Raw genomic sequence first — 54,903 nt, forward strand, 5'->3', positions numbered from 1 at the left:
ATTGCCGTCCATGTGTGGATGCCGTCGTCCTCGCGCGAGCCGCCCTGGTCGTGGTACGAGATCCAATACGCTCGCTCGTCGATCGGCTTGGCCAGGAAGCTGTTATCCGAAATCATGAGCTTGTGGCCGTCGGCCCTGTGTTCGTACCAGTAGTGCAGGCCGAGCGCTTCCCAGCGCCGGTGCAGGTGGTTGTAGTCGGTCTCGTCGTACTGGTTGGCGAGCGTTAGCTTCGACTCGTCGATCCTGTCCATGTGCCAGTCGGCCTGGCGGTAATGCTTCAGGGTTTCCTCGGTGATTTCGAGCACGTTCTTATTGTGGAACGACCTGTTGTCCTTGCGCAGGCGCGCAAACGCGAGCCAGGGTTCGAGCAGCATCTGGTAAAAGGCGAAGCCGCCATCGCAGCGCACGAAACGACATTCCGTGATGTAGCCGTTGAAGTAACGCAGCGATCCGTCTTCCCGCACCAGGGAGATGGTCACCATCCGGCCCATCAATGTTTTCAGCGGGATGCGCGGATCGTCCGACAGCACCTCGAGCTCGAAGCGGAAACCGCGCGAGACTTCCTCGTGCGAGACCAGCTTGTTCGGCAGCAGGATCGCGGGTGGCCCATCCTTGAACGGAAAATCGAGCCGCATGAGGCGCTTGTGCTGGGATGCGCCGCTGAACGCCGATCGCGCGGCGCCGGCCGCGATTTCCTGGCTTTCGCCCATGGATTGTCTCCGATGACTGCGCGGCATAGCCGTAGCGCAAGTGAAAAGGTTAGCGGAGACCTTACTCTGACGCTGCCAAGCGGAATTTGACCAGCATCAACACATTTCCCTGCGCCATGTCCAAATTTTCTGACAGATTCCTGGAGAAAGATGGCGATGCCGAATACCTGAAACAACATCAAGCTAAGCGCGCTCACCGTCTTTGTTGGCGCGGCCGAAAAAGAAAAGGGCTCATTGGCATTCAGCCACGAGCCCTTCCTTCATGTGTCGATACCTGTACCCGTTGCCTTTACAGCAGCTTGCCGCACGGAGAGCGCGCCTGATCTTCCACTTGAAGTACAGACGAGCGTCACTCGCTCACGTCATGTCCAGACTGTTATGTCGGGCTGAACAGGAAGTTCAACACATCGCCATCCTTGACTACATATTCCTTGCCTTCGGCGCGCATCTTGCCCGCTTCCTTGGCGCCGGATTCGCCCTTGTAGGCGATGTAGTCGTCGTAGGAAATGGTCTGGGCGCGAATGAAGCCGCGCTCGAAGTCGGTGTGGATCACGCCGGCCGCCTGGGGGGCGGTGGCGCCGACCTTGACGGTCCAGGCGCGTACTTCCTTGACGCCGGCGGTGAAATAGGTCTGCAGGCCGAGCAGTTTGTACGCGGCGCGGATCAGGCGGTCCAGGCCCGGCTCTTCCATGCCCATGTCGCCCAGGAAGGCGGCCTTGTCGGCGTCGTCGAGGTCGGCGATTTCGGACTCGATGGCGGCCGAAATGGCCACGATCGGGGCATTCTGCTTCTTGGCGAACTCGGTGAGCTGGTCCAGCAGCGGGTTGTCGGTGAAACCGGTGTCGGAGACATTGGCCACATACATCGCCGGCTTGGCCGTGATCAGGTGCAGTTCGCGGATCAGGGCCATCTCGTCGGCGTCCAGCCCCAGCGTGCGCACCGGCTGGCCTTCGTTCAGGTGCGGCAGCATGCGCTCGCAGATGGCAACCAGCTTGGCCGCATCCTTGTCGCCCGAGCGCGCCTTCTTGTTTTCGCGGTGGATCGCCTTCTCGACAGCGCTCAGGTCGGCCAGCGCCAGTTCGGTCTGGATCACTTCGATGTCGTCGATCGGGCTGACCTTGCCGGCCACGTGGATGACGTTGTCGTCTTCGAAGCAGCGCACGACGTTGACGATGGCATCGGTCTCGCGGATGTGCGACAGGAACTGGTTGCCCAGGCCCTCGCCCTTCGAGGCGCCCGCCACCAGGCCGGCGATGTCGACGAACTCGACGATGGCCGGCACCACGCGCTCCGGCTTGACGATGTCGGCCAGCGCCTGCATGCGCGGGTCCGGCACCTCGACCACGCCGACGTTCGGCTCGATGGTGCAAAACGGATAATTTTCAGCCGGGATGCCGGCCTTGGTCAGCGCGTTGAACAGGGTGGACTTGCCGACGTTGGGCAGGCCGACGATGCCGCATTGGAGACTCATGGGAATTCTTTCTTTCGATGGTGGTGAGCCCTACCCGCGGCCCGTAACCCCATATTGTAACCGGGGATGGCCACGCATGCCGCAAAAACAGGCGCGCCGGCGCGCCCGCTCAGATCGGCCGCAGCCGCGCCGGATCGGGCCGTTCGATGAAGGCGGCCAGCTCGTCGCGCAGGCGCCCTCCCTCCCCCATCGCCCGGGTCCACGCCTTGATGCGCGCGTCGTGGTTCAGGCCGAAGTGCTTGAAGTCGGTCCGGCAGCTTAGCGCGTGGCAGCGTCCGCATGAAGGCCGGGGTCGGCGCGACGATCAGGACGTTGTCGAGCCAGCCGCGGTTCGGCCCGCGCGCGGCGCGCCGCCAGGGCATCGCCTTGTCCAGCCAGCCGGGCACGATGTGCTCGTTGAAATGCGGGTACAGCACGATCGCGTCGGGCTCCTCGCGCTCCAGGCGCGCATACGGCAGCGCCAGGTGGTAATCGACGAGGCCGCCATCCCAGTAATGGCCCGGCGGCAAGCCCTCGATGCCGGTCACCGGCGGCATGATCAAGGGCAGCGTGCCCGAGGCCAGCAGGCTGGCGGCCAGGTTGGCGCGCGTGAGCGTGGAAAAATGGGTCGTGAACTCGTCGAACGGTTCGCGCAGCCAGGCCGCCGGTGCCCTGGCATCGGCGATCACGACGCGCTCGAGCAGACGGCCGAGGCGGGCACGCGAGGCGACATTGGTCAGCGCCGCCTGCGCGAAACCGCGCATCTCGGCGCGCCGGTGCGCGGGCTGGGCCAGGGCCCCCTTGCCGCGCACGGCCAGCAGGTGCAGGTGGTGCAGCGGGTGATTCAGGATGTCGTCCTCGTGGCCGCCGACGAATTCGTGCAGCAGGCCGCGCACGACCTCGTTGATCTGGGCGGTGCTCGGCCGGGTGCTGGCGTAGCGCTGGCCCGCATACAGCTGCCCCAGGCGGGCGAACGCGCGCGCCGGGTCGCGCTGGCAGGCCGCGGCCATGCGCCAGGCGCCGATCGAGGAGCCGATCAGGGTGCGCTGGCGCGGGTGGGTCGGCAGCCACTCGCCGAACACGTACTGGTCGAGCGCCTGGAAGATCAAGCCCTTCGGGCCGCCGGCGGCGGCCGGAATGACGGCGACGTCGGCCGCGCACAGGCCCTGCGCGCGGATCCGGGCCAGCGCGCGCGGGCCGGCGTGGAAGGAAAGTGCACTCATCGGTGAATTATGGCAGGGCCGGGGCGATCGCGCCGGATGGGCGCCGCCGGCCAGGCGTGCTCACGCGGTATGCAACTGCATCGTCGCCGTGTCGAGCTTGCCTTGCACCGCCATCGGGATGATGCGCAGCGCCTTGTCGATCGATTCCTCGATCAGGCCCTGCTCGTCCTTGCGCGGACGGTGCAGCACGAAGTCGGCCACGCCCTGCTGCAGGTTCAGGGTGCGCGGGTGGCCGATGCCGATGCGCAGGCGCCAGTATTCCTGGGTGCCGAGCGCGGCGGTGATGTCTTTCAGGCCGTTGTGGCCGCCCGAGGAGCCGCCTTTCTTCAGTTTCGCCGTGCCCGGCATCAGGTCGAGCTCGTCGTGCACGACCAGCACTTCGTCCGGGTCGATCTTGTAAAAACGCGCCAGGGCGCCGACCGACTGGCCGGAACGGTTCATGAAGGTCAGCGGTTCGAGCAGCCAGACCTCGTTGCCGGCGATCGCGGTCTTCGCCATCAGCGCCTGGAAACGGCTTTCGCGCTGGAGGCGGCAACCGGGCAGGCTGTTGGCGAGGCTGTCGACCAGCCAGAAGCCGGCGTTGTGGCGGGTTTGTTCGTAGTCGGGGCCAGGGTTGCCGAGGCCGACGATGAGGCGGATGGACATAGCGGTCGCGTCAGGAAAAGGGGGATTCTCGCATAAAAAAACCCGCCGGCTTGCGCGCGGCGGGCTTTGCTTCACACACCGCATGCGCGGTGGATGAACAATTACTTCTTCTCTTCGGTCGTCGCTTCGGCTTCGGCTTCGGCGGCGATGGCGCCACGTGGAATCGACGAGGTCGCCAGGGTCAGGTTCTGGCCGTGGGTCAGCGCGGTCACGCCTTCCGGCAGGGTGATGTCGTTGACGTGGATCGAGGCGCCGGCTTCCAGGTTGGCCAGATCGACTTCGATGAACTCAGGCAGCTGGCCTGGCAGGCAGGACACGTCGAGCTCGTTGAGCACGTGCGAGATGACGGCGCCGTTCAGCTTCACGCCTGGCGAGGTCTCGGCGTTGATGAAGTGCAGCGCGACCTTGGTGTGGATCGGCTGCGAGTTGTCGACGCGCTGGAAGTCGGCGTGCAGGACCAGTTGCTTGTAGGCGTGCATCTGGAAGTCGCGCAGCAGGACTTGCTGGGTGGCGCCGTCGATTTCGAGGTCGAGCACGGAACCGTGGAAAGCTTCTTTCTTGAGCGCGTGGTACAGGGCGTTGCCGTCCAGTGCGATCAGGACCGGGGCTGCGGTGCCGCCGTAGATGATGCCTGGGGTCTGGCCAGCCTTGCGCAGGCGGCGGCTCGCTCCGGTGCCCTGCAGGGTGCGGTTGAATGCAACTACTTTCATGTGAAACTCCATAAGTTTGGGATCGCATGCGGGAAGTTCCCGCCCGATTTCCCGGTTGTGCCGGCCCCCGCGACCAGGGGCTGGCTTGGCTGAGCGCCAGGTGCGCGCTCAAGAAAAAACGCATTCTTTTGACAGTACGACGGCGCGCCGGGCCGGGAGCCGGGCGCGCCGTGTCTTGCAGCCTGCCTTGTCAGTCGACGAACAGCGACATGACCGAGTCGCCCTTGACGATACGCTTGAAGGTTTCGGCCAGCAGCGGAGCACAGGTCAATTGGCGGATCTTCGGGCAGGCGGCGCCGGCGGCCGACAGCGGAATCGTGTCGGTGACGACCAGTTCGTCCAGCGGCGAGTTCGAGATACGCTCGATGGCCGGGCCCGACAGGACCGGGTGCGTGCAGTAGGCAACCACTTTCTTGGCGCCGCGCTCCTTGAGCACTTCGGCGGCCTTGCACAGCGTGCCGGCGGTATCGACCATGTCATCCATGATGACGCAGTTGCGGCCTTCGACTTCGCCGATGATGTTCATCACTTCCGACACGTTCGCCTTCGGGCGGCGCTTGTCGATGATCGCCAGGTCGCAGCCGAGGCGCTTGGCCAGGGCACGGGCGCGCACCACGCCGCCGACGTCGGGCGAGACGACCAGCAGGTCGTCGTAGTTGCGCTTTTGCAGGTCACCCAGCAGCAGCGGCGATGCATAGATATTATCGACCGGAATGTCGAAGAAACCCTGGATCTGGTCGGCGTGCAAGTCCATGATCAGGACGCGCTCGACGCCGGCTTCTTCGAGCATGTTGGCGACGACCTTGGCCGAGATCGCGACACGCGCCGAGCGTGGGCGGCGGTCCTGGCGGGCGTAACCGAAATAAGGGATGGCGGCGGTGATGCGGCCGGCCGATGCGCGTTTCAGGGCGTCGACCATCAGCATGATTTCCATCAGGCTGTCGTTGGTCGGCGCGCAGGTCGATTGCAGGACGAAGACATCCTTGCCGCGGACGTTCTCGTTAATCTCGACCATGACTTCGCCGTCGGAGAATTTCGAGACCACGGCCTTACCGAGAGGAATACCGAGGCTTTTTGCGACCCCTTCTGCTAGCGCCGGATTAGCGTTGCCGGTAAAAACCATCAGGTTTTCGTAAGCCATGGGAGTCCCGAGAGAAGAGCGTTGATACTTTTGAAAAACAATCAGCCGGCTATACCGGCTGACTATGCGTTAGGGTGGACTGGCAGAGCAGCTCGCCCGATTCATCCGCTGGATACATGCGTATCGACAGCCCGGATAAAACGAATGGCAGGGGAACAAGGATTCGAACCTTGGTATGCCGGAATCAAAATCCGGTGCCTTAACCAGCTTGGCGATTCCCCTACGCAACTTACAGCTTGCCGCGACGTTCAACAGCTACTCGTCAACGCTGCGACAGGCAAAATTTTATGCTACAACTCATTGTTTTGCAAGAGCGATTTCAGCGGATGTCGTGCCAGGGACCGGGCTTTCCATGCGCGCCAGGCAAGGGGAACTTGCCCCAGCACCCGATCCGCCTGCGCCTCGCCGGGAACCGCGCAAAACACGCATGCGCCCGAACCAGTCATCCTTGCCGCGCCATATTGCCCCAGCCATTCGATCGCCTCTGCTACCGGCGGAAATAATCGGGACGCCACTGCTTGCAAATCATTTTTTCCGAACTCACTGAGTAAGTGTGCCTCAGGAAAGTCCGCTATTCTAACGGGCTTCGTATCGCGCGTCAAATCCTCTGCAGTAAAAATTGCGGGGGTCGGTACCGAGACCCCCGGCTCGATCACGACATACCAGCAATCGGGCCCTGCCACCGGCTGCATCGCCTCGCCCACGCCTTCGACGAAGGCCGTACGGCCGAAGATAAAAAAGGGAATGTCGGCGCCCAGCGGCAAACCGATGTCCATCAGTTCCTCGTCGCTGAAGCCTGCCCGCCACAAGTAATTCGCCGCCATCAGCGCCGTGGCCGCATCGGACGAGCCGCCGCCCAGCCCTCCCCCCAGCGGCAGGATCTTGTCGACGGCCACGTCGAGGCCGGGTGCGGCGCGGCCGTGGCGCTGCCGGAATGCCCCGGCCAGGCGCTCCAGGGCGCGCACGACCAGGTCGGATGCCGCCGGCACGCCGGGCACGTCGTTGGTGCGTACGATGCGGCCGTCGTCCCTCAGGTCGAAATCGAGGGTGTCGCCGCGCCCGATGAGTTGAAACACGCTTTGCAGCAAGTGGTAACCGTCGGCGCGGCGGCCGACGACATGCAGGAAGAGGTTCAGCTTGGCTGGCGCCGGGCAGGCGTGCAGCGAACGCATCAGGTCACCGGATCGAGGATGATCTGCAGCGCCAGCTCTTCGCTGGCCGCCGTCGCGGCGCGCTCGGCGACGATATTTTTCGGCATGGGGACGCCGTCCTTGCCGTTCTGCCATGACACGAAACGCAGGCGCCAGCCGTCCTGCGTGAAGACGCTGTTGTTGGCCGGCGTGGCCGCGAAGCGCTTGCCGGCGGCATCGGTGGCATAGCCCTGCAGCCAGTCGCGCAAGCCCGACACCGGCAGCGACCAGCCGAGCGCCTGGCGGGTCAATGCATCGATGTCGCCGGCCGTGCGCGGGGCGCGCCCCGCTTCGGTCAGGGTGGCCTGGCGCGGCGTCACCTGGATGACGGCCATCGTCTGCTTCAGCGGCGAGATCAGGCTGACATCGATCTGGCCCGGCTGCTGCGACCATTCGAAGCCGCCGGTCACGTTGCCGGGCTGGCCATCCTTCTGGTAATTCACCTGGATACGGCCGCTCAGCTCGATGGTATCGCGGTAAGGGGCCGCGGCCGCCTGGGCGCCCGGGACGCTGGTCGAGTCGGTGGCGGTGCTGGCGCAGCCGGCGAGCGCGGCGGCAAGAACGAGGAGGGATAAACGGTGAATGATCGGCATCGGTCTGGAAAGGGAAAATGAAAAAAGCGGGCATCGCGCCCGCCATGCTGATCCCGCATTATTTCACAGCGACAGGCGCAGGCGCGCCAGCGTGCTGCGCAGCGTGTCGTTGTGCGGGTCTTTCGCGCGCGCTTCGCGCCACAGCGCCTGGGCGTCGGCCTGCTTGCCCCTCTGCCAGAGCACTTCGCCGAGGTGGACGGCGATCTCGGGATCGCGGCGCAGCCCGTAGGCGCGGCGCAGGTGGGCTTCGGCGGCGTCGAGGTTGCCAAGGCGGTATTGCACCCAGCCCATGCTGTCCATGATGAACGGGTCGTCCGGCGCCATCGACAATGCCTTTTCGATCAGCGTGCGCGCTTCTTCCAGGCGAATGTTGCGCTCGGCCAGCGAATAGCCGAGGGCGTTGTAGGCGTGGTGGTTGTCCGGCGCAAGGCGCATCACGTCGCGCAGGCTCTTTTCCATCACCGCGTGGTTGCCGGTTTTTTCGGCCAGCAGCGCGAAGTCGTACAGCAGGTCCGGATTGTCCGGAAAGCGTTTGGCCGCGTCCTGCATCAGGGTGAAAGCCTGCCCGGCCTGCCCGGCTTCGCGCAGCAGCTGCGCTTCGGCGGCCAGCACCTGGGCCTGGGCGCCCGGATCGGCCGGCTTCAGCGAAGCGAGCAGGCGCCGCGCGGCGGGCAGGTCGCCGCCCTTGCCGAGCAGCTGGGCACGGCGCAACCGGGCGCCGAAGGCCGCTTTTTCGTCGCCTTCAGGCAATTTGTCAAGCCAGCCGACGGCGGCCTTGATGTCGCCGCGTTCCTCGGCCAGCTGCGACAGGATCAGCAAGGCCTTGGAGGGATCGCGCTCGTCTTCCGGATTGCGTCCGAGCACGTCGACGAAGCGCGTGAAATAGCGCTCGGCGCCGCCCGGGTCGTTCAGCTGGGTCGACAGCACGCCCAGCGCATACAGGGTCGTGGCGTTGTCGGGCTGCTGCTGGTCGAGCAGCAGGAATTGCTTGCGCGCGGCCTCGAACTGCTTGTCATTGACCAGCAGGCGGGCGTGCGCCGCGCGCACTTCGCGCGCATTCGGATGGGCGGCAATGAACCGGGCCAGCAGGTCGCGCACCTGCCCTTCGTTCTCGCCGGCCTGGGCCAGGGTGAGGATGGCGAGTTCCGAATCGGGTTTCAGGGCCAGCGCAGCGCGCGCCTCGCGCCCCGCCGCGGCCTTGTCGCCGCGGGCGAGCGCGCCCTGGGCCAGCACCACATGGCCCTCGAGCGTGGCGCGGTAAGGCGCGACCAGGCGTTCGAGCATGGCGCCCGCCGCCTCCTTGTCCTTGGCGCGCGAGAGCAATTGCTGCACCTGGTACAGCACGACGCCGCGCACCGGCGCCGGCGCGCCTTCGAGGCGCTTGCGGAAAATTTCTTCCGCATCCGAGATATTGTCGGACAGGATGACCATCCCCAGATAGTACTGCGTTGCCTCGTCCGATTGCGGGTCGAGCTGGCGCCACTGGCGCACGGCGGCCAGCGTGTCGTCCGGCTGGCGCGCGGCCAGCGCCATTTCGGCGGCGCGCCGGGCCAGGCGCGGGTCGCGCGTCTGCTGTGCCAGGCTCAGCATCGTGAGATAGGGAGCTTGCCAGTCGCCGTTGCGGAAGGCGAATTCGGCGCGCAGCAACTGGTGCAGCAAGGTGCTTGTCAGTTCGACTTTCGGCAGGCGTGCTTTTTCGGCCTCCGCCTCGGCTTGCGCGTCGCGTTCGGCCTTGGCATGCGCCTCTTCCCGCGCTTCGGCCTGCGCCGCCGCCGTCGCCTGCGCCGATTGCGCAACAGGCTGCTGCTGCGGCGCCACGGCACAGGCCGACAGCAGACCGGAGAGAGTTACAATGACGAAAGCGTTTTTCAAGGCAAGTCCATGTGGGAAGTAATGTCCGATTCTACGCCCAAGCCCCGTCGCGCGTGCGAAGCGCCTCCCGAATTTACAAGAATTTTGTCAGATTTTCATGCCTGAACTCCCCGAAGTAGAAGTGACCCGGCGCGGTGTCGCGCCGCACCTCGAGGGCCGCGTCGTCGAGCAGGTCGTGTTCCGGCGCGAAGGCCTGCGCTGGCCCTTCCCCGCCCACCTGGCCGGGTCCCTGGTCGGCCAGCGCATCGCGCAGGTCGGGCGGCGCGGCAAATACCTGTTGATCGATTTCGCCTCCGGCACGCTCATCATCCACCTCGGCATGTCGGGCCACCTGCGCGTGCTGCCGCCCGGCGTCGAGCCGAAGAAACATGACCATTTCGACCTCGTCGTCAACGACGGCGCGCACTCCCAGGTACTGCGGCTGCACGACCCGCGCCGTTTCGGCGCCGTGCTCTGGCATGCGCACGACGATGGCGACATCGCCCAGCACGCGCTGCTGCGCGGCCTCGGCGTCGAGCCGCTGGAAGCGGCGTTTTCCAGCGCCCTGCTGCACCAGGCGACCCGCAAGCGCAACGCGCCGATCAAGCAGGTGCTGCTGGCCGGCGACATCGTCGTCGGGGTGGGCAATATCTACGCCTGCGAAAGCCTGTTCAAGGCGGGCATCAACCCGAAGACGCCGGCCGCCCGCATCAGCCGTGCCCGCTACGACAGGCTGGCGCTGGCGATCCGCGCGATCCTGGCCGAAGCGATCGTGCAAGGCGGCAGCACGCTGCGTGACTTTATTGCAGTGAATGGTCAATCAGGCTATTTCCAGCAGACATATTTCGTCTATGATCGTGCGGGAGTGCCTTGCAGAAACTGTGGCGCGCCGGTGCGCCAGATCAAGCAGGGGCAGCGGTCGACGTTTTACTGCGCCACCTGCCAACGCTGACCACGGCCCCATGGCGGCATTGCCCTCGTCTTGCCCTGCGTCCTAGGTTGGACGCTTATATTGAAAGCAGGCGGAACCATGCAAGATCTTCAAGAATACGGCGCCTGGCGCGCAGCGATCGCAGCGGCGCTGGACGACTACCGCGCCGCGCTCGCCCGCTTCGAGGTGGCGGACGCGGCCACCACGCAGCGCGCGGCGCAGGCCGCGGCGCGGGTGCGCGACGACCGCCTGTCGGTGGCCTTCGTCGCCGAATTCTCGCGCGGCAAATCCGAGCTGATCAACGCGATCTTCTTTGCCGACTATGGCCAGCGCATCCTGCCCTCGGCCGCCGGGCGCACCACGATGTGCCCGACCGAGCTGCTCTACGACGCCGCCTGGGAGCCGTGCATCCGCCTGCTGCCGATCGAGACGCGCGCGCGCCAGCTCTCGACCAGCGATTTCAGGGACGACCCCGGCGCCTGGACCGTGCTGCCGCTGGCGCTGGACGCGCCCGAGCGCATGGCCGAAAGCTTCCGCCAGGTCAGCATGACGCGCCGCGTGCCGCCCGAGCAAGCGCAGCGCTATGGACTGTACGACCCGGACGATCCCGACCTGGCCGACGCGCTCGGCGCGGACGGCCTGGTCGAGATCTCGCAATGGCGCCACGCCATCATCAACCTGCCGCATCCGCTGCTCAAGCAAGGCCTGGTCATTCTCGACACGCCGGGCCTGAACGCGATCGGCACCGAACCCGAACTGACGCTGAACCTGATTCCGAACGCGCACGCGGTGCTGTTCGTGCTGGCCGCCGAAACCGGGGTCACGCGCAGCGACATCGAGGTCTGGCGCACCCATATCGGCGCGGGGCCGGGGCGCATCGTCGTGCTCAACAAGATCGATGCGATGTGGGACCCGCTCAGGAGCGAGGCCGACAACGAGGCCGAGATCGCGCGCCAGCAGGCGAGCGTGGCGCAGCAGCTGGGGCTCGCGCCCGAGCAGGTGTATCCGGTGTCGGCGCAAAAGGCGCTGGTCGGGCGCATCCAGGGCGACATGGCTTTGTTCGAGCGCAGCCGCCTGGGCGCGCTGGAAGCGGCCCTGCTGCATGGCCTGATCCCGCAAAAGAAAACCATCCTCGGCAGCGCGCTGCGCGCCGACCTGGCCGCCCTCGACGCCGCGCACACGGGCGCGCTGGCCGCGCGCGGACGCGACCTGGTCGAGCAGCTGCAGGAACTCAAGAGCCTGCGCGGCAAAAACCAGAACGTGCTGGCGCACATGATGCGCCGCATCGAGGCCGAGCGGAAGGATTTCGACGCCGGCCTGATGCGCCTGCAGGAGGCGCGCACGCGCTTTGCGGCGCTCTCGACGGAACTGTATTCGACGCTCGACATGGACGCCGTGGCGCGCCAGGCCGACACGGTGCGCCTGGCGCTGCACGCGTCGCGCTTTGCGACCGGCATGCGCGCGCCGGTGCGCGCCTTTTTCGACAACGCCCGCGCCAGCATGGAAGCGGCCGGCGCGCAGGTGCTTGCCATCGGCAAGGTCATGGAGGCGATGGTGCGCGGCTTCGCGGCCGAACACGGCCTCGCGCTGGCGCCGCCGGTGCCGCTTTCGCTGGAGCGCTACCGCGCCGAGATCGAAGCCGTGGAAGCGCTCTACGTCAAGCAGTTCGGCACCGCCACCCTGCTCATGACCAGCCGCGGCACCCTGCTCGAGCGCTTTTTCGATTCGATCGTCTCGAGCGTGCGGCGCAGCTTCCGCGCCGCCAATGCCGACGTCGAGGCCTGGCTGAAGGTGATCATGGTGCCGCTCGAGACCCAGATCCGCCAGCACAAGGAACAGCTGCGCCACCGCCTCTCGTCGATCCAGCGCATCCACGATGCGACCGACAGCCTGGAGCAAAAGATCGGCGCCTTCGAAGCCGGCCAGGAAGAACTGGCCGCGCAGCGGCGCCAGCTGCTGGCGCTCAACGAAGCGGTCGCCGCCGCCTTGGGCGAGGCCCCCATGCGGGCGGCCGCATGAAGCGGTTGACCGAGTTCGACGTGCCGCAGGACCCGAGCTTCTCGCAGGCCGTGATCGACTGGCAGCGCGCGCACGGGCGCCATACCCTGCCCTGGCAAAACACGCGCGACCCCTACCGCGTCTGGCTCTCCGAAATCATGCTGCAGCAGACGCAGGTGGCGGCGGTGCTCGGCTACTACGCGCGCTTCCTGGAACGCTTCCCGAGCGTGCACGACCTGGCCGGCGCGCCGATCGAGGACGTGATGGCGCACTGGAGCGGGCTCGGTTACTACACGCGCGCACGCAACCTGCACGCCTGCGCGGTGCGCGTGGTAAACGAGTACGGCGGCGAATTTCCCGTCGCGCCCAGCCTGCTGGCGGACTTGCCCGGCATCGGCCGCTCCACCGCCGCGGCGATTACCGCCTTCGCGCACGGCACCCGCGCCGCCATCCTCGACGGCAACGTCAAACGGGTGTTCGCGCGCGTGTTCGGGGTCGAGGGCTATCCGGGCGAGAAGCGCATCGAGGATGCCTTGTGGCGCCGCGCCGATGCGCTCTTGCCGGAGGACGGCATGGAGTCGTACACGCAAGGCCTGATGGACCTGGGCGCGACGCTGTGCACCCGGTCCAGGCCGGCTTGCCCGCGCTGCCCGCTGCAGGCGCGCTGCGTGGCTTATGCCACCGGGCGCACCGAGGAGCTGCCGGTACGCAAGCCGAAGAAGACGACGCCCGAGAAACGGGCCGAGATGCTGGTGCTGCTGCACGACGGCTGCGTGCTGCTCGAGCAGCGGCCGGCCAGCGGAATCTGGGGCGGCCTGTTGTCGCTGCCGGAAGTGGGCGGGCATGCCGCCAGCGACACCCGGCGCGACGGCGATCCCGCCCTGGCGGCCAGCGCGCGGCGCTTCGGCGCGGTCGAGGAAGTGCAGGCGCTGCTGCCGCTGGTGCATGTGTTCACGCACTACAAGCTGCATATTCATCCGCACAAGGTGGTGCTGGGCGAGCGCGGGGCGACCCCGCCAGGGCATGTGTGGGTCCGGCTCGCCACGGTCGGCGACGCGGCGCTGCCGGCGCCGGTGAAGAAGCTGCTGGTCGACCTGGCGCAACCGGGTTTGTTCGGCTGAGCGGGCCGTCCGGCGCCGTCGCGCCGGCGATTGCCGAACCCGCCCCCTACAGCTCGTCGAGTGAAAAAATCCGCTTGTGCTCGCGCACGGCGTACCGGTCCGTCATGCCGGCGATGTAGTCGGCGATCTTGCGCGCCTGCCTGTGCCGGTCCCCCGGGGCCGCCTGGTAATCGGGCGGCAGCAGCACCGGGTCCGTCATGAAGGCGTGGAACAGCTCGCGCACGATGCGGCTGGCCTTCACGCGCATGCGGTTGACCTTGAAATGGCGGTACAGGTTCGCGTACAGGAAGCGCTTCAACGCGCTCGTCTCGGCGCGCATCGCGTCCGAAAAGCGGATCAGGGGCGCCGCCGCGCGCACGTCGTCGATGCTGGCCGGCGCGGCATCGGCCAGCAGCGCGGCCGAGGTCTCGACCAGGTCGGCCGTCATCGCGGTGATCATCAGGCGGATCGTCTCGTACAGCGCGCGCCGGCCGGGCAAGCCCGGGTACTGGGCCTCGACGGCGCGGCGGTGGCGCGCGAACAGGTCCACTTCCATCATCTGCTGCGTCGTCAAGAGGCCGGAACGCAGGCCGTCGTCGATGTCGTGGTTGTTGTACGCGATCTCGTCGGCGAGGTTGGTCAGCTGCGCTTCCAGGCTGGGCTGGGCCTTGTCGATGAAGCGCCGGCCCAGCTCGCCCAGGGTGCGCGCGTTCGCCGCCGAGCAGTGTTTCAGGATGCCTTCGCGCGTTTCGAACGTCAGGTTCAGCCCGTCGAAGGCGCCGTAGTGCTCTTCCAGGTGATCCACCACGCGCAGGCTTTGCAGGTTGTGCTCGAAGCCGCCGAAGTCCTTCATGCATTCGTTGAGCACGTCCTGGCCGACATGGCCGAAGGGCGTGTGGCCCAGGTCGTGCGCCAGCGCCGTCGCTTCGACCAGGTCTTCGTTCAGGCGCAGGCTGCGCGCCAGCGTGCGCCCGATCTGCGCCACCTCGATCGAGTGCGTCAGGCGGGTGCGGAACAGGTCTCCCTCGTGGTTCAGGAAGACCTGGGTCTTGTACTCCAGGCGGCGAAAGGCGGTCGAATGGATGATGCGGTCGCGGTCGCGCTGGAACTGGCTGCGCGAGCCGGGCGCCGGTTCGTCGAAGCGGCGCCCGCGCGACGCCTTCGAATGCGCCGCATACGGGGCCAGGTGGGCGTCGAAGTCGATCATCATGCGCAGCCCTTACCGCTGGACGCAGGCGTCCAGCGTGGCCAGCAGCAGCTCGTGCGGCACGCTCATGATGCTCGGGCTGCCCAGCGGCTTGACGAGGATGAACTTGATCGCCCCGCCCTCGTTCTTCTTGTCCACTTCCATCAGCTCGATCCAGCGTTCCACGCCCAGGTCCGGCGCCACGGTCGGCAGGCCGGCGGCCGCCACCAGGGCGCGCACGCGCTCGAAGGCGGCGGCGTCGATGAAGCCGAGGCGGCGCGACAGGTCGGCCGCCATCACCATGCCGCAGCCGACGGCTTCGCCGTGCAGCCAGGCGCCGTAGCCCATGCCGGCCTCGATCGCGTGGCCGAAGGTGTGGCCGAAATTGAGCACGGCGCGCAGGCCGCCTTCGCGTTCGTCCTTGCGCACGACGTCGGCCTTGATCTCGCAGGAGCGCGCGATCGCATGCGAGAGCGCGGCCTGGTCGCGCCCCACCAGGCGTGCGATGTTCGCTTCGATCCAGTCGAAGAATTCGGCGTCGAGGATGGCGCCGTGCTTGATCACTTCGGCCAGGCCGGCCGAGAGCTCGCGCGCCGGCAAGGTGCCCAGCGTGCCGGTATCGGCCAGCACCGCGCGCGGCTGGTAGAAGGCGCCGATCATGTTCTTGCCGAGCGGGTGGTTGATGCCGGTCTTGCCGCCGACCGAGGAATCGACCTGGGCCAGCAAGGTCGTCGGCACCTGCACGAAGGGCACGCCGCGCATGTAGCTGGCGGCGGCAAAGCCGGTCAGGTCGCCGATCACCCCGCCGCCCAGGGCAATCAGGGTCGTCTTGCGATCGCATTTACTGGCCAGCAGCGCGTCGAAGATCGCCATCAGCGAGCCCCAGTGCTTGTACTCCTCGCCGTCGGGCAGGACGATTTCGACCACCTCGCGCCCGGCCGCGCGCAGGGGCGCGGCGATCTTGTCCAGGTACAGCGGCGCGACCGTGGTATTGGTGACGAGCGCCGCTTTCGCGCCGCCGACATGGCGCAGCAGGGCCGCGCCGTCGTCGAGGACGCCCGGTCCGATCGCGATCGGGTAGCTGCGCTCGCCCAGGTCGACGTTGAGATTGATGTGTGCTGTTTGATTCATCGATGCCGCCCTCGCGCGCCGCGAACGCGCCGTATCGAGCGCGTCGAGCTGGTCCAAAATTGTCTGAACCATCGATTGTACGTTAGGTCGGCCGGTATCGATGACAAGGTCCGCGATCTCGCGGTACAACGGCTCGCGCTGGGCCAGCAATTGTTCGAGTTTTTTCCTCGGATCGGCCGTCTGCAAGAGCGGGCGGTTCTTGTCGTGCGAGGTGCGCTGGAGGATGCTGCCGATGCCGGCGCGCAGGTAGATGACGGTGCCGCGTTCGGCCAGGTGGGCGCGGCTGGCCGCGTCGAGCACGGCGCCGCCGCCGGTGGCGAGCACGATGCCGCGCTGGCCCGTCAATTCGCGGATCATGTCGGCTTCGCGCCGGCGGAAGCTCTCTTCCCCCTCGATTTCAAAGATCCACGGGATCGTGGCGCCGGTACGCGCCTCGATCGCATGGTCGGAATCGACGAAGCGCTTATTCAGCCGGCGCGCCAGCAGCCGGCCGATGGTGGTCTTGCCGGACCCCATCAGTCCGACAAGAAACACATTTTCGGATTTCACATCAGTTTACGGTGAACTTGAACTCCGTAATATTACCCTGTGGCGTGTTTCGCTGGAGAGCGAAATCGCGCTGCCGCTCGCGCTCAGCGGCCCGCTTGCGCGCGGTCGGCCACGATTTTCGGCGTGATGAACACCAGCAGTTCGGTCTTCGTATTTTCACGGCCCTGGGTCTTGAACAGGTAGCCGAGCACCGGCACGTCGCCCAGCAGCGGCACCTTCGACACATTGCTGCGCTCGGTCTGCTGGTAGATCCCGCCCAGTACCACCGTGCCGCCGTTCTCGACCATGACCTTGGTTTTCACGTGCTGGGTGTTGATGGCAAAGCCGGCGCGCGTCTCTTCGCCCTTGGAATCCTTGCTCACGTCCACTTCCAGCACCACGTTGCCGTCCGGGGTGATCTGCGGCGTCACTTCCAGGCGCAGGTTCGCCTTCTTGAACTCGATCGAGGTGGCGCCGCTGCTGGAGGCGACCTGGTAGGGCAGTTCGATACCCTGCTCGATCACGGCCACCATCTTGTCTTCGGTGACCACGCGCGGGCTGGAAATGATCTTGCCCTTGCCGTCCGCTTCCAGCGCCGACAGTTCCAGGTTCAGGAAGCGGTTGTCGGCCGAGGAGAACAGCGAGAACGCCAGGCTCGACGGCGAGATGCCGGCGATCGCCGCCGCCGGCAGGTTCACCATCGTGGTGTTGGTATAGGAGTCGCCGTTGTCCGGGGTCTGCAGCGTGTCCTGGCCGACGCCGACCAGGTTGCCGCCGATGGAGACCCGGTTATTGCCGCCGATGCCAAAGCCGGGGACGCCGCCGCGCAGGGCGCGCATGTCGTTGAAGCCGATCTTGGCGCCCAGATTGCGCGAGAAGCCGTCGTTCGCTTCGACCAGGCGCGCCTCGATCAAGACCTGCTTGGAGGCGACGTCGGTCTTCTGGATCAGCATCCGGATGTCTTCGATCTTCGCGGCGATGTCGGTCACGAACAGCTGGTTGGTGCGCGGATCGATGATCGCGCTGCCGCGCCTGGACAGCACGCGGTTGCCGGTGTTGGTGGCGGCCCCGCCATTGGCGTCCAGGCCGAACACGGTGCGGAAGGACTCGGCCTTCTGGTAGTTCAGCTGGAAGATTTCCGACTTCAAGGGCTCGAGGTCGGAAATTTGCGCGCGCTGTTCGAGTTCGAGCTTTTCCTTGGTCAGCAGTTCTTCCTTCGGCGCGATCCAGATGACGGTGCCGTTCTTGCGCATGTCCAGGCCCTTCGCTTGCAGGATCACGTCCAGCGCCTGGTCCCAGGGCACGTCTTTCAGGCGCAGGGTCAGGTTGCCGGCGACCGAATCGCTGGCGATGATGTTCAGGCCCGAGATGTCGGCCACCGCCTGCAGCGCGGCGCGCACCTCGATGTTCTGGAAATCGAAGCTGATCTTCTCGCCGCGGTAGCCCTGCGTGCCTTGCACCAGCTTGTTCGGGTCTTCCTTGACCGGACGCACGGCCACCACCAGTTGGGTGTCGCTCTGGAACACCGACTGCTCCCACTGCCCTTGCGCCTCGATCACCATGCGCACGTTGGCACCGATGCTGCTGGTCGTCACGCGCGAGACGGGCGTGCCGAAATCGGTCACGTCCAGGCGCCGGCGCAGGGTTTCGGGCAAGCCTGTATTCATGAAGTCCACCTGCACCTTGTTGCCGAGCTGGCGCACGTCGACGGCCACCGCATTGTTCGGCAGGTCGACCACGACCCGGCCCTCGCCGTCTTTACCGCGGCGAAAATCGAGGTTGCGCAGGCTCTGGCGGACGGCGGGAGCCTCCGGCGGCGCCTGCACCGGCGCGGCGGCCGCCTGCAGCGGCGCGGCGCCGGTGCAGGCCACCGTCACCACGACCGACTTGCCGTCGATGGCGGTGGAATAACTGGCCGGACGCTTCAGGTTCATCACCAGGCGCGTGCGTTCGCCGGCCTGCACCACGTTGACGCCGCGTACTTCGCCCAGGTTGATCTCTTGCGCGCTCTTGCCGGTGGCGTTGCTGGTGGCGCCGAAGTCGAGCGCGATGCGCGCCGGATTGGTGATCGCAAAGCCGAGCGGCAGCTTGGCCGGGGCGTTCTTCATGGCGATGTTGACCACCACGTTCGCGCCCTGCTGGTTGGCGCTGATCGATTCGATGGCGTTGTCCTGCGCCTGCACCTGCGCGCCGAAGGCGAACAATACCGGCAGCAGCAGCGTGCGTACCCCGTGCTTCAGGCTCTTGCTTGCGAATGGGGTCATTGACCGATCTCCTTACTTTCCTGCAATTCCAGCTTCGATATCCGCTCGACCCAATCGCCGCCGGCGTCCTGTACCATTTCCCGGATCTCCACCGTCACCGGGGTCACGCGCGTGACCTGGCCGAAGTTCTGGCCCAGCCGCTGTCCTGCCCGCACGCGATAGACACTGCGTTCGATCTGCACCAGCGCGAAGCTGACGCCACCCTTTTGCATCATACCCACCATCCGCATCGTGTCGAGAGGAAAGTCTTCCAGGGCTTCGCGCGGACGATTCAGGTCCGGCTGGGCCGCGTTCGGCTGCGCCACCGGCGCGCCGGGACCGGCCAGCTTGGCGGCGTTGAACGGATCGGTCGCGCGGGCCTGGTCGTAGGCATAGGGCACGAATACCTTCGGCGCCGGCAGCGGCTTGACGGCCGGCTTCGTTTGCGCCTTGGTCTCTTCCATCCAGGTGCGTACTTCGCGCACGTCGCTGTCCCCGCAGCCGGCCAGCAGCAGGGCCGCCAGCGCCAGCACGGCGGTGTTCGTCTTCGTCATGGCGTGCCCTCCGCTTTCTTGCTCTTCTTCGCTTTCAGGCGCGCCGCTTTCTGCGTCGACAGTTCGTCGGCGTCGAGGTAGCGGAAGGTTTTCGCGATCGCTTCCAGGGTCAGGCTGCCGTCTTTTTCCGTGCTCAGGCGCATGTTGTTGAGCGTGACGATGCGCGGCAGGTGGGCCATGTCGGCGGCGAATGCGCCCAGGTCATGGTAGTTGCCGCTCAACTTGATCGCGATCGGCAGTTCGGCGTAGTAGTCGCGCACGAGGATCTGGTCGGGACGGAACAGCTCGAAGGCCAGGCCGCGGCCGACGCCGGCCTGGTTGATGTCCGACAGCAGCGCAGCCATCTCGGATTTGCTCGGCAACTGCTTTTCCAGGCGCTCGACCGACTGGTCGACCTGGATCTTTTGCGCCTGCAGCGCTTCCAGGTTCACGGCCTGGGCGATCTTGCTGCGGTATTCGTCGCGCAGCGACGATTCCCGGGCGGCCAGCGACTCCTGGGTTTCGAACTGGCCGCTCCAGTACAGGAAGTAGCCCAGCGCGACGACCAGCGCCATCACGCCGGCCGCGCACAACAGGCGCGGCGCCAGCGGCCACAGGCCCGGCGGGCGGCCCTGCAAATCCTGGAATTGCGCCGCAAGCTCGGCGCCGAGTTGTTTCAGGTCGATGTTCATGGCGTGCTCCCTCCTGCCCTGGCGATCGCGGCCGGCGGAGCCTTGCCTTTGCCGTCGTCGGCTTCTTCGCTCGGCGGACGCTTGATCGACACGGCCAGCGTGAACTCGACCGCCTTGCGGATCACCTTGTTCTGGGTGAGCGCGGCCGCCTTCACTTCGGTCAGCTCGGGACGCTCGAGCCAGGGCGAATTGCCCGACAGGTTGCGCAGCAGTTCGGCCACGCGTTCCTGCGACTGGGCGTAGCCGTTGAGGATGACTTTCTGGCCGTTCTGCTCGAACGATTTCAGGTACACGCCTTCGGGCATCTGGCGCACCAGTTCATCGAACAGGTAGACCGGCTGGTTGCGGTCGCCCTGCAGATCCTCGACCGCCTGCTGGCGCGATTTCAGGGCGTTGATTTCTTCCTTGAGCGTGGCGATGTCCTTGATCGTCTTGTCGAGCGCCGCGTTTTCGGTCGCCAGGACGGCATTGCGCTGTTCCTGGATCGCGATGCGGCTGGCGTTCCAGCCGCCGACGAGCAGCACGACGGCCACCCCCAGCAGGCCGCCGAGCACCAGCATGGCGATGAAGGCGGCCTGCTTCTGTTTGCGTTTCGCTTCCCGGTGCGGCAGCAGATTAATGCGGATCATCAGCCGAACCTCCGCAGGCCGAGGCCGCATGCGACGAGATACGCCGGCCCTTCGGCGCGCAATTGCGCCTCGCGCAGGCCGGACGCCAGCAGCATGCCGTCGAAGGGCGTGACCAGGGCGGTCGGGATGCGCGTGCGGCCGCCGATCAGTTCGACCAGGCCGGGCAGCTGGGCGCTGCCGCCGGCGAGCCAGATCTGGTCGATGCGGGTGTAGGGCGTCGAGGTGAAGAAGAACTGGATCGCGCGCGTCACTTCCAGCGCGGCGCTTTCCAGGAAAGGGGTGAGCACGTCGGCGCGGAAGTTTTCCGGCAGGTCGCCCGATTTCTTGCGCGCTTCCGCTTCCTCGTAGGCCAGCCCGTAGCTGCGCACGATTTCCTGGGTCAGCGCATTGCCGCCGAAGGGCTGCTCGCGTTCGTAGATCGTGTCGCCGTTCTGCAGCACCGAGACATGGGTCATGCCGGCGCCGATCTGGAACAGGGCGACGATTTTCTCGCTGCCGCCCGGGGCCGCGCGCTCCAGGGCGGCGCGGGCGGCATACGATTCGATGTCCATCACGGTGGCGGTGAGACCGGCCGCTTCGGCGACGGCCACGCGGTCCTCGACCTTCTCGCGGCGCGCCGCGGCCAGCATCACTTCCATGTCGTCGGGCGAATTGGCGGCCGGACCGACGACGTCGAAGTCCAGGCTCACTTCGTCGAGCGCGAACGGGATATACTGGCTCGCTTCGGATTCGACCTGCACCTCGAGCTGGTCTTCGGCCATGCCGGCCGGCAGGATGATCTTCTTGGTGATGACGGCCGCCGGCGGCATGCCCAGCGCGACGTTGCGCGCGGCGGTGCCGCTTTTCTTCCAGATGCGGCGCACGGCTTCGGCTACCTGGTCGAAGTTCTCGATATTACCGTCGACCACGGCGCCGCGCGGCAGCGCTTCGAACGCATGGCGCTCCAGGCGCAGCACGCCCTTGCCGGCATCGGCCACCTCGACCAGGCGCAGGCCCGAGGTGCTGATGTCGAGTCCGGCGAGCGGCGGACTCGACTTCCCGAACAAGGAACCTAGATTGATCACGCGCGTACTCCTCAGCTGCGGCCCGTCAGGCCAATGTATGTCAATGCCCGCGTGCGGGAAAAATCTTCTGCAAAAACTCGGCGTGCTGCCCGCGTGCTGCCCATATATGAGGCACTACATTAAATCGTAACGACAATAGTGCGCTCCGACAAGATATTTCTACACTGGAACATTACAATCCGGCAGGGAAGCCACATTCTGATATGCCGTTTGTAATACCCCTTGTCAGGCAAGCCACACACCTCTAACGGCTGAGTCCGCGCCACCTCCGTGGGCCGTGCCTTATAATGAGGCGCATCAATACTGTGAAGCAAAGCATGAAATCCTCCCAAACGACGAATACCCCGGCCGCCAACACGTTCAGCCCGAAACGCCTGCTCCTGTGGACCTTCGGCGCACTGGGCGGACTGGCCCTGGTCGGCGTGCTGCTGGTGGTGTTCGCCCTGGCGATGGCCTATCCCAACCTGCCGGCCCTGGACACGATCACCGACTACCGCCCGAAGATGCCGCTGCGCATCTTCACCGCCGATAACGTCCTTATCGGCGAATTCGGCGAAGAGCGCAGGACCCTGGTGCGCTTCAAGGAAATCCCGGACGTCATGAAAAAGGCGGTGCTCTCGATCGAGGACGACCGTTTCTACCAGCACGGCGGCGTCGATTACTGGGGCGTGCTGCGCGCGGCCCTGCACAATGCGACCAGCGGCTCGCGCCAGGGCGCCTCGACCATCACGCAGCAGGTGGCGCGCAACTTCTTCCTCTCGTCCGAACAGACCCTCAAGCGCAAGGCGTATGAGGCGCTGCTGGCCTGGAAGATCGAAAAGAACCTGACCAAGGACCAGATCCTGGAGGTCTACATGAACCAGATCTACCTGGGCCAGCGCGCCTTCGGCTTCCAGTCGGCGGCCCAGATCTATTTCGGCAAGGACCTGCGCGACATCACCGTGGCCGAAGCGGCCATGCTGGCCGGCCTGCCGAAAGCGCCGTCGGCCTACAACCCGGTCGTCAACCCGACGCGCGCGAAGACCCGCCAGCAGTACATCCTGCAGCGCATGCATTCGCTCGGCTACATCACGCCGGCGCAGTTCGCGCAAGCGAAAGACGAAGAACTCAAGATCAAGTCCGACAGCACCGCCTTCGGCGTGCACGCCGAGTACGTGGCCGAGATGGCGCGCCAGCTGGTCTACGAACAGTTCAAGGAAGATACCTATACGCGCGGCTTGAACGTGTTCACCACGATCACCAAGGCCGACCAGGACGCGGCCTACCTGGCCGTGCGCCGCGGCGTGATGGATTACGAACGGCGCCATCCTTACCGCGGCCCGGAATCGTATATCGAGATCCCGAAGAACAAGGCCGAAGCCGACGAGGCGATCGAAGCGGAGCTGGCGGAAAAGCCCGACAGCGACGACATCGTGGCCGCCGTCGTGCTGCAGGCTTCCCCGTCCGCCGTCACGGCGGTGCTGGCCTCGGGCGAAGAAATCAGGATCACCGGTCCCGGCCTGTCCTTCGCATCGAGCTGGCTGTCGAGCAAGGCCGCGCCGAACCGCCGCATCCGGCGCGGCGCGCTGATCCGCGTCATGCAGGACAGCGGCGCCGACTGGAAGATCACGCAGATGCCGCTGGTCGAATCGGCCTTCGTCTCGGCCAGCACCGAGGACGGCGCGATCCGCGCCCTGGTCGGCGGCTTCGACTACAACCGCAACAAATTCAACCACGTGACGCAAGCCTGGCGCCAGCCCGGTTCCTCGTTCAAGCCGTTCATCTATTCGGCCTCGCTCGAACGCGGCCTCTCGCCGGCCACCCTGATCAACGATGCGCCGATTTCCTTCGACGCCGGCCAGACCGGCGGCCAGGCCTGGGAACCGAAGAACTACGACGCCAAGTACGAAGGCCCGATGACGATGCGGCGCGGCCTGACGAAATCGAAGAACATGGTCTCGATCCGCATCCTGAACCGCATCGGCGCGCGCTACGGCCAGGAATACGCGACCCGTTTCGGCTTCGATCCGGACAAGAACCCGCCGTACCTGACGCTCGCGCTCGGCGCCGGCGCCACCACGCCTCTGCAGATGGCCGGCGCCTACGCCGTCTTCGCCAACGGCGGCTACCGCATCAGCCCCTACCTGATCTCGAAGGTCACCGACAGCGCCGGCAAGGTACTCTCGGAAGCGCGGCCGGAGCGCGCCGGCATGGAAGCGAACCGCGTCATCGACGCCCGCAACGCCTTCCTGATGGACAGCATGCTCAAGGACGTGGCGCGCTACGGCACCGCGGCCAAGGCCTCGCAATTGCTGAAACGCCCTGACATCGCCGGCAAGACCGGCACCACCAACGATTCGATCGACGCCTGGTTCGCGGGCTACCAGCCGAAGGTGGTGGGGATTGCCTGGATGGGCTACGACCAGCCTAAGAACCTGGGCAACAAGGAAACCGGCGGCGGCCTGGCGCTGCCGATCTGGATCAGCTACATGCAGACGGTGCTCAAGTCGATGCCGGTGGAAGAGCGCACGGTGCCGCCGGGGCTGGTCATGGCCAATGGCGAGTACTACTATGCCGAGAATCCGCCGGGCACGGGCGTGCAGTCGCTCGACGTGGGCACGACGCCGGCGCCGGCCCAGCAGAAGGCGCAGGACGCGGTGAGAAATGAGTTGTTCTAAGATGTGAAAGAATATTTCACAGGACGCTCGTCCGTGAAATATTCTTTCATGGCGCGGGCGTGGCGCCCGCCTCGCAGCCCTGCTTTATCCCAACTTCACCGGCGCTCCGCCCTGTTGCGTGGCGATATCCGACAAGGTCGCGAAGAACTCGGAGTCGTCGCGGGTATTGCGCCACTCGTCGCCCACGCGCTTGTAGTGGAAACCGCCCGAGCGCGCCGCCATCCACATTTCCTGCAGCGGCGCCTGGCTGTTGACGATGATCTTCGAGCCGTTGGCGATGAACTCGATCTCGAGCACGTTGCCGTTGCGCTTGCATTCGACGTCGACCACGTCCTGGTCGTTCAGGTTGTCGAAACAGGTCTCGACGCGGCTCAGCGTCGAATCGGCCAGGTCCAAAAATTCGGATTCGGTCATGCTACACTCCAAGGTCTTAATCAAACCGTGATTCTAATCGTGAAGTCACCTGACACGCTTCTCTTTACTGCCGCGCTGGCCGTCGTCCTCGCCGGTTGTGGCCAGACCGGTCCGCTTTACATGCCGGTCAAGCCGCCCAAACCGGCCACGCCACCCGCCACGGTCGCCACCCCGGCGCCGGTCCAGACACCGTCCCCCGCTCCTGCCCAATAAGAATTCATGCCGCATTTCTCGTACCAAGACGGCGTCCTGCACGCCGAGCGCACCCCCTTGTCCACCATCGCCGCCACCTTCGGCACGCCGACCTATGTCTATTCGAAGGCGGCGCTGCTGGAGAATTTCGCGGCCTACAGCGATGCCTGCGCGGGCCGCGACGCCCTCGTCTGCTATGCGATGAAGGCCAACTCGAACCTGGCGATCCTCGACCTGCTGGCGCGCCAGGGCGCGGGTTTCGACATCGTCTCGGGCGGCGAACTGCTGCGCGTGATCGCCGCCGGCGGCGACCCGGGCAAGGTGATCTTCTCGGGCGTCGGCAAGACCGAGGACGAAATGCGCCTGGCCCTCGACAAGGGCATCCTCTGCTTCAACGTCGAGTCGATCCCGGAACTGCACCGCCTCAATGAAGTCGCCGCGTCCATGGGCAAGCGCGCCCCGGTCTCGCTGCGCGTGAATCCGAACGTCGACGCCAAGACCCACCCCTATATCGCGACGGGCCTGAAGGCCAACAAGTTCGGCGTGGCATTCGACGACGCGCTGGCCACCTACCGCGCAGCGAGCGCCCTGCCCAACCTGGACGTGGTCGGCATCGACTGCCACATCGGCTCGCAGCTGCTCGACGACGCGCCGCTGCTCGAAGCGCTGGATAAACTGATCGAACTGATCGACACCCTCGATGCCGAAGACATCCATATCCACCACCTGGACATCGGCGGCGGCATCGGCGTCGACTACGGCGCCGCCGGCGACAAGCCGCCGGTGCCGGTGGGCGACTACCTGGGACGCCTGTTCGCGCGCATCGACGCCTGGCGTGCGGCGCGCCACGACGGCCGCGCCGTCAAGGTCATCTTCGAGCCGGGCCGCTCGATCGTCGCCAGCACCGGCGTGCTGCTCACGAAGGTCGAGTTCCTGAAACCGGGCGTGGAAAAGAGCTTCTGCATCATCGACGCCGCCATGAACGACATGATGCGCCCGACCCTGTACGGCGCCTGGATGGACATGAAGGCCGTCGCCCCGCGCGCCGGCGACCTTCCCGTCCTGTACGACGTCGTCGGCCCGATCTGCGAATCGGGCGACTGGCTGGCGCGCGAGCGCGCCCTGGCGGTGCAGCCGGGCGACCTGCTGGCGATGATGAGCGCCGGCGCTTACGGCATGACGATGGCTTCGAACTACAACACGCGCGGGCGCGCGGCCGAGGTCATGGTCGACGGCGACCAGGTGCACCTGATCCGCCAGCGCGAGCATCCGGCGGACCTGTTTGCGCTGGAATCGATGATCAAGTAAGACAGGCGTTTCAGGCGCGCACCGGCGTGCGCGCCTTGCCCCAGCTCCAGTAGAGCCGCACCCCCAGCAGCACGATCACGAGCGCCGCGAACAGCGCCGGCTGGGCCAGGTTGTTCTTGGCCGCCTTCATCCACCAGAAATGCAGCACCGCCAGCGGCGCGATCAGGTAGATCAGCCGGTGCAGCCATTGCCAGCGCTTGCCGCCCAGGCGCTTGATCATGCCGTTGGTGCTGGTCGCCGCCAGCGGAATGAGGAGCACGAAGGCGGTGAAGCCGACCAGGATGAAGGGCCGCTTGGCGACGTCGCGCAGCATGGCGGCAACGTCGAAGAAATGGTCGAACCAGAGGAAGGCGATGAAGTGCAGCAGCGCGTAGAAAAAGGTGAACAGGCCAGCCATGCGGCGCAGTTTCACCAGCCAGTTCCAGCCGGTGAGGCGCCGCACCGGCGTCACCGCCAGCGTGACGCACAGCAGGTATAAAGCCCAGTCGCCCGTCTCGTGGGTGATGTATTCGAGCGGGTCGACCGGCACCCCCTGCAGCACCAGCCACAGGCCCCAGATGAAGGGCAGCAGCGCGGCGATGAAGACCGCACCCTTGATGAGCGGGAGCTGTGTGGCGGAAGGAGCGAACGCCATCGTTCAAAAGAACTTTTTCAGGTCCATGCCGGCATACAGCGACGCCACTTCAGGATAGCCGTTGAACATGAGCGTCTCGCGCTTCTTCTTGAAGAAGCCGTCTTCGCCGATGCGCCGTTCGGTCGCCTGCGACCAGCGCGGGTGGTCGACCTTCGGGTTCACGTTCGAATAAAAGCCGTATTCGGAAGGGGCCGAGACGTTCCAGGCCGTCTTCGGCAGGTCGCGCGTGAAGCGGATGCGCACGATCGACTTGGCCGACTTGAAGCCGTACTTCCAGGGCACGACCAGGCGCACGGGCGCGCCGTTCTGGTTCGGCAGCACCTGGCCGTACATGCCGACGGTCAGCAGCGCCAGCGGGTGCATGGCTTCGTCCAGGCGCAAGCCTTCGACATACGGCCAGTCGAGCACGGGGCTGCGCAGGCCCGGCATCTGCTTCGGATCGGCCAGCGTCGTGAACTCGACATATTTGGCGTTGCCGTTCGGCTCGACGTGCTTGATGAGGTTAGACAGCGAATAGCCGACCCAGGGGATCACCATCGACCAGCCTTCCACGCAGCGCAGCCGATACACGCGTTCTTCCAGCGGGGCCAGCTTGATCAGGCTGTCGATATCGAGCCGCACCGGCTTCTTGATTTCGCCCTCGACCAGCACCGTCCACGGACGGGTTTTCAGGGTGTGGGCATTCTCGGCCGGGTCGCCCTTGTCGAGGCCGAATTCATAGAAATTGTTGTAGCCGGTGGCATCCTTGAAGGCGGTGCGCGGCTCGGTCGTGGACAGGGCCGGATTCGCCCTGGCGGCCAGCTTCTGCCCCGCCGGCGCCTGCGCGAAGGCTTCGCGGTTGGCCATTTCCCACAAGGCGCTGCCGGCGACGGCACCGGCGGCCATGCGGGCGATGAACTTGCGCCGCTCTTCATAGACCTCGCGCGGCGTGATTTCGGAAGCAAGCGGCGGATTCGAACCGTCGCGGGAGGATAGGATGGGCATTGCTACTCCAGGCAAGTTGAATCGTTACGATACACGAATTCGTCAAATCGCCTTGCCTGGTAGTGAGGATTACAGCTCGCCGTAGGAATGCAGGCCCGACAGGAACATGTTGACGCCGAGGAAGGCAAACGTCGTCACCAGCAAGCCCACCACCGACCACCAGGCCGCCACCCGTCCGCGCAGGCCGCTCATCAGGCGCATGTGCAGCCAGGCCGCGTAATTGAGCCAGACGATCAGGGCCCAGGTTTCCTTCGGATCCCAGGACCAGTAGCCGCCCCAGGCCTCGGCCGCCCACAGCGCGCCGAGGATGGTGGCCACCGTGAAGAAGGCGAAGCCGACCGAAATGGACTTGTACATGACGTCGTCCAGCACCTCGAGTGCCGGCAGGCGGTCGGCCAGGATGCCGTGCGATTTGAGCAGATAGGCGGTGCCGACCATCGCGGCCAGGGCGAAGGTGCCGTAGCCGATGAAGTTGGCCGGTACGTGGATCTTCATCCACCAGCTTTGCAGGGCCGGCACCAGCGGCTGGATCGTGGCGGCGTCGCGCGAGACCGTGTACCAGAGCAGGAAGGCGACCGCCGCGCCGATAATGAGCAGCACGAAGGCGCCCAGCTGGCGCGTGGCGTAGCGCTCTTCGTAATACAGGTAGAACAGGGCCGTGATCATGGCGAACAGGATGAACACCTCGTACAGGTTCGACACCGGGATGTGGCCGACGTCGGCGCCGATCAGGTAGCTTTCGAACCAGCGCACCATCATGCCGGTAAAGCCGAGCACGACGGCGGCCCAGCACAGGCGCGAGCCGATCGCGGTGCCCGTGTCGGACCGGGCCAGCAGGCCGATCCAGTAGAACACGGTCGAGAACGCGAACAGCGCGCTCATCCACAAGATGGCGGACTGGCTCGACAGCATGTACTTGAGGAGGAATTTCTGCTCGGCCGCGGCCAGCGTGCCGCCGTACAGCGAGATTGCCCACAGCGACAGCAGCGCGACGAGCGGAATGAGCCAGCGCACCGGCTTCCAGTGCCAGCCGAGGGCGGCGAAGGTCGGCGCCGTCAGCAGCAGGATGGCGCGCTCGTAGCCGTCCATGTAGCCGGCATAGCGGTTCAAGGCGAACAGCACCGCCGCCAGCAGGCCGGCGCCGAACAGCCAGTCGGCGGCGCCCAGGCGGCGAAAATAGCCGGGCGTTTCCTTGTAGATCACGCCAGGGTTCGGTCGGGATGCTTCCATGCTTGTCTCCAGTGCCATGTGGTCTGACTCGGCTGCCAGCTTACGCCGATTGCGGCAACTTGGCTGCAAGTTCGGCGAATTCGTTATCGAAGTCCAGCGTCTTGCGCTGGGTACTCATTGCCATCAGGGCGTGCGCCCCGCCTTCCTGCCGGCGTACCCAGATCCACAGGCGCCGTTCGCGAATATAAAACATCGCGAAGATGCCGGCTACCAGCAGCACGCAGCCGAGATAGACGATCTTCTTGCCGGGCGACCGGGTCACCTGCAGCACCGAGGCCTTGACCTCGACGAATTCGTCGAGCTGCAAATACACCGGGGCGCCGTAGAAGAAACTGTCGGACAAGGCATTCGTGGCCAGCTGCAGGAAGCGCGCATGGCTGTCGCTGCCTGCCAGCGGGGCCTGGCCGTCGCGCGCGCGCGCCGCCTGCCACAGCTCCCACAGCACGCCGTTGAGCATCTTGATGAAGACCGCCGCCGCTTTCTCCTGCTCGGCCGCCGGGATCTTTTCCAGGAACTGGGCCACCGCCACGAAGCCGCCCGGCGTGCCTTCGCCGGCGAACATGGCGAGCGTGCGCTCGGCCGACTGGCGCAACTGGCCGGCGAAGCTGTCGCCGCCCGGCTGCCCCTGCGCCATGGTGCGCGCGGCATAGCGGCGCGCCGCTTCGGCGCGCAAGCCTGGATCGGCCAGGGCCGCGCGCAGGCGCATCCACTCGCGCACGCTGTAGGCGTCGTCGGCCGGAATGCGCAGGAAGCGGAAGGCTTCCGACGGGCTGGAACGCACGCCGGCCAGGTACACCTGGCTGCCCTCGAGCGTGACCGGCTGCATATAGTTCAGGAATTCCTTGGCCTGGCCGGTCTGGTCGCGCAATTTGTACTGCACGCTCGGGCCGACGTTTTTCAAGTCCTTGTTGTCGGCATTCTTGCCGGCCGAGCCGGACGCCTTGCCCAGCGTGGCCGTCAGCTGCTCGTTGATCGACTGCACCTTGGTCACCGCGCGCACGTCGTTGTCGGCGGCGACGTTCTCGACGTTGAACGGGCGAAAGCCCGACCATTCGACCGAATAGGTCGTGCCCGCCGCCTTGAGCTCGGTCGCGCCATTGACTTCGCCGGCGATCGGGAAGGTTTTCGTGTCGCTGCCGGCCATCGGAAAACCGGTCAGCTTCAGGCGGCTGCCGCCATCCTCGAAACTCGACTGGTAGACGGCCACGCCCTGGTAGATCAGGGGCTCGTTGACCTTGATCGTGGCCGGGAAGCTGGTCCGCTCGGCACGGTCGTGCACGACGACGTCGCTGGCGAACAGCTTGGGCATGCCGGTCGAGTAGAACTCGATATGGAATTTCTTCAGTTCCAGGTCGAAAGGCAATTCCTGCAGCAGCGTGCCGCCCGCCTGCGCGATCGAGGCGACGCGCCCGGTCTGCCCTTCGGCCAGCAGGATGTTGCCGCGGTAGGTCGGGTTCGCCACGGACAGGCGGTGCTGGCTGGGGACGGCGGACACCAGGCCGCCGCCGGTATATGGCGTTTTGCCGAGGAACCATTGCTGCAAACGGATAGGCAATTCGGAGTCGAGCATGCCGCCCAGCAAGATCACGATGATGGCCGTGTGCGCGAAGATATAGCCGAACTTGTTGCCGGCACCCTTCTTCGCGGCCACCAGGGTAGCGTGTTCCTTCTCGACGATCTTGACCTTGTAGCCGGCGTGGCCCAGGCGCAGCGCGCTTTGCCGGACCAGGGCGGCCGGGTCGAGCGGAGCGACCCATTCGCTCTTGTGGTGAAAATTGCGCAGCGATTCTTCACGCACGGAATCGCGCCAGCTGCGCATGTCCTTCATCATCTTGGGGGCGTTGCGGATCACGCACAGGCTGGTCGAGACGATCAGCACCAGCAGGATCAGGAGGAACCACCAGCTGGTATAGACGGTGTACAGGCCGAGTTTGCGGAACACTTCGTACCAGAACGGGCCGAACTGGTTCACGTAGTTCGGCATGATATCGCTCTGGCGCAGCACGGTGCCGATGATGGCGGCGATCGCCAGGATCATCAGCAGGCTGATCGCAAAGCGCATCGACGAGACCAGCTCGACCGCATCGGCCAGGGAACGGCGCCGCGTCGTGATTTCGATTCCAGAGGTGTTCATGGTTCCGCCAACGTCTCGTCCAGCATAGTGTGCAGCAAAAAGGGCGCCAGCTCGCGCTGCCGCCCCTTGTATTATCCAGCCATACTATTACCCGGCCATACCGTGCGTTACCGGAGACCGGCGATGTAGTCGGCCACCGCCTTCATCTCGGCGTCCGACATGCGCTGCGCCAGCGTCGTCATTTGCGCGCTGTTGGTGCGCGCGCCGGCGCGGAAGGCCATCAGCTGGGCGACCGTGTAGTCCTGGTGCTGGCCGGCCAGGCGCGGATACTGGATCGGAATCCCGCCGGCGGCGGCGCCGTGGCAGCTGGCGCAGGCGGCGACGCCCTTCTCGCCGATGCCGCCGCGATAGATCTTGCGGCCCAGCTCGACCGTATCCTTGTTCTTGGCCGCGCCCTGCTTGTCTTTCTGCACGGCGAGATAGGCGGCGACGTTGCGCTTTTCCTCGTCGGTCAGCATCTTGGCATAGGTGGTCATCACCGGATTGACGCGTTGCGGCGTCGTGAAGTCGACCAGCTGCTTGTGGGTGTAGGCTTCGATCTGGTTCGACAGCTTGGGATTGACGGCGATGGTCGAATTGCCGTTCGCGCCGTGGCAGGACAGGCAGGCCGGCAGGCCGCGCGCGCCGTCGCCGCTTTCGTAGAGGGTGGCGCCTTTGGCGGCGTCGGGTTTGGCGGCGGGGCGCTGCGCTTCGGCTGCGCCAGCGATGCCGCCCAGGGCCAGGCTTGCAACCAACAACGATTTCACGAACACCGCTTTAGCGGACGGTACAGACACACGATTCATTCGAGCACCCTGAAAAAGTCGACACAATTTGATGGTACAGCGCTTACCGGCGCCCTCGCGAAGTTCCCCGGAACGGCTGCGCGTAGAACGCGCCCGTCCTTCCCGGCCCTTGGCTATCGACGCAAACAATTGATAACCCCTTATTGTACAATAGCTTTGTTTCCTCATTGCTTCATTTCATTGCCTTTTTCACCTTTCCCCCATGTCCAAACTCTGGCAAGCCCGCTTCTTCACGACCGTCAATCAATTGCGCGATCTCCCCGCCACCGTGGTGCCGGAGATCGCCTTTGCCGGCCGTTCCAACGCGGGCAAGTCGACCGCGATTAACATCCTGACCAACCAGAAGGGCCTGGCGTTCGCGTCCAAGACCCCTGGCCGCACCCAGCACATCAATTACTTCTCGATCGGCGGCGCCCACGTGGGCCAGCATCGCAAGGACCCGACGATCGTCGACGAAATCCGCGCCATGCTGGTCGACTTGCCCGGTTACGGCTATGCCGAGGTGTCGGGCAATGCCAAGCTGCACTGGCAAAAGCTGCTGGGCGACTATGTCCAGCGCCGCGAGCAGCTCGCTGCCCTGGTCCTGATCATGGATTCGCGCCGCCCGTTCACCGATCTCGACACGCAAATGCTGGAATGGTTCGCCCCGACCGGCAAACCCATCCACTGCATCCTGACCAAGGCCGACAAGCTCAACCGCAACGAGCAGGCCAACGTGCTGCGCGAAGCGAAGGGCGTGCTGGAAAGCTATGTGGACGAGGATGGCGAAGGCTTCCCGTTCACGGTGCAGCTGTTCTCGGCCCTGAAACGCATCGGCATCGAGGAAGCGGACGCCAAGATCCAGGAGCTGATCGGCCTGGACATCGAGGAAGCGGACATCGACGACGCCATCGATGGTGGCGGCGACGAACGACAAGCACCTGACGCCAGCGCCCAGGCCCCCGACCACTCCTGAAGAAAGCGACCACGATGCCTTCCATCATTACCGGCCAGTACCCAGCAACGCGCATGCGCCGCATGCGGCGCGACCCGTTCTCGCGCGCCATGATGCGCGAAAACACCTTGAGCGCGGCCGACCTGATCTATCCGGTCTTCATCCTCGATGGCGAGAACCAGCGCCAGCAGGTGGCCTCGATGCCGGGCGTGGAGCGGGTGTCGGTCGATATCCTGTTGAAGCAGGCCGAGGAATGCGTGGCGCTCGGCATTCCCGTGCTGGCGCTGTTCCCGGTCATCGATGCATCGCTGAAAACCTATGACGGGATCGAGGCGACCAACCCGGACGGGCTGGTGCCGCGCGCGGTAAGGAGGCTCAAGCAACAGTTCCCGCAGCTGGGCATCCTGACCGACGTCGCGCTCGACCCGTTCACGACCCATGGCCAGGACGGCTTGCCGGACGAAAACGGCTACATCGTCAACGAAAAGACGATCGAGATGCTGGTGAAGCAGGCGCTGGCCCAGGCCGAAGCCGGTGTCGACATCGTCGCCCCGTCGGACATGATGGACGGGCGCATGGGCGCGATTCGCAATGCGCTCGAAGAACGCGGCTTCATCCACACGCGCCTGATGGCCTATTCGGCCAAGTATGCGTCGGCCTTCTACGGCCCCTTCCGCGACGCCGTCGGTTCGGCCGCCAATCTCGGCAAGGCCGACAAGAACACCTACCAGATGGACCCGGCCAACAGCGACGAAGCCCTGCGCGAAGTGGCGCTCGACCTGGCCGAAGGCGCCGACATGGTGATGGTCAAGCCGGGCATGCCCTACCTGGACGTGGTGCGCCGCGTAAAGGACGAGTTCAGGGTGCCGACCTTCGCCTACCAGGTCAGCGGCGAGTACGCGATGATCAAGGCGGCCGCGCAGAACGGCTGGCTCGACCACGACAAGGTCATGATGGAATCGATGATGGCCTTCAAACGCGCCGGCGCCGATGGCGTGCTGACGTATTTCGCGCTGGAGGTGGCAAGGAAGCTGAAGGCCGGCGGCTGAATTCGCGATGCCGGCCGCGCCGGTCAGCGCGCCGGCGCCCTGTATTCCGGGAACATTTCCTTCATTAAGAACGCTTGCAATTCGGCCGTATCCTTCGGCCGCGCGCTCATCGTGATCACTTTCCCCAGGCGGTGCGACTCCCATTCGAAGTCGCCGGTCTTTTCGCGCCGGATCAGTTCGATCATCTTCTTGACGACGGCGGTCTCGACATCCGGCTCATTGCCCTGCTCCACCGTGACCGAGGTCAGCCAGCGGCGCTTGAAGTTCGGGTTCCAGCCGCGGAACTTCAAGTCCATGCTGTGGAAGGTCTTGTTCGAGATCGAGAACACGCCGCCGCTCTCGTTGGCGTCGTCCTGACCGCGCTTGTTGATTGCCGCAATATTTGCCAGCGCATTGCGGGTGCCGCGCGCCGCTTCGCTTTCCTCGGTCGAGGTGCTGGGGTCGGTGGCGCCGCGTGCCTGGCGCCGCTTGGCGAGATAGGCCGCCATGTCCATCTCGGGCGGGATTTCCTCGCGCTTGGTTTCCGGGACCGGTTCGGCCTTGGCCACCTCCACCGGTTTTTCGTCGGGAATGGTGATGGTATCGGGCAAGCGCTGGACGCGCGGCGCGGCCGGGGGCCGGGCGCTTTTCGACGGCTTGCTCGGCGTGCGCACGGCCGACTTTTGCGGCGGCGGCGGCGCCGGCTTGGCGAGCGGCTGCACATAGACGACTTCGCCGCCGGCCGGCGGGCGGGCTTTCTTTTCGGTCTTTTCCGGCTTGTAAAAATAAAGCGCGACGAGCAACAAGTGCAGCAGGATCGTGACCGCCAGGCCCGTACGGTTGGCGCGGCGCTCGCCATACTTCAGCACGCGCTGCTCGGGCAGGGGCTGCCCGCAATGCGCGCAGACATCGCTGTTGTTCGTGCAGGTATGGGGATCGTCACGCAAGTTCAATAGCACTTCCTGGAGTGAAGGTCGGCACAAGGCGGCCAGTGCCGAAGTCTACCCGGTTTGGGGCCTTCCCGCTGCGCCGCCGCGCCGCGATCGGCCTGGCCCGGCCCACATGCTTGCCGTCCTGACAACTGTGACGACTTGTTTAACTGGCCCGCGACCGCTGCCTGATCGCCTCGTGCGCTTCGTGGGCCGGATGTCCGGCCTCGAAGGCGGCCACGTCGTCGTCGGTCATCGGGCCGGTGCCGCTGTACTTGTCGAGATACAGGTAGATGACCGGCGTGATGTAGAGCGTGATCACTTGCGAGAAGATCAGGCCGCCCACCACCGCCAGGCCCAGCGGCTGGCGCAGTTCGGCGCCAGCGCCGATGCCCAGCGCGATCGGCAGCGCGCCCATCATCGCCGCCAGCGTCGTCATCAGGATCGGACGCAAGCGCAGGATGCAGGCTTCGCGGATCGCTTCCTCCGGCGTCATGCCGGCATTCCTCTGCGCATCGAGGGCGAAGTCGATCATCATGATCGCATTCTTTTTCACGATACCGATCAGCATCAGGATGCCGATCATCGCGATCAGGGTCAGGTCCTTGTCGAAAATCCAGAGCGTCAGCAGCGCGCCCACCGCCGCCGACGGCAAGCCGGCCAGGATGGTAAGCGGGTGGATATAGCTTTCGTACAGCACGCCGAGCAGCACGTAGATCACGCCGATGGCGGTGAGGATCAGGATCAGCTGGCTCGACTGGGTGTCCTGGAACACCGCGGCGTCGCCGCCGTACTGGGTGATGACGGATGCGGGCAGCTTCATGTCGCGGCCCATTTCCTCGATCGCCGCGGTGGCGTCGCCGAGCGGCACGTCCGGCGCCAGGTTGAACGACAGCGTGATCGCCTGCAATTGTCCCTGGTGGTTGATGGCGATCGGGCCGACCGTGCGGCGCACGCTCGCAAAGCTCGACAGTTTGACGAGCGCGCCGGAATTCGAGCGCACCGAGACCTTGCCCAGCGCGTCGTCGAAGTAGCGGTCGGCTTCGGCCGCCTCCAGGATCACGTAGTAACTCGCCGCGCTCGAATAGATGGTCGAGACCTGGCGTTCGCCGAAAGCCGCGTACAGCACGGTGCGCACGTCGGCCATTTCGACGCCGAGCAGGGCCGCCTTGTCGCGGTCGATGTCGAGTGTCGCTTGCAGGCCGCGGTTCTGCGCGTCGCTGGTGACGTCGCGGAATTTCGGGTCGGCGCGCATGCGCTCGAGGAACTGGTCGGCCCAGCCGCCGATTTCCCCTCCCGACACGCTTTGCAGCGAGTACTGGTAGCGGCTCTTGCTCTGGCGCCCGCCCAGCTGCAGGTTCTGTACCGGCGCCATGTAGACCTGCACGCCGGCGATGTTGCGCGTCGCCTTGCGCAGCGCGTCGAGCACTTCCGGCATCGGCGGGCGCTCCGAACGCGGCACCAGCACCAGGAACATGCGGCCGGTATTGCCGCCGCCGGTGAACGAGGTGACGTCCTGCACGTGCGGGTTGGCGCGCATCGCGTCCACGACCTTGCCCTGCAATTCCATCAGCTTGGCCGACGACGTGTCCTCGGCCGCTTCGACGGTGATGCGCAGCTGGCCGAGGTCTTCCTCGGGGAAAAAGCCTTTCGGCATGCTCGAGTACAGCACGACCGTCAGCACCAGGGTGCCGAAGGCGAGCATCAGCACCAGGAAGCGGTGGCGCAGCGCGCGGTCCAGGCTGCTGGCATACCCATTCCGGACGCGCACGAACATGGCTTCGAAGCGGCGCCCGATCCACGACATGTCGTGCGGTTCGACATGGCCGCTGCCCTTGAGCAGGCGCGCGCACAGCATCGGCACCAGGGTCAGCGACACGACCGCCGAGACCAGCACGGCCAGGCCGACGACGACGGCGAATTCGCGGAACAGCAGGCCGATCACGCCCGGCATGAAGAAGATCGGAATGAAGACGGCCACGAGCGAAATCGAGATCGAGATAATCGTGAATCCCATCTCGCGCGAGCCGACCAGCGCCGCATGAAAAGGTTTTTTACCGAGCTCCATGTGGCGCACGATGTTTTCCAGCACCACGATGGCATCGTCGACCACCAGGCCCACGGCCAGCGTGATGCCCAGCAGCGAAATATTGTCGAGGCTATAGCCGAGGGCATACAGCAGCGAGAGCGCACCGAGCAGCGAGATCGGCACGGTGACGGCCGGAATCAGGGTCGCGCTGAGGCGGTGCAGGAACAGGAAGATGACCAGGATGACCAGCACGATGGTGCCGGCCAGCGTCAGGTTGACGTCGTGGATCGCTTCGCGGATCGAGATCGAGCGGTCGTTGACCAGGTGGATCTTGATCGAGGCCGGCAATTGCTGCTCGAATTTCGGCAGCAGCGCGCGCACCGAGTCGACCACCTCGACGGTATTCGCGTTCGGCTGGCGCTGCACCATCAGCACGATCGAGCGTTCGCCGTTGAGGCTGCCGGCCGCCTTGACCGACTGGTAGCTGTCCTCGACCTCGGCCACGTCCTGCAGGCGCACCGGCAAGCCTTCGCGCGTGGCGACGATGAGCTTGGCGAAATCGGCCGCCTTCATGAGCTGGTCGCCGCCCTGGATGGTCAGGGTCTGGGCCGGGCCGTCGAGCACGCCCAGCGGCGCGTTCGAGTTGGCGGCGCGCAGCGCGGTCGCCAGTTCGTCCATCGAGATGTTGCGCGCATTCATCAGGTCGGAGCGGGCGCGCACGCGCACGGCGAAGCGCTTCTGGCCGTTCACGGTGACCTGGGCGATGCCCGGCAAGGTCGAGATTGCCGGCGAAATCATGTTTTCGGCGTAGTCGTTCAGCTCCGACAGGCTCATCGACGGCGAGGTCATGTGCATGAACAGGATCGGCGAGTCGGCCGGGTTGACCTTGCGGTAGGACGGCAAGTCGTTCATTTCCAGCGGCAACTGGCGCTGGGCGGCCAGCAGCGCCGCCTGCACGTCGACCGCCGCCTTGTCGACATCGATCGCGGTGTCGAATTCCAGCGTCAGCGAAGTGTTGCCCTGGGTGCTGGTCGAGGTGATGAGCTTGATGCCGGCGATCGTCGAAAACTGCTTTTCCAGCGGCAGGGCGACCGACGAGGCCATGGTCTCGGGGCTGGCGCCGGGCAGGTTGGCGCCGACGTTGATGACCGGGGTGTTATAGCTGGGGAGCGCCGCGACCGGGATATGCAGGTAGGCCAGCACGCCGACCAGCACCAGGCTGATCGACAGCAGCACGGCCATGACCGGGCGGCGGATACACAGTTCGGACACATTCATGCCGCTTTATCCTTTCCCGCCGCAGGCGCGCGTTGCGGCTTGGCGCCAGCTACGCGCACTTTTCCGCCCGGACGCAGGTTCTGCTTGCCTTCGGTAATGACCTGCTCGTTGCCGGTCAAGCCGGTCACCGCCGCGTTCAAGCCGAACGCATGCTGGCGTGCGATCGGCACCTGGCGCGCGGTGCCGTTGTTCTCGACCACGTAGACGAAGGTGCCCTGGGCGTTGATGATAATCGCATTTTGTGGAATCACCACGGCGTCCGGGATCGTGCGCACGGTCACGCGGGTATTCACATATTGTCCCGGCCACAACAGGCTCTCGCTGTTGCCGAATTGCGCTTTCACGCGGATGGTGCCGCTGGTGGGGTCGACCGCGTTGTCGACGAACGAGAGTGCGCCGGTGACGGGCTCGGCTGCGCCGCCGACCGTCGCTTCCACGGCGACCTTGCCCCGCCTCTGGGCGGCCAGCAGGGAAGCGAGGCTCGATTCGGGCAGGGTGAAGGCGACGTCGATCGGGTCGAGCTGGGTGATCGTGGTGAGCGAGGTGGCGGGCTGCACCAGGCTGCCCGGGTAGACCCCGATGGCGCCCACCCGGCCCGCCATCGGCGCGCGGATGCTGGTGTAGCTGGCGTTGACCTGGCTGGCGCGCACGGCGGCGTTGCTGGCGGCCAGGGCGGCGCGCGCGCCTTCGACCTGGCTGCGCAGCGTGTCGACCGCGCTCTGGGCGAGGAATTTCTGGGCAACCAGTTCCTGGCTGCGCTTGTACTGGCGCTCCAGGTCGGCCAGCGTCGCGCGGCCGCGCGCCACTTCCGCCTCGGCCTGGGCCACGCCGGCGCGGTCGCTGCGGTCGTCGAGCGAGAACATCAATTGGCCGGCTTTCACGAACTGCCCTTCCTTGATGTGGACCTGGCGAATCGTGCTGGTCGTGCGCGGGCGCAGGTCGACGCTACGCTGCGCGGTCACGGTGCCGTTCGCGGCCACGTCGACGCCGACATCCTGGCGCGTCGGGGTGATGACGTTGACGGCCGTGGGCGGCTGGGCGCCGCCCTTCCCGCCCGGGCCGCCATGGGCGCCTTGCGCTTCGGCGCCCCGGTTCATATACCAGGCGCCGGCGGCGCCGGCGGCGACGACGATGACGATGGTGGCGAGCGTGTTCTTTTTCATTCCAGTCCCTTGCCGCGCGTACCGGCGGCTTGATCGGTCAATCGTAATTATTCAGTGTGACAGCGGCCATGGCGGCCTTATTTTCCAGGATAGTACTCGGGCAGCATCAGTGTCACTTCGAGGCCGCCTTCGGGATGGTTGGCCAGGGCGATGCTGCCGCCGTGCTGTTCGGCGATATTGCGGGCGATCGTCAGGCCCAGGCCGGTGCCGCCCGATTCGCGCGAGCGCGAGGTCTCGACGCGGTAGAACGGGTCGAAGACGCGCGCCAGCTCCGAGGGCGGAATGCCGGGGCCGGCGTCGCGCACGCGGATGCGCGCCGCGCCGTTCACGCGCTCGACCGTCACCTGCGCCTGCTGGCCGTATTTCACGGCGTTGTCGATCAGGTTGCCGAGGCAGCGGCGCAGGTCGAGCGGGCGGCCCAGCAGCGCCAGGCCCGAGCGCCCGCTCAGTGTGACGGCCTGGCTGGCGTCGGCGGCATCGTCGCAGCTCGATGCCAGCAGCGAATCGAGATCGAGCAGTTGCATGCTTTCGGTGGCGTCCATGCTGCGCGCCAGCTCGAGCCCTTCGCGCACCATCGCCTGCATCGCCGACAGGTCGCCGATCAGGCGTTCCTGCAATTCATGGTCGGACACTTTTTCCAGGCGCAGGCGCATGCGCGTGAGCGGGGTCTGCAGGTCGTGGGTGATGGCGGCCAGCATTTGCGTACGCTGGAAAATGTACTGGCGGATGCGCGCCTGCATGGCGTTGAAGGCGGCGCTGGCCTGGCGGATTTCGCTCGCGCCAGCCAGGTCGAGCGGCGCGCGGTTGATGTCGTTGCCGAGGTCTTGCGCGGCCTGCGCCAGCTGCTTGAGCGGCCGCGTGGTCATGCGCGCCACCAGGTAAGCGAGGGTGGCGATGCTGACGAAAAACAGCGCCAGCACGGCGCGGTAGTCGGTCTCGGCCGCGACCAGGGTGCGCGGCGGCAGCACCGACAGGTGCAAGGCTTCGCCGTCGCGCAGGCGCACGTTCAGGCTTTCGCAGGCGCCGCGCCACTCGGCGCTGAGCAGGCCGTACAGCAGCGGCATGCGCGGCGGATGGGCACAGGCGGCCGGCGCGGGAACAGCGGCGCTGATCCGGTAATCCTTGCCGAGCCGGTCGGACAGGGTCTTGGCGAACGGCGTCGGTTGCGGCGCCGGCGCACGCGGCGGGCCGGCGTCGAGCTGCAGGCCGGGGCGGTTGGCCACGGCCAGGTAGGCGCGCCGGGCCGAGGCCGGCACAATTTCGGTTGCCATGATCAATTGCTCGGCGCGTTCGATCAGGGTCTGGTCACGCTGGCGCTCGAGCACGCGCTTGCGCTCGATATCGGCCAGCCACTGGGTCAGCGCGGCGGAAATCAATATACCGAGGAGCAAGGTCGCAAAGACACGGCCCGTCATCGAGCCGAGGAAGGCTTTCACGCTGCCGGCTCCACGCTCACCTGGCCGGCCAGCACATAACCGCCGTTGCGCACGGTCTTGATGATTTGCGGCATGCGCGCGTCTTCGCCCAGCTTCTGGCGCAGGCGGCTGATCTGGATGTCGATCGAACGGTCGAAGGGATCGGCGTCGCGCCCCTGGGTGAGGTTGAGCAGCTGGTCGCGGTTCAGGACACGGTTCGGGTGTTCCAGGAACACGCGCAGCAGGCGGAATTCGGCGCCCGAGAGCATGATCACCATGCCGTCGGGATTGAGCAGGTGACGCGCGGTCAGGTCCAGGGTCCAGCCGGAAAAGCGCATTTGCTGGACGTTCTCGGCCGGGGCGTTGGACGGCATCGCGTGCGAGCGGCGCAGCACGCTGCGGATGCGCGCCAGCAGTTCGCGCGGCTCGAACGGCTTGGGCAGGTAGTCGTCGGCGCCCATCTCCAGGCCCAGGATGCGGTCGAGCGGCTCGTTCCTGGCCGTGAGCATGATCACCGGCAGGCTGGACGTGGCGCGCAGCTTGCGGCACAGCGTCAGGCCGTCATCGCCCGGCAGGTTCAGGTCGAGCACGATCAGGTCGGGACGCGCCTCGTCCAGGACCTTCCACATGGCGACGCCGTCGGCGGCGGCGAGCGCGCGGTAGCCGTTCGACTCGAGGTAATCGGCCAGCAGCTGGCGGATGTCGCGGTCGTCGTCGACGATGAGGATGGTAGATGGATTGTCCATGCCTGCAATTATCCTTGCTTACTCAGGGCATGAACAGCGCGTTTGTATCGGTATGTATATGGAATAACGGCGGAAACAAACTGATACAAACTGCGCGGCAGGAGACATGCTGCGCTTACACTTATTGGCGATCATGGGTTCCGTGCAGCGAGCAGTTCAGATGCACGCCAACCGGCTCACACACCGACAAGGACCTGACATGCACCTCATCCACAAGAAGCTTTTCATTGCCCTGACCGCGCTCGGCATCGCCGGCACCGCCATCGCCCAGGCCGCCGCCGTGCAGGCGCCGGACGGCCGCCACCGCCACGCCGTCGGCGCCGAGCAGCATCCAGCCCACCAGGCCGGGCGCCAGGCCGGGCGGGCCGAACGCCAGGCATTGCACGCCGCCCAGCTGCGAGCCGCGCTCAAGCTGACGGCGCAGCAGGAAGCGGCCTTTACCGCCTTCCTGGCCGCCGGCCAGCCGGCCGCGCGCCAGGATGGCCGCGGCGGCGACCGCGCCCAGCTGGCCGCCCTGTCCGCGCCACAGCGCCTGCAGCGGCGGATCGAGCGCCAGAAGCAGCGCACGGCGCGCATGGAAGCGCGCCTGGCCGCCCTGAACACGCTGTACGCGGTGCTGACGCCGGAGCAGAAGCAGGTGCTCGACAGCCATGCGACGCGCTTCGGCGGCAAGCAGCGCGGCCATCATGGTCATGCCAGCGCGACGCTGCAGGGCTAAATCGTTTAGGCGGTACGTTCAAGGAAAAAGGGATGCCCTGGCATCCCTTTTTTTTATAAACCATTCCGGCGTCGCGCCTGGACCCGGCAGTCCACTCGGCAGTGGCTCGCTACTCCAGCTTCTGCAGCGAGCCAAGGAATTTTGCTGCATTCTGGTAGCCGATTACGCGGCTGTCCGGGATCTCCGCACCCGCGCGGTCGAAGAAGATGATGGCCGGCGGGCCGAACAGCGCAAACCGCTTCAGCATGGCCTTGTCGTGCGCGTCGTTGGCGGTAACGTCGACCTGCAGCAGCACGGTATCGGCCAGCTTGGCCTGCACCGCCGGATCGACGAAGGTCAGCTTTTCCATTTCCTTGCACGAGACGCACCAGTCGGCATAGAAGTCGAGCATGGCCGTCTTGCCGGGGTTCGCCGCCAGGGCCGCGTCGAGGTCGGCCACGGTCTTGACGCGCTTGAAGGTGAGGCCGTGGCTGGCCGTGCCGGTCAGGTGCGCCAGGGGCGCCAGCGGGTCGCGCCCGCCGGTGGCGGCGCCGACCAGCTGCAACGCGCCGAGGATGCCGAACGCGGCGCCGAAGGCCATCGCCGCCCAATGGCCGCGCCGGCTCACCAGATACATGCCGTAGCCCAGCAGCAGCGCCGCCCACAGCGCCATCTGCAGCAGCGGCGGCAGCACCGGCGACACCAGCCACAAGGCCATCGCCAGCATCAGCACGCCGAAAAAGCGTTTCACGGCTTCCATCCACGCCCCCGCGCGCGGCAGCAGCGAGCCGGCCGACACGCCGACCAGCAGCAGCGGAATGCTCATTCCGACCGCCATCGAAAACAACGCGGCGCCGCCGATGAGGACGTCGCGCGTCTGGCTGATGTAGACCAGGGCGCCGGCCAGCGGCGCGGCCACGCAGGGCCCGACGATCAGGGCCGAGATCGCGCCCATCGCGAACACGCCGGCCAGCTTGCCCGTGGCCTGGCGGTTCGAGGCGCCGGCCAGCCTGCTTTGCAGGGCAGCGGGCACCTGCAACTCGTAAAAGCCGAACATCGACAGCGCCATCGCGACGATCAGCAGGGCAAACGCACCCAGCACCCAGGGGTTTTGCAGGGCGGCGGCGAGTCCTTCTCCGATCAGGCCGGCGGCGACGCCGAGCGCCGTGTAGACGATCGCCATGCCCAGCGAATACGTCACCGACAGGAGCAAACCGCGCGAGCGCCTGGCCTTGCCGCCTTCGCCCACGATGATCGAGGACAGGATCGGCACCATCGGCAGCACGCACGGAGTGAAGGCCAGGCCCAGGCCAAGCAGGGCGAAAGCGGGCACGATGGCGAGCAGGCGGCCGCCTTGCAGGATGGCGTCGATGCCGGCCATCTCGGAGGGAGCATTCGCCGGCTGCGCCATGCCGGCAACGGGTCCCCCGCGCAGCGCAGCCGGCGCCGACGGGATCGACGAGGATGGCGCGGCATTGGCGCCGATCGGGAGGCCGGGCGCGGCTGCTCCGCCCACCGACAGGCGCGCGCTGTGTTCCTGCGGCGGATAGCACAGGCCGGCGTCGGCGCAGCCCTGGCTGGTCGCGCTCAGGGTGAACGCGCCCGCACTCTCGACCGGAATGCGGATCGTCACCGCGCCCTTGTAGGTCTCGACATCCTTCTCGAACGTCTGGTCGTACTTCACCTTGCCGGGCGGGAGCTGCGGCGCGCCCAGGGTCGCGCCGCTGGCGCTGAACTTGAAGCGCTCGCGGTACATGTAGTAGCCGTCGGCGATGGCATAGGTGACGACGGCCGTGCGCTCGCCTTCCATGCGCGCGGAGAAGGTGAAGGCGACGGCCGGGTCGAGGAATTCCTCGGCGCGGCCGGGCGCGGCCAGCAGCATGCAGGCGGCGAACAACAGCGTCAGCGCGGCCAGCAGGCGCGCCGGCGCGCGACGAAAACGGGTGGTGAACATGACTTCCTTTGGTGAATACGGCGCAGCCGAATGGTACACCGGCTATGCGCTGTTCGTGCAGGCCGCCGCCCTGCCCACGAGGTCCAGGCGAAAAAAAACCAGGCACGAGGCCTGGTTTTTTCGTTCGCATGCAGCGATTACTCAGCGGTCGGTGCTTCGTCGGCCGAGGTGACTTCCGGACGGTCCAGCAGTTCGACATAGGCCATCGGCGCGTTGTCGCCCACGCGGAAACCCATTTTCAGGATGCGCAGGTAGCCGCCGTTACGGTTGGCGTAACGTGGGCCCAGTTCAGCGAACAGCTTCAGGACCATTTCGCGGTCGCGCAGGCGGGCGAAAGCCAGGCGCTTGTTGGCCAGCGTGTCGGTCTTGCCCAGGGTCAGGATCGGCTCGATGACGCGACGCAGTTCCTTGGCTTTTGGCACGGTGGTCTTGATGGCTTCATGACGCAGCAGGGAAACGGTCATGTTGCGCAGCATGGCGAGACGGTGGGACGAAGTACGGTTCAGCTTGCGAAGGCCGTGACGGTGACGCATGGTAATTCCTTTCGAGTGTTTATATTCCAGTTCTTCGATCGTTCATGCAGACGCATGACCGCGGACCGGTTGTATAGGGGTTAATGACTACGGTTTTATCATCCAGAAAGGATCTGGCTTTGCCAGTCCTTTTTGGCTGAGCCCACCCGAAAGTCGGTGTGTCCTTTCGGGCGAATACTTCTTACTTCTCGAGGCCGGCAGGTGGCCAGTTTTCCAGCTTCATACCCAGGGTCAAACCGCGCGAAGCAAGGACTTCCTTGATTTCGTTGAGCGACTTGCGGCCCAGGTTCGGCGTCTTGAGCAGTTCGTTTTCCGAACGCTGGATCAGGTCGCCGATGTAGTAGATGTTTTCCGCCTTCAGGCAGTTGGCCGAACGGACGGTCAGTTCCAGGTCGTCGACCGGACGCAGCAGGATCGGATCGACCAGCGGCGCACGCGACGGCGCTTCGGCGGCGGCTTCCGTGCCTTCCAGGGCGGCGAACACGTTGAGCTGGTCGACCAGCACGCGTGCCGACTGGCGAATCGCCTCTTCCGGGGTGATGACGCCGTTGGTTTCGATGTTGATGATCAGCTTGTCCAGGTCGGTACGCTGTTCGACGCGCGCCGATTCGACTGCGTACGAGACGCGGCGCACTGGCGAGAACGACGCGTCCAGGATGATGCGGCCGATCGTCTTGTTGGTGTCTTCCGACAGGCGACGGACGTTACCTGGGACATAACCACGGCCTTTTTCGACCTTGATCTGCATGTCAAGCTTGCCACCGGCGGTCAGGTGAGCGATCACGTGATCCGGGTTGATCAGTTCCACGTCATGCGGCAGGTCGATGTCCGATGCCAGCACGGCGCCTTCGCCTTCCTTTTTCAGGGTCAGGGTCACGGAGTCACGGTTGTGCACCTTGAACACGACGCCTTTCAAATTCAGCAGCAGGTCGACGACGTCTTCCTGCACGCCGTCGAGCGACGAGTACTCGTGCACGACACCGGCGATGGTGACTTCGGTCGGCGCGTAGCCGATCATCGACGACAGCAGGACGCGGCGCAGTGCGTTGCCCAGCGTGTGGCCGTAGCCACGCTCGAACGGCTCCATCACGACCTTGGCGTGACCGGCGCCGAGCGCTTCGACATCGATGATACGTGGCTTCAACAAACTATTTTGCATGAAATGTCCTCTTCAATACCCTCGGCTCGTTACACCGATAAGGCTGATGGCATGTGTAAGAATTCTTGGAATTGATAACGTAAAAAGCAGAATCACCCCCTCGCAAAGCGAGCGGGTGACCCTGCTGTCCAACGATTAACGCGAGTACAGTTCGACGATCAGTGCTTCGTTGACGTCGGCGGCGATCTCGTTACGCTCCGGGAAGGAACGGAAGGTGCCTTCCATCTTCTTGGCGTCGACCGACACCCAGCTCGGCATGCCGACCTGCTCTGCCAGCGACAGCGCTTCGACGATGCGCACTTGCTTCTTGGCCTTTTCGCGCACGGCGATGACGTCGCCGGTCTTGACCGAGTACGACGCGATGTTGACGACGTTGCCGTTGACGGTGAACGCCTTGTGGCTCACCAGCTGGCGCGCTTCGGCGCGGGTCGAGCCGAAGCCCATGCGGTAGGCCACGTTGTCCAGGCGCGCTTCGAGCAGCTTGAGCAGGGTCTCGCCGGTGTTGCCTTTTTTACGCGACGCTTCCGCGAAGTAGCGGCGGAACTGGCGCTCGAGGATACCGTACATGCGCTTGACCTTCTGCTTTTCGCGCAGCTGGTTGCCGTAGTCCGAGGTGCGGGCACCCGACTTGACGCCGTGCTGGCCTGGCTTGACGTCCAGTTTGCACTTCGAGTCGAGCGAGCGGCGTGCGCTCTTGAGGAACAGGTCGGTGCCTTCACGGCGCGACAGTTTTGCTTTTGGTCCGATATAACGTGCCACGTTGAATTCCTTAATGTAGTAATCACGCCCCAGAGGCATTCTTGCGAACGCGGCAGGCGCTAGTCCGACCCTGATCAGAGCGGACGTGGCTTGAATAAACCCCCGAGCGAAAGCCGGAGGCGACAACAGCCGGGCAGTATACCCGAATTCGGGCAACTGCACCGGCCTTTATTGCTTGCGGCGCGTAGGTCAAGCGGCAGGGCCGCCGATGCGGCCCGCCGAATTTAGATACGGCGACGCTTTGGAGGACGGCAGCCGTTGTGCGGCACTGGCGTCACGTCCTGGATCTCGGTGATCTTGATGCCGAGGTTGTTCAGGGCGCGGACAGCCGACTCGCGGCCTGGGCCTGGGCCCTTGATACGCACTTCCAGGTTTTTCACGCCACTTTCCTGAGCGACCTTGCCGGCTGCTTCAGCAGCGACCTGCGCCGCGAACGGGGTCGACTTGCGCGAGCCTTTGAAGCCTGCGCCGCCCGACGTCGCCCACGACAGGGCGTTGCCCTGGCGATCGGTGATCGTGATGATGGTGTTGTTGAACGAAGCGTGGACGTGGGCGATGCCCTCAGCCACGTTCTTCTTGACTTTCTTGCGGACGCGCGCTGCTGCTGCGCTGCTTTGTTGCTTGGCCATGGTCGGTTCCTAGATTATTTCTTCAGCGATTGAGCGGCCTTGCGCGGACCTTTGCGGGTACGTGCATTGGTGCGGGTACGCTGACCGCGCACTGGCAGACCCTTACGGTGACGCATGCCGCGGTAGCAGCCCAGATCCATCAGACGCTTGATGTTCATGGACAGTTCGCGGCGCAGATCGCCTTCCACGACAAACTTCGCGACTTCGTCACGCAGCTTCTCGAGTTCGTTATCGTCGAGGTCCTTGACCTTCTTGTTGGTCGCGATACCGGTCGCATCGCAGATTTTCTGCGAGCGCGGGCGGCCAACACCGTAGATCGCCGTCAGGCCGATAACAGTGTGCTGATGATTTGGGATGTTAACCCCTGCAATACGTGCCATTCGTTATTCCTCTTAACCTTGACGCTGCTTGTGACGCGGCTCGACGCAGATCACACGGACCACGCCCTTGCGCTTGATGATCTTGCAGTTGCGGCAGATCCGCTTGACTGAAGCATTAACTTTCATTTTGCACTCTCTTCCTGGTGAGTTTACTTGGATTTTTTTACTTGGTGCGGAATACGATGCGCGCCCGGGACAAGTCATACGGCGTCAATTCAACCGTGACCTTGTCGCCCGGGAGGATGCGGATATAGTTCATCCGCATTTTACCCGAGATATGCCCCAGGACCACATGCCCGTTTTCCAGCTTTACGCGAAATGTCGCATTCGGGAGATTCTCGAGAATCTCACCCTGCATTTGGATGACGTCGTCTTTTGCCATTCGTTTTCTGCGCTCCCCGCTTATCGCGTCGGAATTCCGCCCTTGAAATTCGCCTTGCGCAGCAGCGATTCATATTGCTGCGACATGACGTAGTTCTGTACTTGTGCCATGAAATCCATCGTTACCACCACGATGATCAGGAGCGACGTGCCGCCGAAATAGAAAGGAACTTTCCAGAACGACTGCAGGAACTCCGGCACCAGGCACACGAGGGTGATGTACACGGCACCAGCGAGGGTCAGGCGCATCAGGATCTTGTCGATATAGCGGGCGGTCTGGTCGCCAGGACGGATGCCCGGGACAAACGCACCGCTTTTCTTCAAGTTGTCCGCCGTTTCCTTGCTGTTGAACACCAGCGCGGTATAGAAGAAGCAGAAAAACACGATCGCCACCGCATACAGCAACGCGTGGATCGGCTCACCGGTCGTCAGCGAGGCAGCCAGGTCTTTCAGGAACCCGATGAACGGGCCGCTGGAGTCCTTGCCACGCGTGTACCAGTCGACGATCGTCGCCGGGAACAGGATGATCGAGGAGGCGAAGATCGGCGGGATCACGCCGGCCATGTTCAGCTTCAGGGGCAGGTGGCTGGTCTGGCCACCGTACACCTTGTTGCCGACCTGGCGCTTGGCGTAATTCACGAGAATCTTGCGCTGACCGCGTTCAACGAACACGACTGCATAGGTAACCGCAACCACCAGGATGACGATAATGATCGCGGCGATGCTGCTGATCGAACCGTTAGAGACCAGGGTGAACAGGCCACCGAGCGCCGACGGCAGACCGGCTGCGATACCGGCGAAAATAATGATCGAAATGCCGTTGCCGAGGCCACGTTCGGTAATCTGCTCGCCCAGCCACATGAGGAACATGGTGCCGGTCAAGAGGGTCACGACCGTGACGAAGCGGAAGCCCAAGCCTGGATCGATCACGAGGCCCGGCTGGGCTTCGAGCGCGACGGCGATGCCGAACGCCTGGAACAGCGCCAGTGCCACCGTGAAGTAACGGGTGTACTGGGTGATCTTGCGGCGCCCTGCTTCGCCTTCCTTCTTCAGCGCTTCCAGCTGCGGCGAGACGATCGACCCCAGCTGCATGATGATCGAAGCCGAAATATAGGGCATGATCCCGAGAGCGAACACCGTGAAGCGCTCGAGAGCGCCACCCGAGAACATGTTGAACATGCCCAGGATGCCGCTGGCGTTCTGCTTGAACAGTGCCGCCAGCTGGACCGGGTCGATCCCGGGGACCGGGACGTGAGCACCGAGGCGGTACACGACCAATGCGCCAAGCAAAAACCACAGTCGACCCCAGGGGAAGCCGGCAGCGGCGCTTTTACCAAGTTGTGAATTAGTCGCCAATTTTTGCTCCGATCAGGGACAGTCGCTTTAAGCGACCGAACCGCCAGCTGCTTCGATGGCCGCTTTCGCGCCCGCCGTCGCCTTCAGGCCCTTGAGGTTCACCGCTTTGGTGATCTCGCCCGACAGGATGACGCGCACGTCGCGCGCCACCACCGGCAGGATGCCTGCTTGCTTGAGCACCAGGATGTCGACATCGCCGACGGCCAGGTTGTTCAGGTCCGACAGACGCACTTCCGCCTTGAAGGTGGCGTTGAGCGACTTGAAACCGCGCTTCGGCAGACGGCGCTGCAGAGGCATCTGACCGCCTTCGAAGCCGACCTTGTGGAAACCGCCCGAACGCGACTTCTGACCCTTGTGACCGCGACCGGCGGTCTTGCCCAGGCCGGAGCCGATACCGCGGCCGACGCGACGCTTGTAGTGCTTGGCGCCGTCCGCTGGTTGAATGGTATTCAATTCCATTGTTTTCTCCGTTACGCAAGCCCGCAGGCTTACGCGACTACTTTGACGAGGTACGAGACTTTGTTGATCATGCCACGCACCGACGGGGTGTCCTGCAACTCGGAGACCGAGTTGACGCGGCGCAGACCCAGACCACGCACGGTAGCGCGGTGGTCCTGACGGGTGCCGATCAAGCCCTTGACCAGTTGTACTTTGATGGTGTTTGCCATTGTCTTCACCTTAACCGAGGATGTCTTCGACCGACTTGCCACGCTTGGCGGCGATGTCGGACGCGGTGCTCATCTTCGACAGGCCGTCGAGGGTAGCGCGCACCAGGTTGTACGGATTCGACGAACCGGTCGACTTGGCGACCACGTCGGTCACGCCCATCACCTCGAAGATGGCGCGCATTGCGCCACCGGCGATGACGCCGGTACCAGGCTTGGCTGGCGACATCATGACGCGCGAGGCGCCGTGACGACCGGTAACGGTGTGATGCAGGGTACCGTTCTTGAGGGGCACCTTGATCAGGTTGCGACGGGCTTCTTCCATTGCCTTTTGCACGCCGACTGGAACTTCCTTCGACTTGCCCTTACCCATGCCGATGCGGCCATCGCCGTCACCGACAACGGTCAGCGCTGCAAAACCCATGATACGACCACCCTTGACCACTTTGGTCACGCGGTTGATCGCGATCATTTTTTCGCGCATGCCATCATCCGGCTTGTCGCTTGCCATTTTCGCTTGCATTTTTGCCATGACGATTCTTCCTTAGAACTTCAGACCGGCTTCACGCGCGGCTTCAGCCAGCGCCTTCACACGGCCGTGGTAACGGAAACCGGAGCGGTCGAACGCTACTTCGGTGATCCCTGCTTGCAGTGCTTTCTCTGCGACGCGCTTGCCAACCAGGGCAGCGGCGGCGGCGTTGCCGCCCTTGCCGGTCTGGCCCGCCAGTTCGGCGCGCACATCTGCTTCCAGCGTCGAAGCCGAAACCAGGACCTTCGCATCCGGGCTGATCAGGTTCGCATAGATGTGCAGGTTGGTGCGGTGAACCGACAAACGGTTCACGCCCAGCTGCGCGATCTTGATGCGGGTTTGGCGTCCGCGGCGTAGACGCGATTCTTTCTTGTCCATCGTCAGCTCCGATTATTTCTTCTTGGTTTCTTTAAGCTTGACCACTTCGTCCGAATAACGGACGCCCTTGCCCTTGTAAGGCTCAGGGGAGCGGTAAGCGCGCACTTCTGCAGCAACCTGACCAACCTTTTGACGATCGATACCCTTGATCAGGATTTCGGTCGGGGTCGGGGTCACCGCGGTGATGCCTTCAGGCATCGCGTGCAGCACCGGGTGCGAGAAGCCCAGGGACAGGTTCAGGGCGTTGCCCTGCACTGCTGCCTTGTAGCCCACGCCGACCAGGTTCAGCTTCTTCTCGAAGCCCTTGGTCACGCCGGTCACCATGTTGTTGACCAGGGCACGCAGGGTACCCGACATGGCGTTCGATTCACGGGAATCGTCCACCACGTCGAACGTCAGCGTGCCATTGTTGTTTTCTACCTTGACCTGGCCGTTCAACGGCTGGACCAGGGTGCCCAGGGGGCCTTTGACCGTGATCGCCGCTGCAGTGATCGCCACTTCGGCGCCTGCTGGAACAGCGATTGGCATCTTAGCTACTCGAGACATCGTCTACTCCTTAAGCCACGTAGCAGATAACTTCGCCGCCGACGCCGGTGGCGCGGGCTTTGCGGTCAGTCATCACGCCTTGCGGGGTCGACACAATGGCCACGCCCAGACCGTTCATCACGGTTGGGATCTCGTCTTTGCCTTTGTAGACACGCAGGCCAGGACGGGACACGCGCTCGATGCGCTCGATAACCGGACGGCCGGTGTAATACTTCAAACCGATTTTCAGTTCCGACTTGCCACCTTCGGTGGACACGGCGAAATCTTCAATGTAACCCTCGTCCTTGAGGACGTTGGCAATGGCAACCTTGACTTTCGACGACGGCATTGCGACCGTGGTTTTCTGAACAGTTTGTGCGTTGCGAATGCGGGTCAGCATATCGGCGATAGGATCGCTCATACTCATTGCATATTCTCCTATTACCAGCTGGCTTTGGTCATACCCGGGATTTCGCCACGCATGGCGAATTCGCGGAGTTTGGTACGGGCGAGGCCGAACTTACGGAACGTGCCACGTGGGCGGCCGGTGATCGCGCAGCGGTTACGCTGGCGGGTCGGCGCCGAGTTACGCGGCAGTGCCTGCAACTTCAGGCGCGCTTCATAACGTTCTTCTTCGGTCTTCGACTGGTCGTCGATGATCGCTTTCAGAGCTGCACGCTTTGCGGCGAATTTCTCCACCAGGTCTGCACGCTTCTGTTCGCGGTTAATCAGTGCAAGTTTTGCCATGCTCTTAGTTCCTGAACGGGAATTTGAAGGCGGCGAGCAGCGCTTTGGCTTCATCGTCGGTCTTAGCGGTCGTGGTGATCGAGATGTTCATGCCACGCAGCGCGTCGATCTTGTCGTAATCGATTTCAGGGAAGATGATCTGTTCCTTGACACCGATGTTGTAGTTGCCACGACCATCGAACGAGCGGCCATTCACGCCGCGGAAGTCACGCACGCGCGGCAGGGCCACGGTGATGAAACGGTCCAGGAACTCGTACATGCGGGCGCCACGCAGGGTGACCATCGTACCGATCGGGTAGCCTTCGCGGATCTTGAAACCTGCGATTGCCTTGCGCGACTTGGTGGTCACCGGCTTCTGGCCGGCGATCTTGGTCAGGTCGCTGACGGCGTGCTCGAGCACTTTCTTGTCGGCGATCGCTTCACCAACACCCATGTTCAGGGTGATCTTGGTCAGGCGCGGCACTTCCATCACCGACTTGTAGCCGAATTTCTCGGTCAGGTCAGCGACGACTTTTTCTTTGTAAAACGATTGGAGACGGGCCATGATTACACCTTCACTTCTTCGCCGGAAGACTTGTAGACGCGGACTTTCTTGCCGTCCTGGTCTTTGAAGCCTACGCGGTCAGCCTTGCCGGTCGCGGCATTGAACAGCGCGACGTTGGAGACGTGAATCGGCATCGTCTTGTCGACGATACCACCTTGAACGCCAGTCATCGGGTTAGGCTTGACGGCCTTCTTGGCAACGTTCACGCCATCGACGATCACGTGCTCTGCGTCGACGCGACGCGAAACCACGCCACGCTTGCCCTTGTCCTTGCCGGCCAAAACGATGACTTCGTCGTTTTTACGAATCTTATCCATTGCGACTCCTTACAGTACTTCAGGTGCCAGGGACACGATCTTCATGAACTTTTCAGTGCGCAGCTCGCGCGTCACTGGTCCGAAGATACGGGTGCCGATCGGTTCCAGCTTGGCGTTGAGCAGAACTGCGGCATTGCCGTCGAACTTCACCAGGGAGCCGTCTTGGCGGCGCACACCTTTAGCGGTACGCACAACCACAGCGTTATAAATTTCACCTTTTTTGACACGGCCACGTGGCGCGGCGACCTTGATGGTCACCTTGATGATGTCGCCAATGCTCGCATAACGGCGCTTGGAACCGCCCAACACCTTGATGCACAAAACTTCTTTTGCACCAGTGTTGTCGGCCACTTCGAGCCGGCTTTCAGTTTGAATCATAGTATTTTCTTTCCCAACTTAAGCCGAAGAAACCCCACGGAAATCCGTAGGCCTGCGGTCAGTCTTGGTCCCGCCGCACCGCCCCTGCTGGAGCGCTACGATTGGGTGATTGGACTTTCCAATAAACTTCGAACAGGCCGCAGTTACCGAGGGGGACAAACTGCGGCAACACATGAACGAAGCCCGCTAGTATCCCAGATACCAGCGGGCCACGCAAGACAAATTTTTGCTAGTGCTTACAGTACTTGTGCGACCTGCACAACGCGCGTCACCGTCCAAGCCTTCGTCTTCGAGATCGGACGACCTTCCGCGATCTCGACCGTGTCACCGATCTTGGCCTGGTTGGTCTCGTCGTGCGCGTGATACTTGTTCGAACGCACGATGATCTTGCCGTACAGCGGGTGCTTGACGTGACGTTCGATCAGTACGGTTACCGTCTTGTCCATTTTGTCGGACACGACTTTGCCGACCAGCGTACGCTTCAGCGCCGTTTTAGTGGTGTCGTTCATTTGGCTTCCTTCTGGTTCATCACAGTCTTCACACGCGCGATGTCGCGACGTACTTTCTTGAGCTGCGCGGTGTTGCCCAGCTGCTGGGTAGCGATTTGCATGCGCAGGCCAAACTGGGCCTTCAGCAGCTCACTCAGCTCCTTTTGCAGCGCTTCCTGGTCCTTGCCGCGGAGTTCCGTTGCTTTCATGTTCAACTCCTGTTATTGGCCGACCTGGCGCACGACGAACGTGGTAGCCAGTGGCAGTTTGGCAGCGGCCAGGCGGAATGCTTCGCGCGCCAGTGTTTCGTCGACGCCGTCCATCTCATACAGGACTTTGCCTGGCTGGATTTCAGCGACGTAGTATTCCGGATTACCTTTACCGTTACCCATACGAACTTCGGCCGGCTTGTTCGAAATCGGCTTGTCCGGGAAGATGCGGATCCAGATACGGCCGCCACGCTTGATGTGACGGGTCATGGCGCGACGTGCAGCTTCGATCTGGCGTGCGGTGATACGGCCGCGGGCAACTGCCTTCAGACCGAATTCGCCGAACGAGACCGCGGTGCCGCGGGTATGCGAAATGCCGGTGTTACGGCCTTTCTGCTCTTTACGATACTTCCTGCGCGATGGTTGCAGCATGCTTATTCTCCTGCTTTCTCAGCTGGTGCAGCAGCGGCCGGGGTCGCCAGCTTGACGGCTGGACGCGCACGCACGGTTGGCGCTGCAGCTGGACGGGCGCCGCCTGCCGGGCGTGGGCCGCGCGATGGCTTGCCATCGTCACGACGTGGGCCGCGTGGCTTCTTCTCATCCGGCGGGGTGTCGATGACTGGGGCTTCGCCGGTGACCGAACGGTCGCCCTTGTAGACCCAGACCTTGACGCCGATGATGCCGTACGTGGTCGATGCTTCGCTGGTGCCGTAATCGATATCGGCGCGCAGGGTGTGCAGAGGCACACGGCCTTCGCGGTACCATTCGGTACGGGCGATTTCGATGCCGTTCAGACGGCCCGACGACATGATCTTGATGCCGACGGCACCCAGACGCATGGCGTTTTGCATGGCGCGCTTCATCGCG

Annotated in this window: 58 protein-coding genes, 1 tRNA gene and 1 pseudogene (1 of these 60 only partly in view); 9 read left to right on the forward strand and 51 right to left on the reverse strand. The window is 64.7% G+C overall.

Annotated features, from left to right (window positions below; translation table 11 throughout):
• The 10 genes from ACFPOU_RS17575 to ACFPOU_RS17620 form a co-directional block, all read right to left on the reverse strand.
• Positions 1 to 710 (reverse strand): type VI secretion system Vgr family protein (locus ACFPOU_RS17575; protein ID WP_379724106.1); only part of this gene is annotated, 710 nt, incomplete at its 3' end.
• Between the two features lie 376 nt (positions 711 to 1,086).
• A complete protein-coding gene (ychF, locus tag ACFPOU_RS17580; protein ID WP_379724109.1) occupies positions 1,087 to 2,181 on the reverse strand; it encodes a redox-regulated ATPase YchF in 1,095 nt (364 codons plus the stop codon).
• Positions 2,178 to 3,383, reverse strand: coding sequence for a patatin-like phospholipase family protein (locus ACFPOU_RS17585; protein ID WP_379724112.1), 1,206 nt, complete (start codon positions 3,381 to 3,383; stop codon positions 2,178 to 2,180). Before ACFPOU_RS17585 ends, ychF begins: the two co-directional genes overlap by 4 nt.
• Before the next feature lie 60 nt (positions 3,384 to 3,443).
• Entirely contained in the window at positions 3,444 to 4,028 is a 585-nt protein-coding gene (pth, locus tag ACFPOU_RS17590) for an aminoacyl-tRNA hydrolase (RefSeq protein WP_379724115.1), read from the reverse strand.
• Positions 4,029 to 4,129: 101 nt separating this feature from the next.
• Positions 4,130 to 4,738 (reverse strand): 50S ribosomal protein L25/general stress protein Ctc, encoded by a 609-nt coding sequence (locus ACFPOU_RS17595; protein WP_379724118.1) that lies wholly within the window; start codon positions 4,736 to 4,738, stop codon positions 4,130 to 4,132.
• Positions 4,739 to 4,928: 190 nt separating this feature from the next.
• On the reverse strand, positions 4,929 to 5,879 hold the full coding sequence (locus ACFPOU_RS17600; protein WP_379724121.1) for a ribose-phosphate pyrophosphokinase: 951 nt from the start codon (positions 5,877 to 5,879) through the stop codon (positions 4,929 to 4,931).
• Positions 5,880 to 6,024: 145 nt separating this feature from the next.
• Positions 6,025 to 6,101 (reverse strand) — tRNA-Gln (locus ACFPOU_RS17605).
• Positions 6,102 to 6,169: 68 nt separating this feature from the next.
• Positions 6,170 to 7,051, reverse strand: coding sequence for a 4-(cytidine 5'-diphospho)-2-C-methyl-D-erythritol kinase (gene ispE / locus ACFPOU_RS17610; protein ID WP_379724124.1), 882 nt, complete (start codon positions 7,049 to 7,051; stop codon positions 6,170 to 6,172).
• Positions 7,051 to 7,662, reverse strand: a complete 612-nt coding sequence (locus ACFPOU_RS17615) for an outer membrane lipoprotein LolB (RefSeq protein ID WP_379724126.1) — start codon at positions 7,660 to 7,662, stop codon at positions 7,051 to 7,053. Before ACFPOU_RS17615 ends, ispE begins: the two co-directional genes overlap by 1 nt.
• 63 nt (positions 7,663 to 7,725) lie before the next feature.
• Positions 7,726 to 9,534 carry a tetratricopeptide repeat protein gene (locus tag ACFPOU_RS17620; RefSeq protein ID WP_379724129.1) on the reverse strand — a complete coding sequence of 603 codons (1,809 nt, stop codon included), beginning with the start codon at positions 9,532 to 9,534 and terminating at the stop codon, positions 7,726 to 7,728.
• 97 nt (positions 9,535 to 9,631) lie between these two features.
• Between ACFPOU_RS17620 and mutM the strand changes: the two genes are divergently transcribed.
• From mutM to mutY, 3 genes are all read left to right on the forward strand, one after another.
• Positions 9,632 to 10,465, forward strand: a complete 834-nt coding sequence (gene mutM / locus ACFPOU_RS17625) for a bifunctional DNA-formamidopyrimidine glycosylase/DNA-(apurinic or apyrimidinic site) lyase (RefSeq protein ID WP_379724131.1) — start codon at positions 9,632 to 9,634, stop codon at positions 10,463 to 10,465.
• A gap of 78 nt (positions 10,466 to 10,543) precedes the next feature.
• Complete coding sequence (locus ACFPOU_RS17630; RefSeq protein WP_379724134.1) at positions 10,544 to 12,463, forward strand: dynamin family protein; 1,920 nt, start codon at positions 10,544 to 10,546, stop codon at positions 12,461 to 12,463.
• Positions 12,460 to 13,563, forward strand: coding sequence for an A/G-specific adenine glycosylase (gene mutY, locus ACFPOU_RS17635; RefSeq protein WP_379724137.1), 1,104 nt, complete (start codon positions 12,460 to 12,462; stop codon positions 13,561 to 13,563). Before ACFPOU_RS17630 ends, mutY begins: the two co-directional genes overlap by 4 nt.
• Before the next feature lie 46 nt (positions 13,564 to 13,609).
• Here mutY and ACFPOU_RS17640 read toward each other — a convergent pair whose 3' ends face one another.
• From ACFPOU_RS17640 to ACFPOU_RS17670, 7 genes are all read right to left on the reverse strand, one after another.
• Complete coding sequence (locus ACFPOU_RS17640) at positions 13,610 to 14,752, reverse strand: deoxyguanosinetriphosphate triphosphohydrolase (RefSeq protein ID WP_379724140.1); 1,143 nt, start codon at positions 14,750 to 14,752, stop codon at positions 13,610 to 13,612.
• A 9-nt stretch (positions 14,753 to 14,761) separates the two neighbouring features.
• Positions 14,762 to 16,375 carry a bifunctional shikimate kinase/3-dehydroquinate synthase AroKB gene (gene aroKB / locus ACFPOU_RS17645; protein WP_379724500.1) on the reverse strand — a complete coding sequence of 538 codons (1,614 nt, stop codon included), beginning with the start codon at positions 16,373 to 16,375 and terminating at the stop codon, positions 14,762 to 14,764.
• Between the two features lie 116 nt (positions 16,376 to 16,491).
• Complete coding sequence (gene pilQ, locus ACFPOU_RS17650) at positions 16,492 to 18,651, reverse strand: type IV pilus secretin PilQ (RefSeq protein WP_379724143.1); 2,160 nt, start codon at positions 18,649 to 18,651, stop codon at positions 16,492 to 16,494.
• Positions 18,648 to 19,184: a pilus assembly protein PilP gene (locus ACFPOU_RS17655; RefSeq protein ID WP_379724146.1), complete on the reverse strand. Its 537-nt coding sequence runs from the start codon at positions 19,182 to 19,184 to the stop codon at positions 18,648 to 18,650. The genes pilQ and ACFPOU_RS17655 overlap by 4 nt, the downstream gene beginning before the upstream one ends.
• Positions 19,181 to 19,855, reverse strand: coding sequence for a type IV pilus inner membrane component PilO (locus ACFPOU_RS17660; RefSeq protein WP_379724149.1), 675 nt, complete (start codon positions 19,853 to 19,855; stop codon positions 19,181 to 19,183). Before ACFPOU_RS17660 ends, ACFPOU_RS17655 begins: the two co-directional genes overlap by 4 nt.
• On the reverse strand, positions 19,852 to 20,484 hold the full coding sequence (locus ACFPOU_RS17665) for a PilN domain-containing protein (protein WP_379724152.1): 633 nt from the start codon (positions 20,482 to 20,484) through the stop codon (positions 19,852 to 19,854). Before ACFPOU_RS17665 ends, ACFPOU_RS17660 begins: the two co-directional genes overlap by 4 nt.
• Positions 20,484 to 21,548 (reverse strand): pilus assembly protein PilM, encoded by a 1,065-nt coding sequence (locus tag ACFPOU_RS17670; RefSeq protein WP_379724155.1) that lies wholly within the window; start codon positions 21,546 to 21,548, stop codon positions 20,484 to 20,486. The genes ACFPOU_RS17665 and ACFPOU_RS17670 overlap by 1 nt, the downstream gene beginning before the upstream one ends.
• Before the next feature lie 317 nt (positions 21,549 to 21,865).
• Here ACFPOU_RS17670 and ACFPOU_RS17675 point away from each other — a divergent pair, with 317 nt between their 5' ends.
• Positions 21,866 to 24,205 (forward strand): penicillin-binding protein 1A, encoded by a 2,340-nt coding sequence (locus ACFPOU_RS17675; protein ID WP_379724158.1) that lies wholly within the window; start codon positions 21,866 to 21,868, stop codon positions 24,203 to 24,205.
• Positions 24,206 to 24,289: 84 nt separating this feature from the next.
• Here ACFPOU_RS17675 and cyaY read toward each other — a convergent pair whose 3' ends face one another.
• Positions 24,290 to 24,619 (reverse strand): iron donor protein CyaY, encoded by a 330-nt coding sequence (gene cyaY / locus ACFPOU_RS17680; protein ID WP_379724162.1) that lies wholly within the window; start codon positions 24,617 to 24,619, stop codon positions 24,290 to 24,292.
• 39 nt (positions 24,620 to 24,658) lie between these two features.
• On the opposite strand from cyaY, the pseudogene ACFPOU_RS17685 reads away from it, so the two are divergent.
• Positions 24,659 to 24,715: pseudogene (locus tag ACFPOU_RS17685) on the forward strand (hypothetical protein); the annotation flags it as partial.
• Between the two features lie 123 nt (positions 24,716 to 24,838).
• Complete coding sequence (lysA, locus tag ACFPOU_RS17690) at positions 24,839 to 26,119, forward strand: diaminopimelate decarboxylase (RefSeq protein ID WP_379724165.1); 1,281 nt, start codon at positions 24,839 to 24,841, stop codon at positions 26,117 to 26,119.
• Positions 26,120 to 26,129: 10 nt separating this feature from the next.
• Here lysA and ACFPOU_RS17695 read toward each other — a convergent pair whose 3' ends face one another.
• The 5 genes from ACFPOU_RS17695 to ACFPOU_RS17715 all read right to left on the reverse strand — a co-directional run bounded on the left by ACFPOU_RS17695 (position 26,130) and on the right by ACFPOU_RS17715 (position 31,886).
• Entirely contained in the window at positions 26,130 to 26,753 is a 624-nt protein-coding gene (locus ACFPOU_RS17695) for a protein-methionine-sulfoxide reductase heme-binding subunit MsrQ (RefSeq protein WP_379724168.1), read from the reverse strand.
• 3 nt (positions 26,754 to 26,756) lie between these two features.
• A complete protein-coding gene (gene msrP, locus ACFPOU_RS17700; RefSeq protein ID WP_379724171.1) occupies positions 26,757 to 27,737 on the reverse strand; it encodes a protein-methionine-sulfoxide reductase catalytic subunit MsrP in 981 nt (326 codons plus the stop codon).
• A 69-nt stretch (positions 27,738 to 27,806) separates the two neighbouring features.
• The gene (gene ccsB / locus ACFPOU_RS17705) at positions 27,807 to 28,967 is read right to left on the reverse strand and encodes a c-type cytochrome biogenesis protein CcsB (protein ID WP_379724174.1); all 1,161 of its coding nucleotides are present in this window, start codon (positions 28,965 to 28,967) and stop codon (positions 27,807 to 27,809) included.
• A gap of 40 nt (positions 28,968 to 29,007) precedes the next feature.
• Positions 29,008 to 31,101 (reverse strand): cytochrome c biogenesis protein ResB, encoded by a 2,094-nt coding sequence (locus ACFPOU_RS17710; protein ID WP_379724176.1) that lies wholly within the window; start codon positions 31,099 to 31,101, stop codon positions 29,008 to 29,010.
• 107 nt (positions 31,102 to 31,208) lie between these two features.
• On the reverse strand, positions 31,209 to 31,886 hold the full coding sequence (locus tag ACFPOU_RS17715) for a c-type cytochrome (protein ID WP_379724179.1): 678 nt from the start codon (positions 31,884 to 31,886) through the stop codon (positions 31,209 to 31,211).
• 202 nt (positions 31,887 to 32,088) lie between these two features.
• Between ACFPOU_RS17715 and yihA the strand changes: the two genes are divergently transcribed.
• Together yihA and hemB are read left to right on the forward strand one after the other, a co-directional pair.
• A complete protein-coding gene (gene yihA, locus ACFPOU_RS17720; RefSeq protein WP_379724182.1) occupies positions 32,089 to 32,841 on the forward strand; it encodes a ribosome biogenesis GTP-binding protein YihA/YsxC in 753 nt (250 codons plus the stop codon).
• Between the two features lie 14 nt (positions 32,842 to 32,855).
• Complete coding sequence (gene hemB / locus ACFPOU_RS17725) at positions 32,856 to 33,869, forward strand: porphobilinogen synthase (RefSeq protein ID WP_379724186.1); 1,014 nt, start codon at positions 32,856 to 32,858, stop codon at positions 33,867 to 33,869.
• Positions 33,870 to 33,892: 23 nt separating this feature from the next.
• Here the strand turns inward: hemB and ACFPOU_RS17730 are convergent, their stop codons facing one another.
• The 5 genes from ACFPOU_RS17730 to ACFPOU_RS17750 form a co-directional block, all read right to left on the reverse strand.
• Positions 33,893 to 34,801 carry a hypothetical protein gene (locus ACFPOU_RS17730; RefSeq protein ID WP_379724189.1) on the reverse strand — a complete coding sequence of 303 codons (909 nt, stop codon included), beginning with the start codon at positions 34,799 to 34,801 and terminating at the stop codon, positions 33,893 to 33,895.
• A 142-nt stretch (positions 34,802 to 34,943) separates the two neighbouring features.
• Positions 34,944 to 38,084 (reverse strand): efflux RND transporter permease subunit, encoded by a 3,141-nt coding sequence (locus ACFPOU_RS17735; protein ID WP_379724192.1) that lies wholly within the window; start codon positions 38,082 to 38,084, stop codon positions 34,944 to 34,946.
• A complete protein-coding gene (locus ACFPOU_RS17740) occupies positions 38,081 to 39,247 on the reverse strand; it encodes an efflux RND transporter periplasmic adaptor subunit (RefSeq protein WP_379724195.1) in 1,167 nt (388 codons plus the stop codon). The genes ACFPOU_RS17735 and ACFPOU_RS17740 overlap by 4 nt, the downstream gene beginning before the upstream one ends.
• A 77-nt stretch (positions 39,248 to 39,324) precedes the next feature.
• The gene (locus tag ACFPOU_RS17745; protein ID WP_379724198.1) at positions 39,325 to 40,683 is read right to left on the reverse strand and encodes an ATP-binding protein; all 1,359 of its coding nucleotides are present in this window, start codon (positions 40,681 to 40,683) and stop codon (positions 39,325 to 39,327) included.
• Positions 40,680 to 41,408 (reverse strand): response regulator, encoded by a 729-nt coding sequence (locus ACFPOU_RS17750; RefSeq protein ID WP_379724201.1) that lies wholly within the window; start codon positions 41,406 to 41,408, stop codon positions 40,680 to 40,682. Before ACFPOU_RS17750 ends, ACFPOU_RS17745 begins: the two co-directional genes overlap by 4 nt.
• A gap of 199 nt (positions 41,409 to 41,607) precedes the next feature.
• Here ACFPOU_RS17750 and ACFPOU_RS17755 point away from each other — a divergent pair, with 199 nt between their 5' ends.
• Positions 41,608 to 42,126, forward strand: coding sequence for a Spy/CpxP family protein refolding chaperone (locus ACFPOU_RS17755; protein ID WP_379724204.1), 519 nt, complete (start codon positions 41,608 to 41,610; stop codon positions 42,124 to 42,126).
• A gap of 109 nt (positions 42,127 to 42,235) precedes the next feature.
• Here ACFPOU_RS17755 and dsbD read toward each other — a convergent pair whose 3' ends face one another.
• The 23 genes from dsbD to rpsC form a co-directional block, all read right to left on the reverse strand.
• A complete protein-coding gene (dsbD, locus tag ACFPOU_RS17760; protein WP_379724207.1) occupies positions 42,236 to 44,059 on the reverse strand; it encodes a protein-disulfide reductase DsbD in 1,824 nt (607 codons plus the stop codon).
• 137 nt (positions 44,060 to 44,196) lie between these two features.
• Positions 44,197 to 44,592, reverse strand: coding sequence for a 50S ribosomal protein L17 (rplQ, locus tag ACFPOU_RS17765; protein WP_379724210.1), 396 nt, complete (start codon positions 44,590 to 44,592; stop codon positions 44,197 to 44,199).
• 181 nt (positions 44,593 to 44,773) lie between these two features.
• On the reverse strand, positions 44,774 to 45,751 hold the full coding sequence (locus tag ACFPOU_RS17770) for a DNA-directed RNA polymerase subunit alpha (RefSeq protein WP_026354946.1): 978 nt from the start codon (positions 45,749 to 45,751) through the stop codon (positions 44,774 to 44,776).
• A 135-nt stretch (positions 45,752 to 45,886) separates the two neighbouring features.
• Positions 45,887 to 46,510, reverse strand: a complete 624-nt coding sequence (rpsD, locus tag ACFPOU_RS17775; protein ID WP_379724214.1) for a 30S ribosomal protein S4 — start codon at positions 46,508 to 46,510, stop codon at positions 45,887 to 45,889.
• Between the two features lie 224 nt (positions 46,511 to 46,734).
• Positions 46,735 to 47,139 (reverse strand): 30S ribosomal protein S11, encoded by a 405-nt coding sequence (rpsK, locus tag ACFPOU_RS17780; protein WP_005663404.1) that lies wholly within the window; start codon positions 47,137 to 47,139, stop codon positions 46,735 to 46,737.
• A 14-nt stretch (positions 47,140 to 47,153) separates the two neighbouring features.
• Positions 47,154 to 47,519 (reverse strand): 30S ribosomal protein S13, encoded by a 366-nt coding sequence (rpsM, locus tag ACFPOU_RS17785; protein WP_056337616.1) that lies wholly within the window; start codon positions 47,517 to 47,519, stop codon positions 47,154 to 47,156.
• Between the two features lie 12 nt (positions 47,520 to 47,531).
• Positions 47,532 to 47,645, reverse strand: a complete 114-nt coding sequence (rpmJ, locus tag ACFPOU_RS17790) for a 50S ribosomal protein L36 (protein ID WP_005663407.1) — start codon at positions 47,643 to 47,645, stop codon at positions 47,532 to 47,534.
• Positions 47,646 to 47,682: 37 nt separating this feature from the next.
• Positions 47,683 to 47,901 (reverse strand): translation initiation factor IF-1, encoded by a 219-nt coding sequence (gene infA, locus ACFPOU_RS17795; protein WP_005663428.1) that lies wholly within the window; start codon positions 47,899 to 47,901, stop codon positions 47,683 to 47,685.
• A 20-nt stretch (positions 47,902 to 47,921) separates the two neighbouring features.
• Positions 47,922 to 49,256, reverse strand: a complete 1,335-nt coding sequence (gene secY / locus ACFPOU_RS17800; RefSeq protein ID WP_379724218.1) for a preprotein translocase subunit SecY — start codon at positions 49,254 to 49,256, stop codon at positions 47,922 to 47,924.
• 27 nt (positions 49,257 to 49,283) lie between these two features.
• Positions 49,284 to 49,715 (reverse strand): 50S ribosomal protein L15, encoded by a 432-nt coding sequence (gene rplO, locus ACFPOU_RS17805; protein ID WP_159627936.1) that lies wholly within the window; start codon positions 49,713 to 49,715, stop codon positions 49,284 to 49,286.
• 29 nt (positions 49,716 to 49,744) lie between these two features.
• On the reverse strand, positions 49,745 to 49,924 hold the full coding sequence (rpmD, locus tag ACFPOU_RS17810) for a 50S ribosomal protein L30 (protein WP_073222594.1): 180 nt from the start codon (positions 49,922 to 49,924) through the stop codon (positions 49,745 to 49,747).
• Positions 49,925 to 49,934: 10 nt separating this feature from the next.
• The gene (gene rpsE, locus ACFPOU_RS17815; protein ID WP_036208946.1) at positions 49,935 to 50,453 is read right to left on the reverse strand and encodes a 30S ribosomal protein S5; all 519 of its coding nucleotides are present in this window, start codon (positions 50,451 to 50,453) and stop codon (positions 49,935 to 49,937) included.
• A 12-nt stretch (positions 50,454 to 50,465) separates the two neighbouring features.
• On the reverse strand, positions 50,466 to 50,828 hold the full coding sequence (gene rplR / locus ACFPOU_RS17820; protein WP_379724223.1) for a 50S ribosomal protein L18: 363 nt from the start codon (positions 50,826 to 50,828) through the stop codon (positions 50,466 to 50,468).
• Between the two features lie 12 nt (positions 50,829 to 50,840).
• Complete coding sequence (rplF, locus tag ACFPOU_RS17825) at positions 50,841 to 51,374, reverse strand: 50S ribosomal protein L6 (protein WP_379724226.1); 534 nt, start codon at positions 51,372 to 51,374, stop codon at positions 50,841 to 50,843.
• A 10-nt stretch (positions 51,375 to 51,384) separates the two neighbouring features.
• A complete protein-coding gene (rpsH, locus tag ACFPOU_RS17830; protein ID WP_192056827.1) occupies positions 51,385 to 51,780 on the reverse strand; it encodes a 30S ribosomal protein S8 in 396 nt (131 codons plus the stop codon).
• 14 nt (positions 51,781 to 51,794) lie between these two features.
• Complete coding sequence (rpsN, locus tag ACFPOU_RS17835) at positions 51,795 to 52,100, reverse strand: 30S ribosomal protein S14 (protein ID WP_379724230.1); 306 nt, start codon at positions 52,098 to 52,100, stop codon at positions 51,795 to 51,797.
• Between the two features lie 4 nt (positions 52,101 to 52,104).
• Positions 52,105 to 52,644, reverse strand: a complete 540-nt coding sequence (gene rplE, locus ACFPOU_RS17840) for a 50S ribosomal protein L5 (protein WP_379724233.1) — start codon at positions 52,642 to 52,644, stop codon at positions 52,105 to 52,107.
• Positions 52,645 to 52,646: 2 nt separating this feature from the next.
• A complete protein-coding gene (gene rplX, locus ACFPOU_RS17845) occupies positions 52,647 to 52,961 on the reverse strand; it encodes a 50S ribosomal protein L24 (RefSeq protein ID WP_379724236.1) in 315 nt (104 codons plus the stop codon).
• A gap of 9 nt (positions 52,962 to 52,970) precedes the next feature.
• Positions 52,971 to 53,339, reverse strand: a complete 369-nt coding sequence (gene rplN / locus ACFPOU_RS17850; RefSeq protein WP_182990707.1) for a 50S ribosomal protein L14 — start codon at positions 53,337 to 53,339, stop codon at positions 52,971 to 52,973.
• Positions 53,340 to 53,575: 236 nt separating this feature from the next.
• A complete protein-coding gene (rpsQ, locus tag ACFPOU_RS17855; RefSeq protein WP_379724239.1) occupies positions 53,576 to 53,848 on the reverse strand; it encodes a 30S ribosomal protein S17 in 273 nt (90 codons plus the stop codon).
• On the reverse strand, positions 53,845 to 54,036 hold the full coding sequence (gene rpmC, locus ACFPOU_RS17860; RefSeq protein ID WP_379724242.1) for a 50S ribosomal protein L29: 192 nt from the start codon (positions 54,034 to 54,036) through the stop codon (positions 53,845 to 53,847). The genes rpsQ and rpmC overlap by 4 nt, the downstream gene beginning before the upstream one ends.
• 12 nt (positions 54,037 to 54,048) lie before the next feature.
• A complete protein-coding gene (gene rplP, locus ACFPOU_RS17865) occupies positions 54,049 to 54,468 on the reverse strand; it encodes a 50S ribosomal protein L16 (RefSeq protein ID WP_145653055.1) in 420 nt (139 codons plus the stop codon).
• A 2-nt stretch (positions 54,469 to 54,470) separates the two neighbouring features.
• A protein-coding gene (rpsC, locus tag ACFPOU_RS17870; RefSeq protein WP_379724245.1) for a 30S ribosomal protein S3 crosses the window boundary here: on the reverse strand, positions 54,471 to 54,903 show its 3' portion. It continues 395 nt past the right edge of the window; 433 of the gene's 828 nt are visible here — the last part of the coding sequence; its start codon lies off the right edge, out of view; it ends in the stop codon at positions 54,471 to 54,473.

Origin of the sequence: Massilia jejuensis (genome assembly GCF_042656795.1) — a bacterium.
GTDB classification, from domain to species: domain Bacteria; phylum Pseudomonadota; class Gammaproteobacteria; order Burkholderiales; family Burkholderiaceae_D; genus Telluria; species Telluria jejuensis.

Excerpts from the sequence above, each read along its gene's own strand:
- aroKB (WP_379724500.1), bottom strand. The coding sequence starts at position 16,375 with ATGGGGTCCGGCAAGACCACCATCGGCCGGCTGCTGGCGCGCCGGCTG.
- ACFPOU_RS17640 (WP_379724140.1), bottom strand. The coding sequence starts at position 14,752 with ATGATGATCGACTTCGACGCCCACCTGGCCCCGTATGCGGCGCATTCG.
- ACFPOU_RS17755 (WP_379724204.1), top strand. The coding sequence starts at position 41,608 with ATGCACCTCATCCACAAGAAGCTTTTCATTGCCCTGACCGCGCTCGGC.
- ccsB (WP_379724174.1), bottom strand. The coding sequence starts at position 28,967 with ATGGAAGCATCCCGACCGAACCCTGGCGTGATCTACAAGGAAACGCCC.
- ACFPOU_RS17770 (WP_026354946.1), bottom strand. The coding sequence starts at position 45,751 with ATGCAAAATAGTTTGTTGAAGCCACGTATCATCGATGTCGAAGCGCTC.
- rplF (WP_379724226.1), bottom strand. The coding sequence starts at position 51,374 with ATGTCTCGAGTAGCTAAGATGCCAATCGCTGTTCCAGCAGGCGCCGAA.
- rplN (WP_182990707.1), bottom strand. The coding sequence starts at position 53,339 with ATGATTCAAACTGAAAGCCGGCTCGAAGTGGCCGACAACACTGGTGCA.
- mutY (WP_379724137.1), top strand. The coding sequence starts at position 12,460 with ATGAAGCGGTTGACCGAGTTCGACGTGCCGCAGGACCCGAGCTTCTCG.
- rpsH (WP_192056827.1), bottom strand. The coding sequence starts at position 51,780 with ATGAGTATGAGCGATCCTATCGCCGATATGCTGACCCGCATTCGCAAC.
- ACFPOU_RS17750 (WP_379724201.1), bottom strand. The coding sequence starts at position 41,408 with ATGGACAATCCATCTACCATCCTCATCGTCGACGACGACCGCGACATC.
- ACFPOU_RS17710 (WP_379724176.1), bottom strand. The coding sequence starts at position 31,101 with ATGAACACCTCTGGAATCGAAATCACGACGCGGCGCCGTTCCCTGGCC.
- rplP (WP_145653055.1), bottom strand. The coding sequence starts at position 54,468 with ATGCTGCAACCATCGCGCAGGAAGTATCGTAAAGAGCAGAAAGGCCGT.
- pth (WP_379724115.1), bottom strand. The coding sequence starts at position 4,028 with ATGTCCATCCGCCTCATCGTCGGCCTCGGCAACCCTGGCCCCGACTAC.
- rpmJ (WP_005663407.1), bottom strand. The coding sequence starts at position 47,645 with ATGAAAGTTAATGCTTCAGTCAAGCGGATCTGCCGCAACTGCAAGATC.
- ACFPOU_RS17675 (WP_379724158.1), top strand. The coding sequence starts at position 21,866 with ATGAAATCCTCCCAAACGACGAATACCCCGGCCGCCAACACGTTCAGC.
- yihA (WP_379724182.1), top strand. The coding sequence starts at position 32,089 with ATGTCCAAACTCTGGCAAGCCCGCTTCTTCACGACCGTCAATCAATTG.
- mutM (WP_379724131.1), top strand. The coding sequence starts at position 9,632 with ATGCCTGAACTCCCCGAAGTAGAAGTGACCCGGCGCGGTGTCGCGCCG.
- hemB (WP_379724186.1), top strand. The coding sequence starts at position 32,856 with ATGCCTTCCATCATTACCGGCCAGTACCCAGCAACGCGCATGCGCCGC.
- rpsQ (WP_379724239.1), bottom strand. The coding sequence starts at position 53,848 with ATGAACGACACCACTAAAACGGCGCTGAAGCGTACGCTGGTCGGCAAA.
- rpsM (WP_056337616.1), bottom strand. The coding sequence starts at position 47,519 with ATGGCACGTATTGCAGGGGTTAACATCCCAAATCATCAGCACACTGTT.
- ACFPOU_RS17600 (WP_379724121.1), bottom strand. The coding sequence starts at position 5,879 with ATGGCTTACGAAAACCTGATGGTTTTTACCGGCAACGCTAATCCGGCG.
- rpsE (WP_036208946.1), bottom strand. The coding sequence starts at position 50,453 with ATGGCAAAAATGCAAGCGAAAATGGCAAGCGACAAGCCGGATGATGGC.
- pilQ (WP_379724143.1), bottom strand. The coding sequence starts at position 18,651 with ATGACCCCATTCGCAAGCAAGAGCCTGAAGCACGGGGTACGCACGCTG.
- ACFPOU_RS17740 (WP_379724195.1), bottom strand. The coding sequence starts at position 39,247 with ATGAAAAAGAACACGCTCGCCACCATCGTCATCGTCGTCGCCGCCGGC.
- rpmD (WP_073222594.1), bottom strand. The coding sequence starts at position 49,924 with ATGGCAAACACCATCAAAGTACAACTGGTCAAGGGCTTGATCGGCACC.
- lysA (WP_379724165.1), top strand. The coding sequence starts at position 24,839 with ATGCCGCATTTCTCGTACCAAGACGGCGTCCTGCACGCCGAGCGCACC.
- ACFPOU_RS17585 (WP_379724112.1), bottom strand. The coding sequence starts at position 3,383 with ATGAGTGCACTTTCCTTCCACGCCGGCCCGCGCGCGCTGGCCCGGATC.
- ACFPOU_RS17715 (WP_379724179.1), bottom strand. The coding sequence starts at position 31,886 with ATGAATCGTGTGTCTGTACCGTCCGCTAAAGCGGTGTTCGTGAAATCG.
- msrP (WP_379724171.1), bottom strand. The coding sequence starts at position 27,737 with ATGCCCATCCTATCCTCCCGCGACGGTTCGAATCCGCCGCTTGCTTCC.
- ACFPOU_RS17695 (WP_379724168.1), bottom strand. The coding sequence starts at position 26,753 with ATGGCGTTCGCTCCTTCCGCCACACAGCTCCCGCTCATCAAGGGTGCG.
- ispE (WP_379724124.1), bottom strand. The coding sequence starts at position 7,051 with ATGCGTTCGCTGCACGCCTGCCCGGCGCCAGCCAAGCTGAACCTCTTC.
- rpsN (WP_379724230.1), bottom strand. The coding sequence starts at position 52,100 with ATGGCAAAACTTGCACTGATTAACCGCGAACAGAAGCGTGCAGACCTG.
- dsbD (WP_379724207.1), bottom strand. The coding sequence starts at position 44,059 with ATGTTCACCACCCGTTTTCGTCGCGCGCCGGCGCGCCTGCTGGCCGCG.
- ACFPOU_RS17615 (WP_379724126.1), bottom strand. The coding sequence starts at position 7,662 with ATGCCGATCATTCACCGTTTATCCCTCCTCGTTCTTGCCGCCGCGCTC.
- rpmC (WP_379724242.1), bottom strand. The coding sequence starts at position 54,036 with ATGAAAGCAACGGAACTCCGCGGCAAGGACCAGGAAGCGCTGCAAAAG.
- ACFPOU_RS17735 (WP_379724192.1), bottom strand. The coding sequence starts at position 38,084 with ATGAATGTGTCCGAACTGTGTATCCGCCGCCCGGTCATGGCCGTGCTG.
- ACFPOU_RS17630 (WP_379724134.1), top strand. The coding sequence starts at position 10,544 with ATGCAAGATCTTCAAGAATACGGCGCCTGGCGCGCAGCGATCGCAGCG.
- cyaY (WP_379724162.1), bottom strand. The coding sequence starts at position 24,619 with ATGACCGAATCCGAATTTTTGGACCTGGCCGATTCGACGCTGAGCCGC.
- infA (WP_005663428.1), bottom strand. The coding sequence starts at position 47,901 with ATGGCAAAAGACGACGTCATCCAAATGCAGGGTGAGATTCTCGAGAAT.
- rpsK (WP_005663404.1), bottom strand. The coding sequence starts at position 47,139 with ATGGCCAAGCAACAAAGCAGCGCAGCAGCAGCGCGCGTCCGCAAGAAA.
- ACFPOU_RS17655 (WP_379724146.1), bottom strand. The coding sequence starts at position 19,184 with ATGACGAAGACGAACACCGCCGTGCTGGCGCTGGCGGCCCTGCTGCTG.
- ACFPOU_RS17595 (WP_379724118.1), bottom strand. The coding sequence starts at position 4,738 with ATGAAAGTAGTTGCATTCAACCGCACCCTGCAGGGCACCGGAGCGAGC.
- ychF (WP_379724109.1), bottom strand. The coding sequence starts at position 2,181 with ATGAGTCTCCAATGCGGCATCGTCGGCCTGCCCAACGTCGGCAAGTCC.
- rplO (WP_159627936.1), bottom strand. The coding sequence starts at position 49,715 with ATGGAATTGAATACCATTCAACCAGCGGACGGCGCCAAGCACTACAAG.
- ACFPOU_RS17665 (WP_379724152.1), bottom strand. The coding sequence starts at position 20,484 with ATGATCCGCATTAATCTGCTGCCGCACCGGGAAGCGAAACGCAAACAG.
- rplX (WP_379724236.1), bottom strand. The coding sequence starts at position 52,961 with ATGGATAAGATTCGTAAAAACGACGAAGTCATCGTTTTGGCCGGCAAG.
- rplE (WP_379724233.1), bottom strand. The coding sequence starts at position 52,644 with ATGGCCCGTCTCCAATCGTTTTACAAAGAAAAAGTCGTCGCTGACCTG.
- rplQ (WP_379724210.1), bottom strand. The coding sequence starts at position 44,592 with ATGCGTCACCGTCACGGCCTTCGCAAGCTGAACCGTACTTCGTCCCAC.
- rplR (WP_379724223.1), bottom strand. The coding sequence starts at position 50,828 with ATGGACAAGAAAGAATCGCGTCTACGCCGCGGACGCCAAACCCGCATC.
- ACFPOU_RS17660 (WP_379724149.1), bottom strand. The coding sequence starts at position 19,855 with ATGAACATCGACCTGAAACAACTCGGCGCCGAGCTTGCGGCGCAATTC.